Origin of the sequence: Sulfitobacter sediminis (genome assembly GCF_040811725.1) — a bacterium.
In the GTDB taxonomy this organism is placed as follows: Bacteria; Pseudomonadota; Alphaproteobacteria; order Rhodobacterales; family Rhodobacteraceae; genus Sulfitobacter; species Sulfitobacter sediminis.
In genome coordinates this window covers 332,245-378,803 of the sequence record NZ_JBFNXX010000002.1, presented here as the reverse complement: position 1 = coordinate 378,803, position 46,559 = coordinate 332,245, and the positions used below count along the sequence as shown (strand labels likewise).

Below are 46,559 nucleotides of genomic sequence, written 5' to 3'. Positions count from 1 at the left end.
AGAAGCACTTTTTCAGCATACCACAAACCCCGCTCCGCCGATTGCTTGATTTAGCGTGCCGCTTAACACTCGCTCCACTAGCGGGGTTCTCACGACCGCATCGGGCTCGATTGCGTCATCCGAGTCTTTTCATCAGATGACCGGAAAGCTGCTGTCAGCGGCCACTCAAGACGGGCTCCAGCCGCTGCAACGTCTGCTTTCGCGCTGTAGCGACCGCTTTTACCACACCGGCCACTCGTCTTGACTCCGTCCGATGTCTCAGACGCGGACAGAGCTAACAACCGCTTGTGCGCGTTACTTCTAGCAAATGAAAGGTCTTCCAAGCGACCAAACCGGACTTCCAACTAAAATTTGCTTGGTTGCAACTGCTTCTGCGCGAAACAATCATCTGTCCTTCACCTAATCCTCAAACAACAAATACTTCCAATAAACTGCTTTTTGCGCATTTTTGCGGATATTTTGCGTGAAGCTGAGCGCTCATTTTACGCTGAGTTTGCGGCACCGGGGCAATGTAAGGCATCAACAATGAAAGGAACCTAACGATGTCTACCTTCGAAGCAAACACCGTCAGCACTCTATCCACCCCCCGCCGTGTTTCCCTTTGGAAATGGTGTCTCGCCGAACTCGTGACGTGGAACGCCGCCTGGGTTGAAAAACAAAACATGATGCGCCTCGACTCAGCGGCTCTTGGCGATATGGGCATCGATTTGGAAGCGCGGAATAAGGTCGCAGTGTCAGAGATTGCAGCCCGTATTCGCGAGCAGCGCGGTTGATCTCAGCCCTGCATCCCGGCGAGACGCAGGCCTCGGATCAAGGTTTCCAAATGCTCCGTGTCTGAATAAGGGTACGTCTCGCGAACATAGTTTTCGCCAAAGTCGGGCTGAAGCCGCATGACTCGCTCAAGTGCATCTGCGGCTTCTTCCTTTGCACCAACATGTCCGAGTACTGACGCGACGCGCTGAAGTCCGCGTGAATAATCAGGCGCAAGATCGCGCAAATTACGTGCCGTTTCTGCTGCCAGTTCCATCTTGCCTTGGAAGAGCAAACAAGTTGACAACTCTCCAAGTACTGCGGCACGGGCAGGGTAGTTCGGATTGAGAGCGAAGAGCACTTCCTTCTGACGGATCGCTTCGTCGATCTCCCCTAACCATTCCAGTGCACAGCCCAATGCGTGCCGTGCCAGCGGCGCGGACGGGTTCAGTCGGACAGCTTCTTGAGCATGAAACCGGCCTGGCCCAAACGAATGGTTTCCAAAGATGAGCGTCAGCGCCCGATAACTGTGGCCCTCCCAATCCAGAGGATCAAGTGTGACAGCCTTTTGAGTGAATTCGAGCGCCTTTTCGAACCCATCGCTGCGGTCTTCGAGCCACCCTTGCAAAGCACTGCGAAACCAATACCTACCTAATCGCGCCCAAGCCCGAGCGTAGTCAGGCTGTCGCGTAACAGCATCCTCCAAAAGCACGAGCTGCGCTCGATTTGACTCCGGAGTGCCGTAGCCTTCGCCTCCAACCCGTTCGATTTCATCAACCTTCGCCATGAGTTGCCACGAGGCCACGTCTGAAGGGTTTTGCCGTGTGATCCGCGCGGCTTCGCTCTTCGCGATTTCGGGGAATATGCGTGCAACGACAGCGCGTCCCATATTTTCCTGCATTTCAAACACATCTGACATCTGGCCGTCGAAAGTCTCAGTCCAGACCAGGTAACCCGTGGCGGTTTCGCTCATGCTGGCGGTAACTCGTATTCGCTCCCCTGAACGACGAATGGCACCGGAAATCGCATATGCTGCATTCACGGTTTCCGCTATTTCGCGAAGATTGCCATCGCGTTCGGTATGCCAGCCAATCGCTTCAGGCCCGATCACAGGAAACTGGCGCCACATGGATAGCGACGTACGAAGGTCAATCACAAGTCCGGTAGCGAAGGCATTGTCTTCTTCGTTTTGTCCCGCAGATACAAATGCCATTACAAGGATCGACGGGTTGCGAAAGATTTCGTGCCCGCTCGTTTCCACCGACTTCGCATCTGATTCAGAGTCACAGGAACGCTCTAAACTCGCTCCTGCTTCCCGCCGCCAATCATCGAATGGTTCGGATTTCAGGTCCAAACCTTCAAGGAACTCGCCATCACCAGGGGCGCCGAAACCAGAGTTCAGCTTCGTGCGATTTACGCGAACGGTGCTCGAGTCCGCAGTTACGATCTCGGTGTCCTTACCAAGCACAGTGCGTAGGTTCGACAACTCTTGTCGCAAGGAAGCCCGAGCTTGTTCCTCTGCCCGATCGGGCCACAGAGTAGCAGCGAGGCGGTCGCGCGCAATTGCCGAGGTGGGAGCAAGAGCGAGCATAGCCAAGATCGCACGCGAGCGCCTAGAACGAAGTTCCAGCTCGCGGCCGTCAAGCAAAACACGAAATGGACCAAATAGCTGCAGACTCAGGGACATTACTTGATTTTGGCACGCGACGAAGATCAAGAAAAGTGTTGCTGGAACTAAAGCCTCCCGCCTTTAACCTGAGACATATCCGGCAGCCTTTAAGTAGTTCTGGCATTCCTGAGGCGAGTAGAGATCACAAACTTCGGCGATGGCATCGAACATGTCGGAGAATGTCCGGGCACCGATCCGCCGGAGATGTGCCTTGAGCTTTGAGAATGCCATTTCGATGGGGTTCAAGTCAGGGGAATACGGCGGCAGGAACAGGAACCAGCACCCGGCGTCCCGCAGTGCCTTGGCAGCAACGGCGTTCTTGTGGGTTGCGAGATTGTCGAGAATGACGACGGTGCCGGGTTCCAGTTCCGGGATCAGCACCTTCTCGACGTAAGCCGCGAAGGCGGAACCGTCCATCGCGCCCTTGATGACCCAGGGCGCGATCATGGCATCGGCGGTGAGGCCCGCGATGAAGGTTTGCGTCCCCCACGAGCCGAAAGGGGCGTGCATCACCAGACGGTCTCCGCGCGGGGCCCATCCCCTCAGTCGTGTCAGGTTCGTCTTTACGGAGGTTTCATCAATGAAGACAACGCGTTCGGGTCGCGCCGATACGGCTGGGATGCGATGCTTGAACCAGTCTTCGCGTTGCCGCCTTACCTTGGTTCGACGGCGTTCGGCAGCCACCAGCGACTTTTTTTATGCGTATAGCCGAGCTTGCGAAGAAACTTGCCGATCGCGTTCGGGTGCGCGCGCACACCGGTCGCTTCGTGCAAGGCAGACGCCAGTTCCGGCATCGTGATGTCGCCATCCTGCGCAATGACTTCAGCAAAGAAACTGCGATGTGGATCGAGCTTTCCCTTGCCCCTGGGGCGACCTTGAGGGGCCGCGCGGGCCTGTCCGGTGCGGCGGATCGCAAGTCCCCACCGCGCCCCGGTGGCAGGCGAAAGCTTCAAGCGCAACGCTGCCGCCCGCCCGCTTAACCCATCTTCAATCAATCGCTGAAACCGCGCCCGAAGCGCATCCGGCAAAGGTGCTGACATGATCCATCCTCCCAAACAGGATGAATCACAGATCACCGGTCAAGGGAATCCCTTGCGATTCAGGTTTCAGGCGGGACGCTCTAGAATTTCTGGATCCACGAGTATCAGGCTCAAGCACTGGTCCGCTTTGGGTTCCCACCAGTCTTAAGCAGCCGCTTGCCTGGAGGTCCGCTCACTATACACAACACGTGCGACGACACCCGATAGACCCTTCGCACCCTTTGCTCTCTTACCCACGGAGACACTCCCACGGCGAGAGCCCATCGAAGCTCGATTACAGTTTAGCTGTGCTAGCTGCTGGCGGGAGTTGTGCGAAGGTGAATACCGCGTCTGACGGGCCTTCTGCTGAGAGTTTGTCGACTTTCCTCCAAGCTTCGGTGATGTCTGGTCTATGACCAGGCGCAACCCACCAGAGAACGTAACCGCGAGGTGCGTCCTGGTCGAACCACTCCGCACGTCGGTTATAGAAGCCGCCGTGCGCACCCTGGTAGACGAACGCCCGCAAAGCCTCGGGTGTTTCCCAAATCGAGTAAGACGCAATGATGCGCTCGTCATCGAAGAGCGGCCAGCCGACCTCCTCTGCTGGTGGTCTTTCGTCGCCGAAACGCCAGACAAAGCCAGGATTAGTCTCGGCTCTTGAATTAACGCGCGGAACGGCCTCCGCAAAGGCTGTAATCCTGGGATCGCCAACGGGGGCGCGCAGCGTGCCCCAGCTGAAATGTGCGAGGTGGCGGGTCGGAGCAGTCATATGTGAAACTTTGCGCCAGAGACATCGGCTTATCAACTAATATTCCTCGGCCTGCTGAAGATAGCCGAGCAATATGAACGGACTGTTTGGCGTTATCGAACAAGCGGTCGAACGTATGTTGCGTTGATCTCAATTTGCAACTCGATCTAAATTCTCCAAAAGGCTTGCCGAGGTCATTCAAGCACTTTTCTCAGGTCTCCGCAAAACCGCTGTCAGCGCTCAATAATGCCAAGCCCGCGCCGCCACAACGTCCGCTTTTGCGCAACGACGACTCTTGCGACAAACCTGCTGGCCGCTGCAGACCGACGCCGAGTTGCGACGTAGACGACGAAATCCTCGACTTCGTCGGTCAGTCTCTATCTATTTGATTGAGTTTTCTTCTGCGCAGGAAAAACTCCGCAACAAGGAGGTATGGCATGAAGAATGCCACCACCTGGACCCTGTCGAAAAGTCCAGTGAACGCCTCATTTGATCCGGAACCACCGGTGATGGAGAACCAGACAACATAATGCATCCGAAAGATCCACGAGCCGACGGCCAAAACAATCAGCCGCGTCGCCCATGCAAAGTGTCGGTCATAGTCTTGTGACATCGCGAAGCGTACAGTGTTCACGGCGCACCAGACCAAGAGGCCGCCATAGGTCGCAAACCAGAACGACATCCACCAGCCACCAATCGTGCCTTCAAGAAGTATGTAAATCAGCCCGCCAAATCCTGTGATGATCGCAAGGCAGAACAGGACGAAACCGTGTTTCCGGTGTAGCTTGGGCCAACGGTTTCGAACGACAGGAAGCGCTTGAAGAGGCGCGCCCAGGGTGAGCAAAGCGCCTGCCATCATGTGGAAAGAGATGCCAATGTTGGCGAACTGGGCATCATTCTTGAAAACGCGCGATATGTCTTCCGGGCGATCAGCAAACAGGCCATTTACGCTAAGCTTCACGCTGTAAGCGACAAACCACGACACGTTCAGAGCAAGTATTATCAGACCGGCTGAGATAAGGGCGTTCCTCATGGTGCAAATATTAGGAGTCCATGCCCGGTTGCGCCATATGCCAAGCGCCTTGTGGGATTTGATCTCTCCAAACTTTTTGTTCGGCGAAGCGGAAATCGATCCAAACTTGGTACAAGATCGATTTTTGCCTACTTTTGGAATGACTGCCCCAACGCCGCAAGTCGGCTAATGGGATGAACCGGCTGCTTTCCCCGGTGGGTTACCCTGAGAGGGTTTACCCGAAGCAGAAGGAGAAGCAGTCATGAGCACACGTAAAGCCGGAGACCTTTCTGACCTGTCTGTGATTGGCGTCGACATCGGCAAGGACGTCTTTCATTTGGTTGGGTTCGATGCGGAGGGCAATCTTGTCCTGCGACGAAGGATCAAGCGTCTGGCGCTGAACGCCACCTTTGAAGCCTTGCCGAGATGCGTGATCGGGATGGAGGCGTGTCTCAGCGCGCATTTTGTCAGCCGAACGTTGCGAGGTTTGGGATTTGAACCGCGGATCATCCCGGCGATCTACGTGAGACCGTTCATCAAAGGGCAGAAGAATGACTACAATGACGCCGAAGCGATTGCCGAGGCCGCGCTGCGACCGAACCTGAAGACGGTGACGGAGAAGAGTCAGGATCAGCTGGACCTTCAAGCGCTACACCGGGTGCGGTCGAGATTGGTGTCCCGTCGCACGGCGACGATCAACCAGATCCGGGCCTTTCTGATCGAACAAGGCATTACGGTTCGAAAAGGATTAAGAGCCTTGAAGAGCTCGTTTTTGGCGATCCTCGAAGAACGGCGTGATGAGATGTCGCCCCGTATGCGCACCATCCTGAGCGGCCTCTATGGTGACTGGCTCTGGCTGGACGAACGGATAGAGACCGTCTCCAAGGAGATCGAAGGCATCAGCCGTACGGATGCAAGCTGTGCCAATGCCATGACGATCCCAGGCATCGGCCCACTGATCTCGACCGCGATGGTTGCGGCCATCGGCCAGGGCGAGGCCTTTGACCGAGGACGCGACTTCGCTGCCTGGATCGGCCTTATTCCCCGACAATACAGCACCGGCGGTCGAACGGTTCTGGGACGCATCTCAAAGCGGGGCAGCCGATATCTGCCCATGCTGTTTGTTCAGGCGGCAAATGTCGTTCTGATGCGGCCCCATCACTGGCCCGGCTTCAGCTTCGGCGACTGGCTGACCAGGGCATCGACACGTATGCATCGTAACAAGCTGGCCATTGCCTTGGCCAACAAGCTCGCCCGCATCGCCTGGAGCGTGCTGAGACATGGGGTGCCATTCGACGCCCAAAGAGACGAGATCATGGTCGGCGTCTGAGACCCAGCCCTGATCCGAAGGAGTTCGCCAACGAGAGAAAGCATGGAACGGAAACCACACGCCCCCAGAGTCTGAGAGCCCAGATGGCTGCCACGGCCTGTCCGCTAATGAGACCACGGTGCGAGCGTAACCCCAATAAGGCCACGGCCCGCGTGCCGATCCAAAGGCCGGATACATATCAGTGACTTCCGAGAACGTGCAAAACCTCACTTGCGAACAGCAGCCGGTTCATACATCGGGCTCCATGCCGCAGCTCGCTGCGCCGGCGCAATCGATCCGTCCACCGAGGCCGGGAGTACAGACGAAATTGCGACTTGAGCGAATGCCATGGTGACAGCGCCTGTAGACTCTTCGCTGACCCGCAAGTGATGCATTGAAAATTGACTTACATTGGAGTTACGCGGTCCCTCCGGTCCGCGTATCGGTTTTATTGATTTCGTTTGTGCCGAGAGTGTTATGTCCATGGGACAAACGGAGCTGCCGCGACCAGCAGACCTATCACCGAGATCACACGAAGCAGAGTTTTCGAACGCGCCTTGGGTTCGCGGTATTCGCGCAGGCGAGGTTCGAACTGGCGGTCGATGTCCTTGAGGTGAAACGCGATGTTTTGAGTGTTGGGGTCGTACATGGTTTTGCTCCTTCGTCTCCGGGTTGGCATGAACTTGATGTTCCAACCCTACGAAGCAGCTGTTCGGCATCCGTCTGCGAGAGCGTTCAAAGAACGTGAAATCGGCGGCAGAACCCGTGAAAAGTGAAGCTATTTCCGGAAATCTGCTCCTGGTGCGGCGAAATACGGCCCTACGCGCCGGGGTTTGGGGCGTTCAGGGCACGTGTCAACATGGCCTGTGCTTCGAACAGTTCCAGTTCGCCCGCGCGCGCGACGAGTCTGCGAAGTTCATCGGGATCGCCTCTCCCCTGCCCCGCAGCCGCCATGGCCCGGGCTTTGGCGGTAACGAATGTCGCAAGCCCGACTGGCTCCTTCGACAAGAACGCATCGAGCCGGTCGGCATAGGTTTCGACGCGGCCCCAGTCTTCCAGACGGATCGCCGCATCGATACCCACATAGTAGAACTCGAACGGATAGGTCGTCAGACCCGAAAACACCAGTTTCTCGGCCTGATCCAACACACGGGTCGCTTCGGAATGATCTTCGGTCCAGCGCGCCCTACTCGCCAGTGCCCATGGGAGCACCCAGACCAAACCCAGGTCCTCGGCGACCCTTTCCGATTGGCGGAGATAGTCCATCAAAGGACCAATTTCACCGAGCGGGCCCATGAACTGGGCGGCATAGCAGCCGCTGTTCATGAAAAACCGATTGGCCGAACTTGTCTCGATCAGATGCCGCGCCCGTTGCCAGTGTTCGCGGGCGGCTTCGTACTCCGCACGCGCGGATTGAATGTAAACCAGCATGTGTTCGCTGTTCATCTGCGCGCGCGCGAAATTGATCGATCGGGCTTCAGCGATTGTTTCGCTCATGATGCGATGGGCATCCGAGAGCTGCGCGTCATAGAATCGGAGCATTCCCATGATCGACTGGTTGTTCAGCCCGTAGCGGCGCAGGCCGTTGGAATAGCAAAGGTCGACGCATTCGCGAAAATGCCCTGCAGCGCTTTGGAAAAGGCCATCGACCCATTCGGCATCCGCCAAGGTACTCAGGACGCGTGCCCGCAACCGCTGATCTTCGAGACGGACAGACGCATCGCCTGCCATTTTTGCGTAGTGGATGGCGGCTTGCGAATTGCCTCGGCTAAACTCGACACCGGATTGCAGACAGGCCATCGTCGTTCGCCACGTGGCGTCCTGCTCCGCCAAAGGCAAACTTCTGGACTCGTTTAACAGACGTTCAGCTTCATCCTGATTGTCGAGGCGAAAATGGCATTCGGCGGCCCCAACGAGAGCGCGTAACAAAAGTTCCTCGTCTGAAGTGTCGACCGCCCCCAATGTCTCGATGGCGTCCGGAAACATCTCCCGGTCCCGTTGGATTTCCCCAAGCAAGACCAGAAGGCGCGGCCGCTCGCCCGCCACATCGCACGCATCCATAGCCAAGCAGGCAAGTTCATATGCCGTCTCGAGTCGCCCCGCACGTTGCTCCCGCGCCGCCGTATCGCGACAGATTTCCCACGCGCCTTCGGCGCCGGACCATAAGAAATGCCGGGCCGAAAGCACGGGATCGGTGTCGGAAAAGAACTCCGCCGCTCGGGTGTGCAACTCTTGCTTCGACTTGGCCGAGAGCGATGCGTAAATGCCGTCGCGCACCAGCGCGTGAACGAAGCTGAAGGTATCTTCGCGCCGCACGACGAGATGGGCCTCATCCAACTGGTTCGCCAGACTGATGTCGCGCCCATGCACGGCCTCGAGCGCATCGGCCGAAAAGACCTGCCCCAGAACGGATGCGGCGCGCGCCATGTCACGTGTCGCTTCGGGCAGCTTGTCAAGCCGCTCCTGCACGACGCTCTGAACGCTGAGTGGCAGGTTCGTCTCGGACTGCTCTTCCGCCCAGAACACCAATTGTTCGATGAAAAGAGGGTTGCCGTCCGCGCGTTGCAGACATTGCTCCAAAAGCGCCTCGTCGAGACTTCTGAGATTGCGGGCCAGGTCCAGCGCCGCCTTCCTGCGCAGGGCGCGCAGATCGATCGTGGTCGTCTTCGTCTTTCCTGCCCGCACCCGCCACGCATTGGTCATCGGATCGTTTTCCGGCCGCGTTGTGAAGGCGAGAACCATGGGTAGGTCGACGATGCTCGCCGCCAGATCGGCGAGAGATTGCATCAGGTTGGGATGGGCCCAGTGCACATCTTCGACGATCAGCAGGAAAGGACGCACCTGCACCTTGTCCCGCGCAAGCCGTTGCAACATGCGCGTCTGCTCCGAGAGGAGCGATCCCGCGTCGAGTTCGAGGATCAGTTTGCTGTCTTCGCTCGTCAGCGCTTCGGGCCGGATCAGATCGGTCCAGACGGCGTGTTCGATGCGGTTCAGCTGGCTTGGCTCAGGGGCGTCCAAGGCCCTTGCGATCATTGCGAGCGAATTGTCCTTGCGCCCTTGACCGAAATCGAGGACGCGGCAGGCAGAGACGTCAAACCCCAAATCCTCGGCATGCGCGGCAATCTCCACGCTCAGGCGGGTCTTCCCGATACCCGCCTCACCTCGCAAGACCATGACTTCGCCGCGGCTGTCATGCTCGACATCTTCGAGCAATTCCAGCACTTGTCGCAATTCCCGGTCCCGCCCGACGAATTGAGACCGCCGCGCAGATGTGTCGCCCGCACGCGTCGCAAGACACCATGCGCTTCCGGTGAGTTCTTCATAAGCCGCGATGTCACCGGTTGCCTGAAAGATACCTCGATCGACGGAAATCCGCCCGTCCGGCGTATTGTGGATCTGAGCCTGCGCCCGCCGGATCGGGTCGCCCAGAACATTCCCCCGCTCCGAGGTTTGGGCCAGGACGATCCCGGACACGATCGCAACCCGCACATTAACGTTCGGCATCTGTGCGAGGATTTCCTCTCGAGCCCTGCTGCCGAAGCCGATCCCGCGCTCGCCTTCCTTACTGTGCGCCTTCGGGTATCCGAAAACGGCAAGAAGACTTGTGCCATTGTTCGACAACTCCGTTCCCTGGAAATCTAGAACAAGCCGCGACAACGCTTCTGAAACATCTTGAATGGCATCGAATTGCGCCGTCAGGTCGCTTGGTCCAGCGCCGTCCTCGGAGATATCGACCGCAACGACTACGACGTTCCGTAGCTCGGGTTGCCGCGCGTTTGGCGTCTCGACCTGTTGCTCAGCCATCGGCCGGACCGGTGCGGTTTGAGCCTGCGTCTCGGTCTTCTGCACTGGTGGATCGATCGTTCTGAACGTCCGCACAAGCTCCAGCGTCTTCGCGCCCGGGGACACACCAAGCTCCGAAGCGAGAAGATGCTTGAAATCCTCGAAATGCTTGAGCGCCGTCGCAACTTCTCCGCAGCCGGTCAGCGCTTTCATGCGGGCCCGGTGCGCCGCCTCGTTGAAGTTGTCGAGCGCGATGAGCTTGCGGGAAACACGTTCGGCTTTCGCGAACTCCTCCGCATGCAGCAACGCTTCGCAAATCTCGTCCAACCGCTCCTGCAGAAGACGCGTGACCCGAGCGCGCTGTTCGCCGAGCCACTCCTCGAACGGCGGTTCCCGCAACGCAAAGCCCTGCATGAAGTCCCCCGCATCCATGAGCCGGTGCAAGTAGTCATCGCCAAGCGGATTGCCCGGGGTCTCGATCAGGTCGAGGTCGAGCATGATCCCATCGCGCCGGAATGACAGGACATCTCCCTGTTGATGAAGACTGTTCGCGAGCGGGCCGAGCGCCTTGCGCAACGCCGACAAAGCTTGGCGCAGGTTGGTCCTCGCCTGCTGTTCCTCGCTGCGACTCCACAACATCTCACCGATTGATTGCCGCGTCACACCCGTGGAACCGGCGGCGAGAATTATTGCCAAGGTTGCTAAGGTCTTCGCAGTCGGCAGGCCCAGAGCCTTCCCTTCTAGGGAGAACAGCCTAGGCTCGCCCATCAAACGAAAATCTGCGGTTTGCCTCACCAAATCCCTACCTTTAGCTCGCTGCCGTCCACGATAGCCGAATACCATCATCCAAGCGACAAATTATCGAGGGCTGGGGGAGAGCACACTTGGGTCCGCTCCGGGCTCATCTCAGTCATCTGAGCATTTTTCTCAGATGTCCGCAAAGCTTCGTTCAACGGTCACTCCCGATCAGTAGGCGGTACGGTTACCTATACTTTAGTTAGGGCAAGGAATATCACGTGGGGGATATATTGGGGTACGACCCACCAGCAGAAATGAATTTCCACATAGAAAACGCGTATTTACCAAAATTTAATGGCGGACGGACAGGGATTCGAACCCTGGAGACGGTCTCCCGCCTACACACTTTCCAGGCGTGCGCCTTCGACCACTCGGCCACCCGTCCTTGCGCGGGGGTTTAGCGTGCAGGTGGTGGCAGTTGCAAGAGGGAAATCAAGGATTTTCGGCACGCTGACCTAGCCATCGAGGTGTACATAGACGCGGCGGTTGACCCTGCCCTTCTTCTCGATCTTGCCGAGACGCAGGGCGCCGATCTCGCCCGTGCGGGCGACGTGGGTGCCGCCGCAAGGTTGCAAGTCGATCCAGTTGTCTTCTTCACCGATCCGGATCAGCCGGATGTCGCCCGCGCCCTTGGGCGGCTGAACCGCCATAGTCTTGACCAGCTGCGGATTGGCTTCAAGCTCGGCTCCGGTGATCCAGCCTTCGCTGACGCGGGCGTCGAGGGCGACGTAGCTGTTAAGCGCCTCCTCCAACTCATCGCGGTCTTCCGGCGCGTCGGGCATGTCGAAATCCAGCCTGCCGTGGGTCGCGGATATCTGACCGCCGGTCACACCGAAGGGGATCACCACCGACAAAAGGTGCAGCGCGGTATGCACGCGCATGTGCTTGTGACGCCGGTCCCAGTCGAGCTTTTGGGTGACATGCGCGCCTTTGGGCGGCAGTGCCGCCGCTTCGGCGGGGACCAGAACGATGGCATCGCCCTGTCCCTTGACCGTTGTTGCGATGGGCAGATGGTTGCCGTCCCAGCTGATCCAGCCCGAATCCCCCGGCTGGCCACCGCCTGTGGGGTAGAAGACGGTTCGGTCTAGGATGATCCCGCCCTCCGGTGTCAGATCCGCAACGACGGCAGGAGCCTCGCGCAGGTAGGCGTCTTGGCGGAACAGCATCTGCGTCATGTTTCAGACTCCTGCGGTTGCGGATTTTCCTTGGGTTGCTCGCGCAGAACCTCCGGGTTGCGCAGCCAGATGTCGCGCTGCGCGAAGGGTATCTCGATCCCCTCTTTCGCGAAGCGCTCGGCGATGGCGTGGTTGATGTCGTTCTTGACGATCATGATCCAGTTCACGTCCCGCAGGAAGCAACGGATCTCGAATTCCAGCGCATCCGCGCCGAAGTTCAGGAAGAACACGTTTGACTTGGGGTTGGCGAGGACCATCGGCTGCGCCTCGGCGATCTCGCGCAGGATGGCGTCGACCTTCTTGGTGTCGGTGCCATAGGCCACGCCTACCGGCACAATGAGGCGGCCGATGGTGTTGCCGCGGGTGTAGTTCGTCACCGTGCCGCTGACGAGATCGGCGTTGGGTACGATCACGTCGGTACGGTCGAAGGTCTCGATCCGGGTCGAGCGCACGGAGATATCGCGCACGTAGCCCATCTGGCCGCCGACCTCGATCCAGTCGCCCTCGGAAATGGGGCGTTCGATCAGCAGGATGATGCCGGAGACAAAGTTGCTGACGATGTTCTGCAGGCCAAAGCCGATACCGACCGACAGGGCACCGGCGACGATGGCGAGCGAGCTGAGGTCGATCCCCGCTCCGGTGATCGCCGCGAGCGCGGCAAGAAAGATACCGACGTAACCAAGGCCGGAGACGATGGCGTTCTGCCCGCCCACGTCGATCCGGGTCTTGGGCAGCACATTGGTGCGTAGGGCCGATTGCAGAAGCCGTGTCAGCACGTAGCCGATGGCGAAGATCACCGCAAAGGCCAGGAAATCCGCGGGTGAAATTCGGGTGTCCCCGATCGCGAAACCGCGCCCGAAGGCGGCCCAGAGCTCGGTCAGTTCGGTGACGCGTGCGCCCCAGATCAGCGCCAGCGCCGGGGCCACCAGGATCAGGAGGATCATGCCGAAGATCACCGGCATCAGCGCATCCCGCGCCTCGGCCCCCTGCCCGGTGATCGCGCCGTAGACATCCGCGCTGAAGCGCTGGAGCGTCATCACGAGACCCAGGATCACCAGTGTCATGATGAAGGGCGGCAGGATCGCCGTGGCCGCGTTCAGATAGCCGGCCGCCATCAGCACGGGCGCGGCCAGCGCCACCATAATGCCTGCCGTGCCCAATATGCGTACCACGCGGCTGAGCGTGGTGGCCCGTACCTCGGCCAGCGTGTTGTCCTCGGACGGCGGGTCGGTGAAGCGGCGCAGGATCAGACCGATCCGCAGGAGCGCGAGGCTGGAGACAAGGAAGAACGGGAACAGCAGGACCGGTCGGGATGCCTTTTCCGGATAGCCCGCTTCGAGCACCAGCGTCACCAGTTCGGCACTGATGATCATCACGGTGATGAGATAGGCGTAGAACCGCACCTCGCTGCGTTGTCCGGCGGGCAAGAGCAGTAGCGCCTCATCATCGTCGCGCGAGAAAACGCGCTCGGCGACCCAGCGGACACCCAGCATGATGCCGCCCACGAAGGCCAGGGTGAGGATGATCTCGTCCCCTTTCGGCCCGAAGAGATTGGTTGCGACCGCGGCAAGCGCCAGAGAGACCAGCCCGACGAAAGGCAGGATGATCCGCAGGAGCGAGACGAGGAAACGCCAGATGCCGACGCCGCGCCCGCCCAGCTTTTGCATGTGGCTGACGAGCCGTTGTGACCAGCGCCGCCCCCTCAGGATCAGCAGGAGACCGAAGGCGGTCAGCCCGATGACAAGCGGCAGCGACGACCGGAAGTCGTCGCCGGCTTCGTCCTCCGCGCCCTCGGGTTGCTCCGTCCAGATGAGTTCCGCGCCGCTGACCAGATCGCGCAGCGCTCCCGGCCAATGGACGGGATTCAGGGGGGAAGGAGAGATTTCCAGCAATTGATCGGCCTGGCGGTCCCGCAGGATCTGGTCGATCTCGCGGATCAGCGCGTCTGCGCGCACGAACTCGGCCTCTGCCTTCTGGACGGGGGCGAGCAGCGCGTTGAGTTGCTGGGTCAATTCGTCCCGCCGCGCCGAGACCTCAGGGTCCTCGGGCGGCGCGTTTTCGCCTTCCGGAGGCGCTCCAAGTGCTGCAATCTGTTCCCGCAGCGTGGAAATTCGTCCGCTGTTGGCCTCTCGCGCTGAATTGAAATCGGCGCGGTATCTGGCAATGGACTGTCGGAGAGCCTCAAAGACCTCGTCACTTCCCTGCCCGAGATCGACCGCCGCCTCGGCCCGCTTGGCCAGCGTTTCCCAGCGCTCAAGCTCTTCGGAAAGGGTTTCCTGCGCAAGCGCAGCGCCCGCGGCTAGCCAGAGCGCCGCCAGGCAGAGCGCGGCTATGCGCAGCAGCCGTGCCATCAAACGTCTTCGAAAACGCTGGGCAGCGCGGCGGGGGCCGCGTCGAGCCAGCCGGGAACGGGCAGTTCCTTTTCGCGCAGGAAGTCAGGGTTGAAGAGCTTGGACTGGTAGCGGGTGCCATAGTCACAAAGGATGGTGACGATGGTATGGCCCGGCCCCATCTCCCGTGCCAGGCGCATCGCGCCCGCCACGTTCACGCCCGAGGACGCCCCGAGGCAGAGCCCCTCGTGCTCCAGCAGATCGAAGACCACCGGCAGCGCCTCGGCGTCGGAGATGTTGTAGCTGAAATCCGGAGTGAAACCTTCGAGGTTCTTGGTGATCCGCACCTGACCGATGCCCTCGGCGATGGAGCCCCCCTCGGTCTTGAGCTCCCCTGTCGTGTAATAGCTGTAGAGTGCCGCGCCGTCCGGATCGGCAAGCGCGATCTTGACGCCCTTGGGCTGCAGCGCCATGGCGACGCCGGCCAGCGTCCCGCCGGAGCCCACCGCGCAGCAGAAGCCATCGACCTTGCCGCCGGTCTGTTCCCAAATCTCGGGGCCCGTGGTTTCGATATGCGCCTGCCTGTTGGCCACATTGTCAAACTGGTTGGCCCAGATCACGCCCTCGTTCGTGCTGCGCGCCAGCTCGTTTGCGAGCCGCTCGGAGTAGCGCACGAAGTTGTTCGGGTTGCGGTAGGGTGCCGCCGGCACCTGTACCAGTTCGGCGCCCGCCAGCCGCAGCATATCCTTCTTTTCCTGGCTCTGGGTCTCGGGGATGACGATGACTGTCTTGAAGCCCATTGAGGCGCCGACCAGCGCCAGACCGATGCCCGTGTTTCCCGCCGTTCCCTCGACGATCGTGCCGCCTGGTTTCAGGGTGCCCTTGGCGATCGCGTCGCGGATGATGAAGAGCGCTGCACGGTCCTTGACCGACTGGCCCGGGTTCATGAACTCGGCCTTGCCGTAGATGTCGCATCCCGTCGCCTCGGACGGGCCGCGCAGCTTGATCAGTGGCGTGTTTCCAATGGCCTCGGCCAGATCGGTTGCGACGTGCATAGGGCCCCCCGGGTCGGAACAAGTGTCTTTAGTCCGGTGTAGCGTCCGCCCATTCGGACCTCAAGCGATCCCTGTGCGTGGCAAGGTAATAGGCGGCAAGCGCGAGGGGCGCGTTGGCCACGTCGAACCGGCCGATCCGGTCCATCAGGTCGGCGAAGGACACGAGGTGGGACCGGATGTTCTCGTGCTCCGCCTCGAGCCCGCTGGTGCCGGTGATATCGTCCGAAAGATCGGCGCGGCCCAGGTAGAGGTAGTAGAATTCGCTCGATGTGCCGGGGGACGGGTAGATCTCGGCGATCTTCTCCAGTGCGCCGATCTCGATATCGGCTTCTTCCATCGCCTCGCGCCGCGCGGTCTGCTCGGGTGTCTCGCCGGGGTCGATCCGTCCCGCGATAGGTTCGAACTGCCAGAGCGTCCGGTCGCCGCGGCCAAGCGGGCCGAGCCGTATCTGCTCGACCAGTAGCACCCGGTCGCGCAGGGGATCGTAGGGCAACACAAGCGCGGCATCGGCGGCGACAAAGACCGCACGATCCAGCACCTCGGACATGCTGCCATCGTATTTCTCGTGGCTGATCCGGTAGTCATCCACGGCGAAGAACTGGGAATACGGCCTTTCGCGCGCGTGGACCTGCACGCGACCTTCGAAGGTATCGGCCCCGTGAAGGGAGGATTTCGCCCGCACCCGCGAGGACGCCCGCGCACGGATCACCGGGAACATGGCAGCGACCTCATCGCGGCTCCTGCTGCCCTTGTAGCCCATGACCTCCCGGGCGGCGATCACGCTCATCTCGCCCCAGTCGCGGACCCAATCGGCAAGGGACCAGGGGCCGTCCGCTGTCCAGAGGCCGGGTTGCGGGAAATAGACCTCCGCCGCCTCGCCGTTGTCGAGAATGGCCTTTCGCAAATCGTAGGCGAAGCTGCCCTCGTAAAAGTCCAGCCGGGCGATGTCATCGGATGACAGGCCCCGGACGAGGACGCCCCGCGCGCTTTGCCCAGCGCTGTCGGAGATCATCGGAAAGGGGCCTTCGGCCACGGCGCTGACGGCACAGTCCGGCAGATCGGCGTCGGAGAAATCCAGGTCGGCGGCGTCCCGCCCCAGCACGACCTCAAGCAGCGGCATGTGCCGCAAGGTGCCATAGAAGAACAGGTTTTTCATGCGCTCAGCGCCACCGTGTGCTGGCGTACTCGGTCAAGAGACCACTGATGACCGCCCCGACGAGGAAAGCGATTCCCATTGGCACAGTGGCGATGATCCAGGCGAATTCGGCACCGATCTTGAAGGTATCCACGATCGCCTCGAAAGGTCCGTCGTAGCGGTTGCGCATGGCAAGACGGATCATCTCGTTGACGGCCTGCAGCCCGACACCCCAGAGCAACAGGACGAAGACGCCCGTCAGCCCGTTGTTGATGGCAGCCGTGGTACCGCGCCCGGCGCGGCGCCCCATGACAATCCAGCCCACGAAGAGCCCCAGTATGATGTTGATCGGGATGAAATTGCCGAAATCCGTGCTTTCCGGCATCAGCGGTATCACGATGAGCGACATCGCATAGGCCACTACGGCGAGGCACATGGCGCCCATCAAACGCGCGGCTGTAGGCATTTGCGTTGGCTCCCTCGGAACGCCCGGTCAGGCAGGTCGCCTGATGGTAATCTGCGTTACGTCGCAATTTCCACTGTCAAATGTCGCCGCGCAGGAAGTGAGGTAAAAATTCCACATCCGGCGGAAGCGGTCGTCGAAGCCGAGGGCGCGGATCTGGTCCCATTTGTCGTTGAAGGTGTCGTGCCAGCGGCGCAGCGTGATGTCATAACTCTTGCCGAATTCGATGGATTTCTCCACGACCAGTCCGGCCCGCTCGATCTGTTCACGCAACACTTTAGGAGAGGGCAGCATCCCACCGGGAAATATGTATTTCTGGATGAAATCAACGCCACGCTTGTAGACATCCCAACGGGCGTGATCAACGGTGATGATCTGCAGTGTCGCGCTGCGTCCGGGCTTCAGCCGCTCGCGCACGGTGTCGAAATAGACCGGCCAGTATTTCTCGCCCACGGCCTCGAACATCTCGATGCTGGCGATGCCGTCGTAATGGCCACGCTCATCGCGGTAGTCCTGCAGCTTGAACTCAACCATGTCAGAAAGTCCAGCCTTTTCAATACGCTCCCTGGCGTATTTGAACTGCTCTTCCGAGATGGTGAGGCCTGTCACCTTCAAACCGCGCTCCTTGGCGGCATATTCGGCGAATCCCCCCCAGCCGCAGCCGATCTCGAGCACGTGGTCGCCGGGCTTGACCCCCATCTGGTCCACCATGCTCTTGTACTTGGCGGTCTGCGCGGCTTCGAGAGACTGCTGGGCGTTCTTCTCAAAGAGCGCAGAGGAGTAGGTCATTGTATCGTCGAGCCATAGCCCGTAGAAATCGTTGCCGAGGTCGTAGTGATAGCTGATGTTCTTGCGCGCCTGCTTCTTGGAATTCCGCTGCAGCCAGAAACGCAGCTGTTCAAACCGGCGGACAAGGCCCATGCCCGGAAAGCCGTCATAGATGGTTTCATTGCGATCATGGACGAGGTCCATGAAGGCCTGCAGGTCGGGCGTGGACCAGTCGCCGTCGAGATAGGCGTCGCAAAAACCGAGGTCCCCCTCGCGGATGAGACGGGCAAAGAGGTCGTTGCTGTGAATATGCAGCTCGGCCACGTGGCCGGGGTTCGCGCCTTCGGCACGGAAGTGACGGCCATCCGGCAGGATGAAGTCGATGCGCCCGTTCTGCATCTGCCTGGCTGTGTCAAAGACACGCGCGAAGTAACGGGGCAGTTTCGTCTGCCCCTCGGTGCTGGTCAGGATCATGGCCACTCCCCGTGGTGTTTCGGGACAGTTTAGCCTGTCCGCTTGGTAAGACAATTCCTAAAAGTCCCGGTTTTCATAGGCTTCCAAGGCGCGGCTGCGGCCCTTGTCGGCCGAGACGATGGGTTTCGGATAGGGATCGTCCGGCGACATGCCCCAGTGGCGGGGAATGGCGTCGAAATATTTCAGCGCATCCTTGTGTGGTTTTCTGTGCCCCTCGGCGATCCAGCGGGCGGCGTAATCGCGGTTCTTGTCGAACTTGTCGAGCTGGGTTTCGGGGTTGAAGACGCGGAAATAGGGCGTCGCGTCGGGGCCCGATCCCGCCGACCACTGCCAGCCCATCGCGTTGCTGGCCGGGTCCCAGTCAATGAGACAATCCTCGAACCATTCCTTGCCGATCCGCCAATGGGTCAGCAGATGCTTAGTAAGGTAGCTCGCCACGATCATCCGGCCACGGTTGTGCATGCGGCCCGTCACGTACATCTCGCGCATGGCGGCATCGACAAAGCGGATACCGGTGCGGCCCTTCTTCCAGTCCCAGACCTCGGATTTGCGCGCGTCCTCGTTCCACGGAAAGGCATCCCATTCCTCGCGCCAGTTGCCGCTGACAATGCGGGGGGTGTGGTGCATCAGGTGATAGGCGAATTCGCGCCAGACCAGTTCCTTGAGGAAGGTTTCTGCGCCCGCCTTGCCCTCTTCCCGCGCGCGCTGGCCCGCGTGCCAGCATTGAAAGGGTGTGATCTCGCCCAGGCTGAGATTTTCAGACAGGTTCGATGTACCCTCCATGCCGGGAATATCCCGATTTTCCTTATAGCCCGCGACCCCGTGGGCCATGAAACTGCCCAGCCGCGACTGCGCGGCACTTTCGCCAAGCTGGACGAAGGGCCGCACAACCTCGGCCCCGCGGTTCATCGCTTTGCCCATCTCCCAGCCGTCCAGGTCGTCGCTGTCGGGCCAGCTGTCCGGTGCTGCGATCTTCGACGGTGTCTTGAGCGGCGCATCCACCTCGTTGCCCTTCACCGCGTTCCAGAAGGGGGTGTAGACCTTGTAGAACCCGCCGGTCTTGGTCTCGACCGTCCAGGGTTCGAACATCAAATGCCCGCCGAACGATTTCGCCTCGATCCCCTCGTCCTGCAGGGCGGATTTGATCCGCTTGTCCCGTTCCACCGTGTCGGGGTCGTAAAGGCGCGTCCAGTAGACCGATTGCGCACCCGTCTCCCCGATCAGCTTGCGCAGCACGTCGAGCGCGTCCTCGCCCCGGCGCAGGATCAGCCTGCTGCCCTTCTCGGCAAGACTGTCGGCCAGCGCGCCCACGCCCAGCCCAAGCCGCCATTTCGGGGCGGCACCGAGCCCGTCCGACAGCTTGTCATGTACAAAGACCGGGATCACCGGGCGGCCGGCCTCGCAGGCGGCGGAAAACGCGGGATGGTCCGACAGCCGCAGGTCGCGGCGGAACCACATCAGGATGGGGGATTTGTCGCTCATGTCTCTTCTTCCGGTCGGTCTTATCCCTGAGCTAGGGCAGACGACAGGCAATCAAGACGAAAGGCGCTACAAAACGGCGTCGAGCGCCCCTAGAAGCTGATCTATCTCGGCCTTGGTGGTGTAATGGGTGAAGCTGAGGCGCAGGACGCCCTTGTCCATGTCCACGCCCATGGCCTGCAGCGCACGGCCTGCATAGAAGTCACCACCACCGGCCATGATGCCGTGCTTGGCAAGCTCAGCCGCCGCCGCCTCGCCTTCGCGGTTCAGGGCAAGGGCCACCGTGGGCGCCCTGCCCTCGGCCTGCGACGGGCCGATGAGGCGGACGGAATTGCGGTCTTTCACCGCGTCCAGAAACGGCTGGAGAAGCGCGGTTTCATGGGCGCGAAAGAGATCGTGAACGGCGGCTGCCCGCTCTGCCGGGGCGGCATCCCCGCCGATGTGATGCGCGTAGGCCGCGTCGATGTAATCGGCCATTCCCGCCGAGGCGGCAACCTGCGCGTGGTCGGGCCCCGCAGGCGTGAACCGCTTGTAGAGCGTGCCTGCGTTGAAGACATGCGCCTGGTTCGGCAGCAGCTCGCCCAGGGCGCGGCGGATGACCATGAGGCCCTGATGGGGTCCGAATGTCTTGTAGGCGGAGAACAGGTAGATATCCGGGCCAAGCCGTCCCACGTTTGGAAAACCGTGCGGTGCGTAGGACACGCCATCGACGCAAACGAAGGCCCCCGCATCATGGGCGAGTGCGGTGATCTCGACCACCGGGTTCACCTGCCCCACAACGTTTGAGCAATGGGGAAAGCAGACCAGCCGGACGTTCTCGTCGAGCAGGTTTTCCAGGTCCTCGGGGTTCAGATGCCCGGTATCCGGGTCGATCTGCCATTCCCGGATCTCGATGCCGCGCTCCGCCAGCCGCCGCCAGGGTCCGGTGTTGGCTTCGTGGTCCTGGTTGGTAACGACAATCGCCTCGCCCGGTTGCATCATCTGGCCGAAGGCTTGTGCCAGGACATAGGTGTTCTGGGTGGTCGAGGGACCAAAGCTCAACTCGTCGGTTTCCACCCCGAGAATGGCCGCCATGCGGCTGCGCGCCTCGTCCATTTCCTCTCCGCCAAGGCGGCTCGCCTCGTAGGGGGCGTAGGGCTGAACCTTGCGTTGGGTGTAGAAGCGGTGAAGCCGGTCGATAACCGGTTTGCAGGTATAGGAACCGCCGGCGTTCTCAAAGAAGGCCTGACCTTGCAGCGACGGTTCGGAGAAAGCGGGGAATTGGGCGCGAACCCAGTCGGTATCGAGTGTCATGACGCGCAAATTGAACGATTTTGCGCCGCCGTCAAATGGAAAAGCCCCCGCGCGACTGCCGCGCGGGGGCTCTTGGATTGGCCGAAAACGTGGCCTATTCGGCGGGCTCTCCGGCAAGCTCGGCCTTGGTCGCGGGCACACCGGCCTTCTGCCGCTTGCTGTCGCGCCAGATCGCCTTGAGCACCGAGATACCCATGAGCGCCATGACAAGGCTGAAAGGCAGCGCACCGATCACCATGGCAGTCTGAATGGCACTCAGTCCCCCGGCAACGATCAGCCCCCCAACGACGAGGGCAAGCGCCGCACCCCAGAACAGGATATGGGGCCGCGCCTTGGGGCCTTCGTCCCCGGCTGCGTTGATCGTGTTGATGATCAGCACGGCGGAGTCCGCGGATGTGACCAGGTACGTCAGCAGCAGGATCACAACGATCACCGACATGATCCAGGCGAGGTTGTCCGACAGGATCACCGCCAGCATCGCGAAAAGCTGGTCGGACTGGCCTGCCCCGGTGATCGCCCCATCGGCCACGCCGCTAAGCTCCAGGTCGATGGCCGTACCACCCACGATCGCGAACCAGACAAAGCACATGAAGGCAGGAATCACGATGGCCCCCAGCACGTATTCACGCACCGTGCGGCCCTTGGAGATGCGCGCCAGGAAAACGCCCACGAAGGGGGCGAATGCAATCCACCAGGCCCAGTAGAAGATCGTCCAGGCCCCCTGCCAGCCGCTGAGGCGGCTATCGGTGGCTGCGGCATAGGCGGCGGCGATGTCCTCACCCGGAAGCGACGCGGCGGTCGCCGGCAGACCCTCGGTGAAGGACTGCAGCGTGCCCCATGGGCTGGTGGCGGAATCGTACACCGCCTGAAGATCTTCTGCGGGGAGCGACTGGATGGAAGCTGGCACCGCAGCGGTAAAGCTTTCCATCGGGGTCGCCGTCCAGACCGTCATGATGTTGCCGGGGATCGACAGCAGGTAGTCCCAGATGCCAAGGAACAGCGCCTGAAGACCGAAGAAGGTCGAACCGAAGATCAGGAAGAAGGCCAGCAGGAAGAAGCTCAGCCCCATGTTGATGTTCGACAGCCACTTGATGCCCTTGCCCACACCCGACAGCGCCGACAGGGTCGAGGCCCCCATGATCACGAGAAGCGCGAAGACGATGCCCATCGTGGAGGGTTTCGTTCCGCCATCGGCGGTCGCCGAATAAAGCCAGTCGCCAAAGCCGATCCGGCTGAGGCCGGAGATGAACTGCTCCACCCCGAAGCCCAGCGTCTGCGCGACACCCAGCACGGTGGCGACAACGGCCACCACGTCAATCGCGTGTCCCAGAACACCGGAGAGGTTACGCCCGAAGAGCGGGGCCAGCGCCGACCGGATGGTCAGTGGCAGATCGCGGCGATAGGCGAAATAGGCAAGGCTCAGACCCACGATGGCGTAGGACGCCCACGCCGCCAGCCCCCAGTGCGTGAAGGACCAGACGTAGGCCGCGCGCACGTTCTCGGCACTGCTGCCCACCAGTTCACCCGAAATGGTCTGCGGGTTCGCCCCCCAGTGATACATCGGCTCGGCCGTGGCGAAGGTCAGCATCCCGATACCGATCCCGGCCCCGAACATCATCGAGAACCATGAGAAATTGGAGAATTCCGGCACGTCGTCCTCGTGCCCCAGCTTCAGCCTGCCAGAGGCAGGCAGAACCGCGAGGAAGAGGCAGACGGCCACGAAGAAGGCCATCACGTAGACGTACCAGTAATTGAAGGTGGCGAGGATGATCCCGTTGATCCCCGACAGCACCGTTCCGGCCTGATTCGGGAAAGCGACGGCCCAGATGATGAGACCACCGACCAGGATCTTCGCCGTTATCGCAACGTCCTTGGTGAACCCTTTGTAAAATCCGCTGTCCGCCGTCTTGATCGGCAAATGCATCAGAGGAGGTTTGATTGACATGAGTGTTGTCCCTGTTTGCGCCGGCTTCTTGTTGGCCGACGCAGGGAGCTTAACACGTTTGGGGTCGGTCGAGTACCGCAAGCACCAAGTTGTAGTCAGTTCGCGACTTTTCGCGCCGTTATTGAGCCTCTGACAGTTGGTGCAACTGCACTCATTTTACTGGGTGTCGCGATGGGAAGCCGTTCAAAGCGCGGCGCGAATCGCCTCCGCGTGACGCTTTATCGCCTCCATGTCGCCCTGCTGGCCCGGTGGGCGCATGCCCAGACCCTCGTGGCGCGGGTGGATGTGGAAATGCAGGTGAAAGACTTCCTGCCCCCCTGCCCCTTCGTTGAACTGGAACAGCGTGATCCCATCGGCATCGAAGGCCTTCATCGCCGCATTCGCCACCTTGTTCACGGTCTTCATGCAGGCGGCCAGCTGTTCAGGCGTGGCATCGAGCATGTTGCGGCAAGGCGTCTTGGGAATGACAAGGCAATGGCCGTCCGTACGCGGGAAGATGTCCATGAAGCAGAGCGTGTCGTCGTCCTCGTAGACGGTCACATTGGGAATTTCGCCGCGCAGTATCTTGGCAAAGATGTTCTGGTCATCGTAGGCAGGCATATCGGTGTCCTTCGTTCCGGTTTGCGCCTTTCTAAGCGCTGCTCTGGCCCGGGTCGAGGGTCAGCTTCGGCGCATCCTGCGTTCCGCAAGGCGCAGCAGGAATTTTGAATAGAGCACGTGCAGCGGCATCAGCAACCGGACAAGCACAGGCAGCTTGCCCGTCTCGCGTCCTACGACAGCGGAACCGAACAATAGACGTGTCGTCCCGCCCTCCTTTGGCGCTACGGCAAGGTAGGACCGCGTACCGCCCGTGTTGTCGCACAGAAGGATTTGCCCGGGCGCGCGTGCCTCGACCGTCCAGGCGGCAAAGCGCTCGGCCTCCCCTCGCCCAAGGGCGGTAGCCTCCGCGTCACGGATGCGGCGGCGCAGAGCGACAGTCAGCACCGCGCGCTCCAGCCGGAAAAGCCAGGTGGTGTAGAAGGCCGTGATAAAGTCCTCGAGGTCCGCCTCCAGTGGATGCATGACCTCGAAGCAATCGGTGTAGGTGCCTGCGCGATCCACGTAGACGTGCAAGAGCGCGTCTCGGGGGACCGCACAGGCGCGCGCGATCATGCGTTCACGTCGACGACGACGCGGCCCTTGACCTGACCCTTGAGGATATCCGTGCCCAGCTTGGGCAGATCGCCCAGCGTCGCGGGCTGTACCATGGCCTCCAGCTTGTTCATCGGCAGATCCTTGGCGATCCGCTCCCAGGCGCGCAGGCGGTTGTCGTAGGGCTGCATGACGCTGTCGATGCCCAACAGGTTCACACCGCGCAAAAGGAACGGAATGACGGTCGCAGGCAAAGCCGCACCACCGGCAAGGCCAACGGCGGCGACGCTCGCCCCGTATTCCATCTGGCCCAGCACGCGGGCCAGCATGGCGCCGCCCACCGCGTCCACGCAGCCCCCCCAGGTCTCGCCCTCGAGCGGCTTCTTGACCGTTTCGTTGATCTCTTCGCGCGCGACGATCTGCGTGGCACCAAGGTCCTTGAGGTAGTCCGCCGTCTCGGGCCGCCCCGTTACCGCGGCGACCTGATAACCCAGATTGGCCAGGATCGCCGTCGCGACCGAGCCCACGCCGCCCGCGGCCCCCGTCACCAGCACCGGTCCCTTCTTGATCCCGTGATCCTCCAACGCCATGACCGCCAACATCGCGGTGAAACCGGCGGTGCCCACCGCCATCGCCTGTCGCGTGTCCAGCCCTTCGGGCAGCGGTACCAGCCAGTCGGCCCGAACCCGCGCCTTTTGGGAATAGCCGCCCCAATGGGCCTCGCCCACGCGCCAGCCGGTCAGCACCACCTTGTCACCGGGCTTGTAGCGGTCATCGTCCGAGGTCTCGACCGTCCCGGCAAAATCGATACCCGGCACATGCGGATAATTGCGCACCAGCCCGCCGCCTGGCCCGATGCAAAGCCCGTCCTTGTAGTTGACCGTGGAGTAGTCGACCGCCACCGTCACCTCCGCATTCGGCAGATCGTCTTCCGACAATTGCTCGACCGCTGCCGAGGTCTTGCCCTCGTCGTCCTTGCGTACCACCAGTGCATTAAACATCGCTCACTCCTCTCCGGGGCCATTCGCCCCTCTTTCTGGCCAAATAAAGTCCCGGGGGTCCGGGGGCAGCGCCTCCGAAATTTCCCCGCTTTTCAAACGGGCGCTACGCCCAAAAGGTCTCCGACACCTGCGCCGCGCGCACCTCGCCGGGAAGGACCACGTCCAGATCGGTGCCCTCGTCCCAATGCGTCATGCGCACCATACCGATGGCGACATTGGTCTTGAAGTCAGGGGACCATGCCGCGCTCGTCACCTGCCCGACCTGTACGTCGCCTGCCATAAGCGGCCAGGCGCGGTCGCAGACCGGCACGCGGTCGCCGAAAATCTCGATGGCGCGTATCTGGCGCACCGGGCCTTCCTGTGCAACCCGCAGCAGGGCGTCGCGTCCCACACAGCCGATGGCGGTCTGGGTGTTGCAGAACTTGCCCAGCCCGCATTCATGCGGTGTGTTGTTGTCGGTCATGTCGTTGCCGTAGCTCAGCAGGCCCCCTTCAACGCGTTCGATCCCGTTGGGACAGCCCGCGCGGACATCCAGATCCTTTCCCGCCTCCATGAGCGCATTCCAGAGCGGCATGCCCAGATCGCTGCCTTCGAGGTAAATCTCGAAACCGCCCTGGCGGGAGTAGCCCGAGCGCGCCACGGCGAGCGAGCGGCCCTGGAAATCGAGCATCTTGTAACGGAAAAAGCGGATGTCGCGCACCGCATCGCCAAAGACGCGGGCCATGAGATCGTCCGATTTCGGCCCCTGAACCGCCAAGGGCGAGACGTCCGGCTCATCGACCAGCACGTCAAGGCGAAAGCCGTAGGCCAGCCCCTTGACCCAGAAAAGAAGATCGCTGTCGGCGATGGAGATCCACCAGCGATCCTCGGCCAGTTTCACGGCGACAGGATCGTTCAGCATGCCCCCGGTCTCATCGACGATGGGCACGTAATAGCACTGCCCCGGCAGCATCGACCTCAGATCGCGTGGGGTCAGCATCTGCATCAGCTTGCCTGCATCCGGCCCGCGCAATTCCACCTGCCGCTCACAGGCCACGTCCCAGACCTGCACGGCGGACTTCAGGTGGTGATAATCCTCTTCCACGCTGTGAAAGACCGTGGGCAAGAGCATCCGGTTGTAGACGGTGTAAGCAGAAACGCCTCCCGCCTCGACGCCTTCGGAAAAGGGCGTGCGGCGCAGGCGGCGGGAGGGGGAAATCAGGGCCATTCGGCGACCTCTTCAGGCATGAAAGGAAGATCGGTATCGTCGGGACGCGCGCCGGCCGCCGTCAGCATGGCGTGGACCTGCCCGCGATGATGGGTCTGGTGGTTGAACAGATGCATCACGCAGAGCGCTTTCGACTTGGACAACTCGCGTTTGAGCACGGCCGAATACCACGTCAGATCGCCAGCGAGGTCATCGTCCGACAGCGACCATGCCCAGGCGGCGATGCGCGCATCGAGTTTGGGACGCAGGGTGAGAAGCTCCTCCCAGCTGTAGGCGGATGCCGTCTCGGGGCCGAATGCGCCCGCCCGCGCGCCCTGGCCGCCGTCAAAGCGTGACATCCACATCAGATCGCCCCAGGCAAGATGGCACAGCGTGCCCTCGATCGAGCCGAAGAACGCGCCCCGGTCCTGTTGGCGCGCCTCCTCTGAGAGGTTCCTGGCTGCGGTGTAAAGCGACAGGTTCTGCCAGGCGTTGTACCGCGCCATGACCTGCGCGTAAGCGGGGTCGATCACGGACGCGGACCTTGCCAGTCGATCGGGCAAATCTCGGCCGACTTGCCGCCGAAGTCCCAGACACGGCCATAGTCGCGCACCCGGCTCTTGGTGCCCTGTGCCGCGATGATGTCGGGGCCCATCCAGTACTTGGAATTGGAGATCATCACCGGATGATCGGGCGACTTCCCCGCGATCATCTCGATCTCGCCCTGTATCTTGCGCCCGATCTGGATCGAGCGCTTGTTGCCGTCGCGGATGATTTCCACCGGCGCACGTTCCGCCCCGATGATCTCGCTCACCAACATGGTAAAGAGTCCGGTTGTACCACCTGCGGCACCGGAGAAGATCTGCAGGATACCGTTATAGGCCTTGCCGCTCGCGCGTTCGTCGACATAGGCGGCCACCTTCCAGTTCCCCTCGCCCATGCGCCCCGGGATATCGACCAGAAGCCCGATGTTGAGCCCGCCGAGGTCCTCGCCCTCGAAGTGACCCTCGTCGATGGCGATGGCCATCCAGGCGTGACAATGCCCTTCGGTCGGGGGATGCGCCCCGAGGCTGACCACGCAGGGGCAGAAGACGGTGCAGGAGCAGTTCAGGAACAGCTCGCCCTTGATCGCCCAGGTGGTCGGGTTCTGCTGACGGCGTCCCGGGTTGGGCATACGTTGATCGATGCGTTGCGAAATCGGCAGGCGGTCCGCGTCGGGTCTTTTCTTTGCTGGCATCTCATCCTCCTGCGATGGTCAATTTATCAGGGGCCAGCCCGCGACGAGCGCACTGCCCGCGATCAGGGCAAAACCCATTGGTTTTGTGACATAATGTCCGATTTGCGGCAGCTTTTCCACCACCATAAACAAGGTGGCGAGCCCCATCCAGGCAAGGTTCATCACACCACCCGCAAAGCCGAGCGCCATGAAGCCCCAGCAACAACCGACGCAGAACGCCCCGAGGCCCAGCCCCATCCGGAGGCCACCTGCAAAGCCGGTGCGCCAATGCCCTAGGAAATAGGTCATCGGAGAATGGCAGACGCCGTGGCACAGCTCTTTGGTGCGGGTGAACTGGAAGAGACCGACGGCAAGCAAAAGTCCGGCGGCGAACCAGCGCGATTTCGCGATGCCCAGCATGTCGATGACCCCACCGAAAAGCAGCGCCAGTTCCACACCGGCGATCAGCGCGGCAAAGAGGAGCCAGACGACGAAATACCCCAGCAATACGCCCAGCCACCCGGCCCGCGTACCATTGGCGCTGACCATCAGATCCTCGTAGCTGCGCAGCGTCGGCACCAGCGTGGGCAGCATCATGGCCGCCATCATCGCGCCCCACATCACGAAGAGTGGTCCGAACTCGGCCATGGGCATTCTCATGTCCATGCGCGGGTCCATCCAGCGCATGGACTCTGCCATGCCGCCGGGGCGCCCGATCAGATCAAGCCCCATGCCCGTGGCCATGAAATACATCCACGCCCAAGCCGCGAGCACCAGGCCGAAAAAGGCCAGCCACAGCGACGTGCGCAGCACAGCGTTCATGAAAGCCCTCCCCGACTCGCATTGTTACGTTTTTAATGTCAGACAATAAAAAACCTCGCAAACAATAAATGTATGACAAATGAAAATCGACCCTGAGAAACCCGCTGATCTTCCGGTGCAGATCGCCAGTGCGATCCGCGATGCCATCGTGGCGGGCGAGTTGATCGTGGATCAGCGCCTGCCCTCCGAGGCGGAGCTGGCCGAGCAGTTCAACGTCTCCCGCCCCACGGTGCGCGAGGCGCTGAAAAGGCTGGCGGCACAGTCGCTCATCCGCACCCAGCGGGGGGCCACCGGCGGGGCCTTCGTGAACCGCATCAGCTTCGAGGAAGCCTATTCGCAGCAGATCACCACCTCGACCCTGCTTCTGAGCATGAACGCGGTGAGCTTCGAGACCGCTTGCGAGGCGCGCTACGCGCTTGAACGGGCCTGCGCCCCGCTGTCCGCGCAAAGACGGACATCGGACCATCTTGCGACGATGCGCGCGGAGATCCACCGCCAGTCGCAGCCGGGCCTGACCGACGAGGCCTTCTGCGCCTCGGACGTGGCGTTTCACCGCGCCCTTGTCGACGGAGCCGGTAATCCGGTGATGTCCTACCAACTTGCCGGCGCGGTCGAGGCGATGCAGCCGCTGATGAACATGATCACCTTCACCGCACGCGACCGCGCGCGGATCGTCGCCATGCACACCGACATCGCCGATGCCATGGAGACACAGGACGCAGACGGTGTCGCCAGGGGGCTGAGCGCGCTGGAGCGCGAGACCCAGCAGCTGGCCCTGAACGCTATCGCGGCGCGCAAGGCGGCAAAAGGCAAGGCATCGGCCTGAGGTTCGGCAACCTTCTTCAGGGTTGTGCGTTGGTCCGCGTCGCCAGCAAGCGGGATAGACCATGACAATCATCGACTACATCAACTGGGGCCTTGCCCTCCTCACCATCGGCTTCGGCGTGCTGGGGTGGCTCCTGCCCGCCTATACGATGCGCAAGGTCGACCTCGAAGACGGCGGATCGACCATGGGCACCTCCGAGGTGCGCGCGGCCTCTGGCGCGCTTTTCGTCATGGCGGGTGTCGGTGCGCTGATCCTGGCCACGCCCGCCGCCTACGCGATGATCGGCTTCATCTGGGGTGGCGGCGCGCTGGGGCGTGCGACCTCGCTGCTCGTGGACGGACAGACGCGCACGAAGTGGATCTTCTTTTTCAGCGAGGTTGCCGTGGCCGCCATCGCGCTTGGGATCAATCTTTGAGCCTCAGAAGGTGGTGCCGAGGAACAGGAATGACTTCTTGACGTCGAAGAAGGGAAACTCCGACTTCGTCTTGGGCTGAAACTCGAGGAAGAACGTGTTGTCGGATGGCAGGTATTTCTTCGAGAACTTGTCGAACTTGAGCTTCAGCTTGGCCTTGGTCTGCTTGGCCAGCTTCGCGTCCTCGCTGGCCTTCTTCGCGGCTTTCGCGTTTCCCGCCTTCTTCTCTTTCTCGGCCTTCTTCGCGGCCTGCTCGATCTGCTGCTGAATGCGCTGCTGGGTTGTCAGCATGTCCTTGTTCAGTTCCGCCACGGCCTTGCGCATCATCTCCCGCAGGCTCGTATCGACTTCCGGCGTCTTGCAGGTGCGCATGCAGAGGCTGAGATCACCGATAAGCGAAAATTTCTGCTTGTTGCGCTTGCCGAAGGTCTCCAGTTCGAGTTCGAATTTCTTGACCACTTCCTCTTCCGGCTTGTCGCCCATCTCGGGACCCTCCAGTCATTTGATGAAAAGTGACTTCGTGAAAATTCAACTCAAGATAGCATAGTTCCGCCGATCGAGGAACGGCTGCTGACCTGCCCAACGCTCAGGTGCCGCCGTCGGCGGAAAGTCGCCATCCGTCCCGACAGGCAAGAATGCCCATGAGTCGAAAGCTCTCGTCACGCTGCAGGTGATCCACTTGAAATGCGCGCGACGGCTCGCTATTTCTGGAGTGTCCTTCGGGACTATGGACATAAACGCGCTCGTAATAAGCGGATCGGACCCGGGGGCGGTACCCGGCGGCTCCACCAAAATCCTTCGTTTGGGGATCATGGGGCCGAAACAGGATCGACGAACGTCTAAAGGTGTTAGCTTTGTCTCGGCTGTCTGCCACCGTTACCGGCGAAAACTGTACAATTGCAAACGACAATCGTGCACCGGTCGCTCTGGCTGCGTAAGCAGTCCGAAACACCGAAACCTTAAGTCCTAGGGCCTTGCAGTTCTAGGCGGGGTTCGCAGGTACCTGGCAACAGAAACCTGCATCTTCCTTTCACATTCGACCCATTTTCTTGCTGGCGCGGCCATCAGACTAGGGCTGGCCCGCGCGCCTTCGACATCCAGCCGAAGCAAGTGTCCGCGTATTTCCCGCGGCAACACAATTTCCCTCTACCGCTGCGAGAAAAGTCCATATGTCGCCGCATTTTATCCCAATTTATCGGGAATAAGGGTCCTCGCAAGATCGAACGAGGCCACAGAGTGACACGGCACAAGAAGACGAGGACGCCCCGAAACCTGACCACCCAGGTTTCCTTCGCGCCGCACACCCAGCTGCGGCGGCTCTTGGGGCGTGGTCTGCTTGTCGGTATGCTGGCGGCGGTGATGATCGCGATCTCCTACAAGATCGAGGACCTTTCCTATCAGAACTACGTGCGCGATCTGAAGCTGGACGCGACCGTCAACGTAATCGAAGTGCGCGAGCGGATCGAGAAGGACGTCTTTGCGCGCATCCTCGACATGAACGCGCTTGCGACGGTGATTGCCGAGAACCCCGACATCAGCAGGACGGACTTCAACGTCAAGTCCGCCGAGTTCATGTTGAAATATCCCGAGATCAAGGCGGTGGCGGCCGCCCCCGGCCAGGTCGTCGAGATGGTCTTTCCGCTGCGCGGGAACGAAGAGCTTCTGGGCACCGACCTGCGCGCTGACGAGACCCATAGTGCGCGTCTGGCAACATCGCTCAGAACCGGGGAAGGCATGATCACAGGTCCGGTGGACCTGCCCGGCGGCGGACGCGGTCTGAAGATGTTCAAGCCGATCTTCTCAGAGATCGACGCGGGACGACAGCAGCTTTGGGGCGTGCTTGCCATCACGCTGGACTACGACGCTTTCCTTGCAAAGGTGGGTATCCCCGAATTCGAAGGGCGCTACGACCTGCTGATCCGCGAGGTCAGCCCCGTGGACCCTGCGCGCGACGAGGTTCTGTTCGGGGATCCGCAGATTCTCGACCGGCAACCCATCGAGTTGGCCTTCAACTTTCCCTTTGGCCATTGGGAATTCGCGGCAACGCCCAATGGTGGCTGGCCGCTGCACCGGCCCGACTACCTGATCGGCTGGGCCCAGCGGGGATTCCTGATTGCGCTGAGCCTGATCACCCTGTGGTACGTGATGAGCCTTCTTGACCGGCGCAGGCTGGCCGAAAAGCTGCTCTCAACCGGGATCGAGGCCTTGGACCATGGCTTTGTCATGTTTGACAAGGACCGCAGGCTGGTCGCTTTCAACAACAAGTACAAGCAGCTCGCGGGCGGCTCGGGCATGGTGCGCATCGGCGCACGCTACGAGGATATCGTGAAGGCCAACCTCGAAGCTGGCCTGATCCCCGATGCCGTGGGACGCGAGAAGGAATGGTACGATGAATGGTCCAAGCGGCTGCACATCAAGTCGGCCGACAAGGAACAGGTTCTGGCAGACGGTCGGCTAATCCGCGCCTACGACCGCCCGATGGAAGACGGCAGCGTCGTCGGCCTGCGCATCGACATCACCGACCTGAAGAAGGCACAGATCGCTGCCGAGGCCGCAAACAAGGCCAAGACCGATTTCATGGGCGTCCTCAGCCACGAATTGCGCACACCGCTCACGGTGATCCTTGGCCATGCGCAACTGGCCAAGAACATCGCCAACATGCCGGTCTACAAGAAGCTGATCGAGGAGATTGACGAGAGCCCGGAGACGCGGGACAAGATCATGCCCAAACTGGAGGCGGTGAACGGGCAAATCACGAAGATGATGGAGGCGCTGGAGCGGTCCGGCAATCATCTCTTCACGCTGATCAGCGAGATTCTCGACTTCGCCAAGATCGACTCGGGCACCCTGTCGATGGACATGGCAGACGTACGGACCGCCGGTATCGTCGACCCGGTCGTCGACCAGATGCGCCCGATGGTCGAACAGAAAGGCCTCGCCCTGACCGTAGAACGGGAGGACGGCGATCTGCATGCCGACACCAAGCGCATCCAGCAGGTAATGATCAATCTTATCAGCAATGCCTCGAAGTTCACCGATACCGGCACGATCTCGGTGCGCGTGACGCAGGATGACGAGAATATCTTCTTCTCGGTTAAGGACACCGGCATCGGTATTCCCGAAGAGCATCTGGCCAAGGTTTTCGAGGCCTTCCACCAGGTCGATTCGACTTCGGGCCGAAAGTACGGCGGCACCGGGCTGGGCCTCGCGATTTCGCGCGATATCGCGCGTGCCCACGGTGGCGATCTGAACGTGGAAAGCGTGCCGGGCGAAGGCAGCACCTTCACCATGACCCTGCCCCGCCCCAAGGCCACGCCGCTCAGCGAGGAAGAAGCGGACGTCGTTGAGGCCATGGTCGCCTGACCCTTCCTGCACCGCTTGACAGACAGCGCCCGCGATGGTGTCCTTGCCCCAAGGGGATATCCGCGAGCGCCCCGTGAGGCCAAGGCCAAAGGTTCGCATGTTTCCAGCAAAGGATGCATGCCATGGCTGCCCCGAACGAAATCACCTGTTCCCAACTCAACCGCCTGATCGGTACGCCGGAGTGCCTGGTCATCGTGGATGTCTCCATCGATCCCGACTTCGAGGCCGATCCCTTTCTCATCCCCGGCGCGTTTCGCCACCCCCATACCGATCTTTCCGGCCTCGGCGCGCGCCTTGAGGGCCGTCCCTGCGTGATCGTCTGTCAGAAAGGGATCAAGCTGAGCCAGGGAACGGCGGCCTTGTTGCGCGCGGACGGCATCGCCGCCGAGTACCTGGAGGGGGGCAATTATGGCTGGCGTTCCGATGCCTCGCGCCCCCGAATTCCTGCCGCCGCAATACCCGGTGCGATAGAGGGTCGCACACTCTGGGTCACCCGACATAGGCCCAAGATCGACCGCATCGCCTGCCCCTGGCTGATCAGACGCTTCGTGGATGCGCGGGCCGCTTTCCTTTTCGTCTCGCCGGGTGAGGTGATCGGCGTTGCCGAGCGCTTTGGCGCGCAGCCCTTCGATGTGGAGGACGTGTTCTGGTCGCACCGGGGCGAGGCCTGCACCTTCGACACGATGCTGGACGAGTTCGGCCTGAGAACCGAGGCACTGGACCGGCTGGCGACAGTGGTGCGGGCGGCAGATACCAACCGCAACGCGGACGTGGCCGAGGCCGCAGGCCTGCTGGCGATATCCGTCGGGCTGTCACGGCAGTATCGCGATGATTTGGAGCAGCTCGAAGCTGGCATGATCCTTTACGACGCACTCTTTCGCTGGGCCCGCGACGGACAGGGTGAAGGCCATGACTGGCCCGGAGGCCGGGCATGACGGCCCCGGGATGGGGTGACCTCTTCCGGGTCTTCGGGCGCATCGGGCTCTTGTCCTTCGGCGGCCCGGCCGCACAGATCGCACTGATGCACCGGGAACTGGTCGAAACACGCCCCTGGCTGAGCGAGGCAAGCTATCTGCGCGCATTGTCGCTTTGCATGCTCTTGCCGGGGCCGGAAGCCATGCAACTGGCGACCTACGCCGGCTGGCGGTTGCGCGGCGTGGCGGGCGGCCTTCTGGCGGGCCTGCTCTTCGTGTTGCCGGGGGCGCTGGTCATTGCGGTGCTGGCGCTGGGTTACGCCTTCTACGGGCAGGTGCCGCTGGTGCAATCGGCATTCCTCGGGATCAAGGCGGCGGTGATCGTCGTCGTCCTGCAGGCCCTGCGCAAGGTCGCGCGCAAGGCGCTGCACGGTGTTCAGGGCTGGCTGCTGGCGGGGCTGTCGTTCGTGGCGCTCTTCGTGCTTGGCCTGCCCTTCCCGCTGATCATCCTACTGGCGGGTCTCTGGGGGATGATCGCCTTTCGGGGCACCTTGGCTCCGGACGACCCGGCGGTAGATGTCAGGGCGAACAGCCTTCTCACATTGGCAGTCTGGTCCGCGCTCTGGGCCGCGCCGCTGCTGCTTTTATGGGGGTTAGGCGCGGACTTTCTGCTGCAGCTTGGCCTCTTCTTTTCCAAGTTGGCCGTCGTCACCTTCGGCGGGGCCTATGCGGTTCTGGCCTATATGACGCAGACGGTGGTGCAGGACTACGGCTGGATCACCACGGACCAGATGATCGACGCGCTGGGGTTGGCGGAAACGACGCCGGGGCCGCTGATCCTCGTGACGGAGTTCGTGGCCCTGCTCGCCGGGTTTGCCCAGGCGGGGATTGCCGGGGCGCTGGCCGCCGGGATCGTGGCGCTTTGGGTGACTTTCACGCCGTGTTTTCTGTGGATCTTCCTTGCCGGGCCTTACCTTGAGCGGATTTCGGCACAACCGCGCCTCGCAGGTGCACTCTGGGCCATTACCGCCGCTGTTGTGGGCGTGATCGCCAATCTGTCGCTGTGGTTCGCGCTGCACGTGCTGTTCACGGAGGTCACACCGGAGGCGCTTCTTGCGATGCCCCTTCCGGATTTCGGCAGCTTCGATCCCATTGCCGCGGTGCTGACGGCCCTTGCCGCAGGGCTCATGCTGATGCTGAGGCGCGGATTTGTTGCCACCATGGTGTTCTGCGCCCTTGCCGCGCTTGCACTTTCGGCTGTTTGAGCGCGCCCCCCCTTTCGCTTTGGTCCAAAAGGGGTATGGTGGACATATGCAAGCGACGCAGCGGGGGAGCCCATGAGCCGCGAAATTGACTACGGCAATTTGATGCATGACGCGATGCGGGGCCTGATCCGCAAGGTGCTCCTCGATGTGGCCGAGCGTGGATTGCCGGGCAACCACCATTTCTTTATCACTTTCGACACCTCGCACCCCGACGCGGAACTGGCCGACTGGCTGTCTGACCGCTATCCCGGCGAGATGACCGTGGTGATGCAGCATTGGTACGACAACCTCGAAGTGGGCGACGAAGGCTTCTCGGTCACGCTGAACTTCGGTGACGCACCGGAGCCTCTATACATCCCCTACGACGCCATCCGCACATTCGTGGACCCTTCGGTGGAGTTTGGCCTGCGTTTCGAGCAGCAGGAAAGCGATGACTGGGACGTAGAGGACGACAGCGCTGAAGCAGAGACACCCAAAGAGGCACCGCGCAAGCTCGAGCTGGCCGAGAAAAAGGCCAAGGATGCCGAGATCGTCTCACTCGACTCTTTCCGCAAATAAGCACGCCGTTAGCGCCACCGGCTGATTGCACCGCGCGGGCGGCCTCGCTACACCCCTTGCCGACGCAGACCACAGCAGGAGCCTGACCATGGCCGAGACCCGTACCGAAACCGACAGCTTTGGCCCCCTCGAAGTCCCCGCGGACAAGTACTGGGGAGCACAGACCCAACGCTCGATCATGAACTTCCCAATCGGCTGGGAAAAGCAGCCAGTGGCCATCGTCCGCGCTTTGGGCGTGATCAAGAAGGCCTGCGCCACGGTGAACCTCGGCTTCGGCGATCTCGATGCGGAACTGGCCCCGGCCATCCAGCAGGCCGCGCAGGAAGTGATCGACGGCAAATTCGACGACAACTTCCCCCTCGTGGTCTGGCAAACCGGTTCCGGCACGCAGTCGAACATGAACGCGAACGAAGTGATCTCGAACCGCGCCATCGAAATCCTCGGCGGCACTATGGGGTCGAAAAAGCCGGTCCACCCCAACGACCACTGCAACATGGGCCAGTCTTCCAACGACACTTTTCCCACGGCGATGCATGTCGCCATCGGCATGGTGGCGCGTGACACGCTGCTGCCGGGCCTGACCAAGTTGCGCGACGCGCTGGCGGCGAAGTCCGAGGAATTCAAGGACATCATCAAGATCGGCCGCACCCATACGCAGGATGCGACACCGCTGACGCTGGGCCAGGAATTCGGCGGATATGCCCACCAGATGACCAAGGCCATCGAGCGGGTCGAGGCCTGCCTGCCCGACATCTACGAGCTGGCGCAGGGCGGCACCGCCGTGGGCACCGGGCTCAACACCCGCAAGGGCTTTGCCGAGAAGGTCGCAGCGGAAATCGCCGAGATCACCGGCCTGCCCTTCGTCACCGCGCCAAACAAGTTCGAGGCACTCGCCGCCCATGACGCCATGGTGATGTTCTCTGGCGCGCTGAAAACCTGCGCCGCCTCAATGTTCAAGATCGCCAACGACATGCGCCTCCTGGGCTCCGGCCCTCGTTCCGGCCTGGGGGAGTTGATCCTGCCGGAGAACGAACCCGGCTCCTCGATCATGCCGGGCAAGGTGAACCCGACGCAGGCCGAGGCTCTGACCATGGTTTGCGCGCATGTGATGGGCAATGACGCCGCCGTGGGTTTCGCCGGATCGCAGGGCCATTTCGAACTCAACGTCTATAACCCGATGATGAGCTACAACGTGATCCAGTCCATGCAGTTGTTGGGCGATGCGGCGTCGAGCTTCACCGACAACATGGTTGTCGGCACCAAGGCCAACGAAGAGCGGATCGACAAGCTGATGAATGAAAGCCTGATGCTGGTCACGGCGCTGGCCCCCACCATCGGCTATGATAACGCCACCAAGGTCGCCAAGACGGCGCACAAGAACGGCACGACGCTGAAGGAAGAGGCAATCGCGCTCGGTTTCGTCGACGAAGAGACCTTCGACCGCGTCGTGCGCCCCGAGCAGATGATCGGGCCCAAGTGAGCACGCCCATCAACCTTAACAAGGTCCGCAAGGACCGCGCGCGCGCCGAGAAAAAGGCGCGCGCGGACCGCAACGCGGTGGCTTTCGGCCGGACCAAGGCCGAGAAGGACGCAGTCCGCAGGCGGGAGGAGAAGGCCGCGCGTGACCTTGACGGGCACAAGCGCGAGACATGAGCCGCAGGCCGGTCAAACATTCGGTCACGTTGAAGGGGCACCGTACCTCGGTGTCGCTGGAAGACGAGTTCTGGCAGGAGTTCCGCGCGCTCGCTGCCGAGAAAGATATTGCAATCAACGCGCTAGTGGCCGAAATTGATGCGGATCGCGGGATGGACATCGGGCTGGCGTCGGCGATCCGGCTTTACGTGCTGCGGGCGTTAAAGGATCGTTTACCTTAGATGTGTCAGGCTCAGGCCATGACGATGCCCGCAGCCCTTTCCCCCGAACACTGGATCACCCATGGTTTCAGCGCCAAGGCTGCGCGTGAAGGCGGCGTGGTGCGGCGCAAGATCAGGGATATCGAACGCTACGTCGGGCTTGAAGTTTTTCTCGCGGAGTTGGACAGGCGAGGCTTCACCGCGGTGGAGAACGCGGGACAGTTGGTTATCTTCTGCAATCAGGAACCGGTGCGGGTGGTATCGCGAACGATCTCGCTGCAAAGACCTTTGCGATCTTTCTGAAGATTTCAATCATCAAGCTGATAATGCGTACCTGGCCCGTTTCCTTCGAAGAAACGGCCCGAATTCTTTGAAGAATTCGGACAACAAGTCCTGAAGTCTGAAACAAACCGATTTCTTCGAAGAAATCGGGCCGGACCCTTTGAAGGGTCCGCCGCTTCAGGCGACGGAAGCCGCGTAAATCTTGTCGATGTTCGCCTTCAGCGCCGCCTCGAATTCCGCATCCGACATCTTCACGTTCAGCCCTTCGGTCAGAGCCCGCGAAAAGCTCGCGATCATCTTCGCGTTCTGCGCCAACCGTGCACTGGCCTCATCCGTGGAGTAGCCCCCTGACAGCGCCACGACGCGCAGGACATTCGGATGATCCGCAAGCGCGTCGTAAAGCCCCGGCTGCTCGGGGATCGTCAGCTTGAGCATGATCAGCTCATCCGCCCCCAACCCGTCGATATGCTGCTTGAGCGACGCAGCCAGCATCGCTTCTGCCTCGGCCTTCGTCTTGGAGTGGATGTTCACCTCCGGCTCGACGATGGGCACGAGGCCTGCCGCGCAGACGGTCTTGGCGACCTCGACTTGCTGGGCGACAACCGCTTCGATGCCTGCCTCATTCGCCTCGTGAATGACCGACCGCTCTTTGGTCCCGAAAATGCCTTTCGCCACCGCGCGCTTGAGCAGGTCCTCCAGCCCCGGCATCGGTTTCATCACCTGAACGCCGTCAGCCTCGTCCTCCAACCCCTTGTCGATCTTGAGAAAAGGAACGACACCATTGTCTTCCCACAGTACATCGGCCACGGGCTTGCCATCGATCTCGCCATCCATCGTCCGCTCAAACAGGATCGCCCCGATCACCTTCTCGGACGAAAAGCAATCTGCCTTGATGATCCGGCTGCGCATCGCGTGCATGGCGGCGAACATTTCCTCGTCGCCGTTGTAATCCGAGGGGTCGACGCCGTAGAGGCTGAGGGCCTTCGGGGTGGAGCCGCCCGACTGGTCCAGCGCCGCGATAAAGCCCTTGCCGGTTTCCATCTGCGCGCGTTGTGCTGCGTTCATCGTTCCATCCCCGTTTCGTTGATTCCGTTGGCCATGTGATATGCCAAATGCCGAAAGGATGGTAGAACCTACCGCCGTTCAATCCGCAGCCAGATGCCCCGGTCCGAGCGCACCGTGAGATGCGCCACCGGCACCGGGGTCCGCGCCGGATCAGCGATGACGCGGAAATCCCGCAGAAGACGCGAGAGCAGAAGTGGCCCCTCGACCATGGCAAATCCCGCACCGGTGCAGACGCGGGGCCCGGCCGAGAACGGCATATAGGCCTCGCGCTGGCATTTCTGGCCGTTCTCGCTCTGCCAGCGGGCCGGATCAAAGGCATCTGGGTTCTCCCAAAGCCTTTCGTGGCGGTGCAGGTGCCATGGGCTCAGGACGATCTGGGACCCCGCCCCGATATCGCGGTCGCGAAAATGCTCGGCCTGGCAGGTCTCCCGGACCATCATCGGCACCGGAGGGTAAAGCCTGAGCGCCTCCCGAAAGACATCCCGGCTGAGTTTGAGCTTTGCGACGGCGGCGAAATCAGGGCCGTCCAGGACCCGCGCTTCTTCCGCCAGGCGCTCCTGCCAATCGGGATGTGTCGCCACAAGGTAGAGCGCCCAGGCCAGCGCCGAGGCGCTGGTCTCGTGCCCGGCAAGAAAGAAGATGGCGACCTGATCGACCATTTCGTCCGTATCGAAACGTTCCCCCGTCTCGGGGTCGCGGGTGGTCATGATCTTGGTCGCCAGATCATCCGGCGCTTTGCTTGCCTCGATCTGCTGCATCCGTGTGCGCGTTAGCTCGGTGATCAATCGCCTGATCCGACCTGCGCTGTTCCGCGTCCTGCGCGAAAAGAATCGCGGCATCCAGCGTGGCAGCGGCAGGAAGGCCGCCAGGTTCAGCAAGGGTTGTGAACGCTGGTAGGTCCGGAATTCGTCGAACACCGCGCGGGCAACCGCGTGATCGATGGGGATCGAGAACAAGGTGCGAAAGATCACATCCGCCGCCGCGTGGCTGGTCTCCGCCTCGATCTCGATTGTCTCATCCACCCTTTCCGACAGCCGCGCCGCAGCCGCCTCCGCCGCGTCCCACATGGCCGGAAATGTCTCGCGCAGGCGCCCTCCTTCGAAAGCCGGGTCAATGATGCGGCGCTGCCGCTTCCAGACCTCGCCGTTTGTCAGGAATACCGAGTTCCCCAGAAGCGGCCGCAACCCCTCACCAATGCGGTCGGACTTGGGGAAATCGGCGGGCCGCTCTTTCAAGACCGTAGCAATCAGTTCCGGCTGATTGACAAGGTAACTGCGAAAGAACGGCGTGCGGAACTCCGCCATCCATGCGCGGTAGAGCCGTTCGGGCTGGGCGGAAAGGATATCCTGCCGAAAAAGCCGCCCGTAGCGCCAGAGCGAGACGCGGTCGGGCCTGCTGGGGGGCTTTGGTGGCAGGTTCATGGGGCGACTGAGGTGTATTTGCTCACCGCCCGGTCGATAAGTGATCGCGACGGCGGGCGGCCTGCGTAGCGCGCGCCCAGCGTCATGGGGCCAGCAGTGATCTGGAAGTAATCATAGTCCTTGGGGCGGTCGAAGGCACAGAGATACTGGAAATGCAGCCGGAAGAAGCGCCAGCGCAACTCTTTCCAGCGTTCGGGGCTGAGGCTTTGCGTAAAGGCGGCGGAGAAGACGAGCGGCCAGCGCTTGTCCTCTGGCGCCACGCCCGAGACCGATACCGGATCGCAGAGTGCGAAGGCGCAGCCGTCTCCCGGCGCCGTCACATCCACCCAGGTTAGCTCCTCCCGGGCCGAGAGATAACGCAGATCGGCCCGCAGGCGGTGTGCCTCGGGCAGGAAGGAGACCATGGGCACGACCTGGCCAAGAGACAGGAAGGACAGCGCAGGGCCCTGCCCGGTCACCCTGCCCTGCCGAATCAGGTCCGCGAGGATCGAGACGGCCAGATGCACCCCGGAGGAGTGACCGACGACCAGCACCTCGTCCGCATCCGTCTCGAGCGCGTTGCCGATGGTATCGGCGAAAGACGCAAGACGCGCCTCCAGCTCGGGCGGGTTCGCCCCACGGGATGAAGCGGAATAGGCGTAATCATGCATCAGGTAGTAGGCAAAGAATTTGCCATCGCGGCGCTTGAACCAGCGCAGGAGCATGATTGCGGCAGCCACGCCCGCCGCCAATGCAACGATGATCGTCGGCCAGAAGAGCGGCGTGAACCACGCACCGGGCCAGATGACCCTTTCGATCATACCCACGCCCATACCGATTGCCGTAGCGACGACCCAGAAGAACAGGACGGCCAGCGCCAGCTGCCCCAGCAGCATCCCGATAGGATAAAGCGCCGCGATCACCGGCCCCTTACGCAGCTTCATCAGCCCCCAGAGCGCCCCGGTTGAGATGTAGACCCAGGCGGTTCGCAGCAGCTGGAGATACGTCGCGGGGATCGAATTGCTCATGCTGTGACGCACGATGTCGGACCAGACCAGCACCTCGATATCCGCCTCAACGGGCCGTCCATCGACGAGCGCGCGCACGTGCCAGGCATAATTTTCGCCCCCTGCATCCATCGCCAGAATGCCGATCTCGTAACCTGAAATCGTTGCCTGCGCCGCACTTTCCCTACGATAAAGCTCGCGATACCGACGCGGATGGATCGGATCATAGCCGGGAATGTAGAACACCCGGCGTCTCCTGACCTCTTTCTGCGGCTCGCTGCTCATGGTGCCCTCTTTTGGAGCACCATAGCGTTGATAATTTGTTAGGGTAAAGCGTTAGCCCAACGCCCCCAGCGCGGGGAAGGTCTCGAGCAGCCAGAAGGCGAAGCTGGAGAAGGCACCCGTCAGCATGGCAAGCCCAACGAGTATCAGCAGACCGCCCATGGTCCGCTCGATCAGCTTCATGTGGCGCTTGATGCGGTTCATCATGCCCATGGCACGGGTGATGAACATCGCGGCCAGCAGGAAGGGGATGCCGAGGCCTGCCGCGTAGATGCCAAGGAGCAGCGTACCTTTGGACACCGATGCCTCGGACGCCGCAAGCGACAGGATCGCGCCCAATTGCGGGCCGATGCAGGGGGTCCAGCCAAAGGCGAAGGCAAGGCCGAGGACATAGGCCCCAAAGCTCGTCCCGCCCTTGTCACCGGCGTCGATCCGCGCCTCCCGGTCGAGGAAGGGGATTCGGAAAAGGCCAACGAAATGCAGGCCGAAGATGATGATCACCACACCCGAGATCTGGGCGAAAAGCGTCTGATTTCGCAGGAAGAATGCGCCGAAGGCGGAGGCGGTGAAGCCGAGGATCAGGAAAACGGTGCTGAGACCGAGCACGAAGAACAGCGCGGCCACGACCGCCTTGCGCCGTGCCTCCTGCACGTTGGACATGTCGTTGAGGGAAACGCCGCTCATGTAGGCCAGGTAGGGCGGCACGATGGGCAGCACGCAGGGGCTGAGAAAACTGATAAAACCGGCCAGCAGCGCGACCAGCATGGCGGGCAAGAGTCCCGCATCTATCAGTTCGATCCCAAACATGGCTCACACTTAGTCGCCTTTTCGGGTGCCGTCACCCGCCAGATTGTCACAAGGTCGTTGAAGCCGTGAAACAACTGTCCTATCTGGCGGCCATGAAGACCTACGATCTCGATGCGACGGGGCTGCTCTGCCCCCTGCCGGTGCTGAAACTGCGCAAGCGCCTTATGGCGCTCGCACCCGGCGACGTCATGCGGCTGCGCGCGGACGATCCGGCGGCTATTGTGGATGTGCCGCATTTCTGCGCCGAGGCAGGCCATGCGCTGGTCGAGACCACCGACGAAGGCGCCGTGCAGGTTTATCACGTGCGCAAGGGCGGCTAGCGCATAAAAAAGCGGGCCTCGATGGGCCCGCTTTCTCTTCTATGTTTTCCGGCTCAGCGACCCAGAGACCACCAGCCCTTGCGTTTGGGCTTCTTGGGCTCTTCAGGCTCTGCTTTCGCCTCTGCCGGTGCGGCTTCAGCGGCCACCGGTTCAGGCGCGGGGGCCTCTTCCGCCACCGGGGCTGCCTCTTCCTTGGGCTTGGCGTCTTCCTTGGGTTTCGCCTTAGCCCGAGTCCGGGTCGTCTTCTTGGGCTTTTCCTCGGCCTTAGGCTCTTCGACGGTGTCCGCTTTCGCGGCTTCGACCTCTTCTGCCTTCGACTCGGTCTCGGCCTCGATTTCTTCCGCCTTCTTCGACCGCGATGACCGGGACCGGGTGGATTTCGCCTTGGCCTTCGGCTTCTCCTCGGCTTCCGCCTCCGCAGCCTCGGACGTCTTAGCGTCGGCATCCGTCGCGGCCTCGGCCTCTACTTCGGCCTTTGCCTTGGATTTCGAGCTGCTGGACCGGGAGCGGCTGCGCGTGGTCTTTTTCTTGGGCTTTTCTTCGGCAGTATCACCGGTCTCGACCCCAGTCTGCTCCTCGGAAGCGTCAAGTGCCGCGTCGTCTTTGCCGGAAGGTTTCTTGTCCTTGGACTTCGCCATATCCTCCGCGTCTTCCGCCTCGGTTTCCCCGTCGGAGGTGTCGGCCTGCTGATCCTCGGCCTGCTGATCGCCGTTGCCCGAACGACCGCGTCCACCACGGCTGCGACGGCGGCGGCGGCGGCGCTTGGGCTTGCCGTCGCCGTCCTCGTTGTCGTTGCGCTGATCGGCAGCCTCATCCTCTGCCTCGGCGGCCGCCTCGTCTTCGTCCACCTGATCCATCAGAGACGTGTCGACGGAGACGACTTCATCCGGGGTCGCCAGGATATTGCGGGTCGCCGTCTTGAATTTCTCCATCGTGAAATCTGGGCTGACCAGATGCGGATCGCCCTCGATCCGGACGGACATGCCATAGCGTGCCTCGATCTGGGCGACATGGTCGCGTTTCTGGTTCATCAGGAAGTTGGCGATGCTGACCGGCGCGGTGATCAGCACCTCGCGCGACCGGCGGCGGGTGCCTTCCTCTTCAATCTGCCGGATGATCGACAGCGCAAGGCTGTCGTCCGAGCGGACAAGGCCGGTGCCATGGCAGGCCGGGCACGGCTGGGTCGTTGCCTCGATCATGCCGGGGCGCAGGCGCTGGCGCGACATCTCCATCAGGCCAAAGCCCGAGATGCGGCCCACCTGGATACGCGCCCGGTCGGTCTTGAGCTTGTCCTTCATCCGTTTCTCGACGGAGGCGTTGTTCTTGCGCTCGTCCATGTCGATAAAGTCGATGACGATCAGCCCAGCAAGGTCACGCAGGCGCAACTGGCGCGCCACCTCGTCGGCGGCTTCGAGGTTGGTCTTGAGTGCGGTCTGTTCGATCGAGCCTTCCTTGGTCGCGCGGCCGGAGTTCACGTCGATGGCCACCAGCGCCTCGGTCACCCCGATCACGATGTAGCCCCCCGACGGCAGTTGCACCGTGGGGTTGAACATGCCGGCAAGATAGCCTTCCACCTGGTAGCGCGCGAACAGCGGCAACTTTTCCTCGTAGCGCTTCACGTTCTTGGCGTGGGACGGCATGATCATCTTCATGAAGTCCTTGGCGATGCGATAGCCGCGCTCGCCCTCGACCAGAATCTCGTCGATGTCGCGGTTATAGAGATCGCGGATCGACCGTTTGATCAGGTCGCCTTCCTCGTAGATCTTCGCGGGCGCGATGGATTTCAGCGTCAGCTCGCGAATCTGCTCCCACAGCCGTTGCAGGTATTCGTAGTCCCGCTTGATCTCCGCCTTGGTCCGCTTGGCCCCGGCGGTGCGCACGATGAGCCCCGCGCCCTGCGGCACCTTGATCTCGTTCGCGATATCCTTCAGCTTCTTGCGGTCGGCGGCATTGGTGATCTTGCGGGAGATCCCGCCGCCGCGCGCGGTGTTGGGCATCAGCACGCAGTAGCGACCGGCGAGTGACAGGTAGGTCGTCAGCGCCGCACCCTTGTTGCCGCGCTCTTCCTTGACGACCTGCACCAGCAGGATCTGGCGGACCTTGATGACTTCCTGGATCTTGTAGCGGCGCGGGCGCGGTTTGCGCGCGGGGCGAATGTCTTCGCTGTCATCCTCGTCGGCGACGGATTCGATTTCTTCGTCCTTCGAGGTCGCATCATTGGCGGTGCCGGCCTCGTCCTCTTCCTCGGCTCCGTCCTCCTCGACCTCTCCCGCCTCGGGCGTATCGACGGGGGATTCGGGCACGCGCTCCATCGGGGAGGAGGCCTCGTTCTCGTCGATCTCGACCTCGTCCTCATCGTCGTGAAGATCGACTGTCTCCATCCCTTCGATCTCGGTCGAGACCTTGGCGTCTTCCGATGCGGCCTCTTCGGCCTTGGACTTGGAGCGGCTGCGCGAGCGCGAGCGGTTCCGCTTCTTCGGTTTTTCCTCGTCCTCGTCCTTGGCCGCCTGTGCCTCGGCATAGGCGCGCTCTTCCTCAAGCAGCGCCTGACGGTCCGCGACGGGGATCTGATAGTAGTCGGGATGGATTTCCGAGAAAGCGAGGAAACCATGACGGTTGCCCCCGTAATCAACGAAAGCCGCCTGAAGCGACGGCTCGACGCGCGTCACCTTGGCGAGATAGATGTTTCCGGCTAGCTGGCGTTTGTTTTCGGATTCAAAGTCGAATTCCTCAACCTTGTTTCCATCCACCACCACGACGCGGGTCTCTTCCGCGTGGGTGGCATCGATAAGCATTTTCTTAGGCATGTTTTCGCTTTGCACAACGCAAGAACCAGCCTGCCCCCGGGGGGCGCAAGCGGTTTTGCGAGGTGACTTGTCAGGGCGATCAAAGACGGCGCAAGGGCGGGGCCTGATAAGGCCTTTCCGTTCCTGCTCATGGCGTCTGCGCGCGTCATCGCGGTTCTTCTCCGATGCGAGCAAGGCAAAGCCTCACCACATCCGTTTGTTAACTGGGTCTTTTCGGGGTTCGCCCCGTCCAACCATCAGCAATTCAGCGACCGTTTCCGGCCCAATCGGTCTGCATGTGGGATGCCGTTGCGACACCCGACAGCAGCGAAACTTTGTGGCAGCACACGCATGGCGCGAAGGCGCCGCGTGAACCGTTCCTCCTAAATAAGGGTTTTGGCGCCCAAAACACAATGGGCAATCTCGCCCTGACGGTCCGGAACTGCATTTCGGCGGCATCGCTTGACAAGGATGGCCGCATCTGGCTCACCTCTTCGACGAACGTGAGAACGGGGTGGGACGGCAGATTGCCGGCTCAGGAGTGAAGAAGGGAATTTCGATGCAAGTCTTTCTGCGCACTGCGGCGATCATGTCAGTCATCGGGCTGGCGGCCTGTGACGAACTGGCGGTTGCGAATGACCCCGTTGCCCTTGCCGAGGTGCGTGGACAGAAAAGCTGTGTCGCGGCGGTTGCCCGAGAGACCGGCAAGACCAGCGGGGCGCTGAACACCACGATCCCGATCGTCGAACTGAACCGCTACATCGTGGACGTACCGGGTGGCGGCTCCTGGACCTGCGTCACCGACGCGAACGGTCGCGCGATAGAGATCGTGGAGCGCCAGAACGGCTGATCCGCTCC

Annotated in this window: 42 protein-coding genes, 1 tRNA gene and 1 other RNA gene; 15 read left to right on the top strand and 29 right to left on the bottom strand. The window is 61.6% G+C overall.

Annotated elements, in window-relative coordinates; all coding sequences use genetic code 11:
- Nucleotides 1-542: 542 nt before the first annotated feature.
- Nucleotides 543-773 carry a hypothetical protein gene (locus tag AB2B41_RS04440; RefSeq protein ID WP_367876535.1) on the top strand — a complete coding sequence of 77 codons (231 nt, stop codon included), beginning with the start codon at nucleotides 543-545 and terminating at the stop codon, nucleotides 771-773.
- A gap of 2 nt (nucleotides 774-775) precedes the next feature.
- On the opposite strand, the gene AB2B41_RS04435 is transcribed toward AB2B41_RS04440, so the two are convergent.
- From AB2B41_RS04435 to AB2B41_RS04420, 4 genes are all read right to left on the bottom strand, one after another.
- The gene (locus tag AB2B41_RS04435) at nucleotides 776-2,218 is read right to left on the bottom strand and encodes a tetratricopeptide repeat protein (RefSeq protein WP_367876534.1); all 1,443 of its coding nucleotides are present in this window, start codon (nucleotides 2,216-2,218) and stop codon (nucleotides 776-778) included.
- A 282-nt stretch (nucleotides 2,219-2,500) separates the two neighbouring features.
- Nucleotides 2,501-3,459, bottom strand: a protein-coding gene (locus AB2B41_RS04430; protein WP_367876533.1) for an IS630 family transposase whose coding sequence is annotated in 2 segments (ribosomal slippage) — nucleotides 2,501-3,115 and nucleotides 3,118-3,459 — 957 coding nt in all. Because the reading frame shifts where the segments join, the coding sequence is not laid out codon by codon here.
- A 274-nt stretch (nucleotides 3,460-3,733) separates the two neighbouring features.
- Nucleotides 3,734-4,207: a DUF3291 domain-containing protein gene (locus tag AB2B41_RS04425; RefSeq protein ID WP_367876532.1), complete on the bottom strand. Its 474-nt coding sequence runs from the start codon at nucleotides 4,205-4,207 to the stop codon at nucleotides 3,734-3,736.
- Nucleotides 4,208-4,556: 349 nt separating this feature from the next.
- Nucleotides 4,557-5,219: a DUF2306 domain-containing protein gene (locus AB2B41_RS04420; protein ID WP_367876531.1), complete on the bottom strand. Its 663-nt coding sequence runs from the start codon at nucleotides 5,217-5,219 to the stop codon at nucleotides 4,557-4,559.
- A 241-nt stretch (nucleotides 5,220-5,460) separates the two neighbouring features.
- Between AB2B41_RS04420 and AB2B41_RS04415 the strand changes: the two genes are divergently transcribed.
- On the top strand, nucleotides 5,461-6,528 hold the full coding sequence (locus AB2B41_RS04415; RefSeq protein ID WP_367876530.1) for an IS110 family RNA-guided transposase: 1,068 nt from the start codon (nucleotides 5,461-5,463) through the stop codon (nucleotides 6,526-6,528).
- Nucleotides 6,529-6,982: 454 nt separating this feature from the next.
- Here the strand turns inward: AB2B41_RS04415 and AB2B41_RS04410 are convergent, their stop codons facing one another.
- The 19 genes from AB2B41_RS04410 to AB2B41_RS04320 all read right to left on the bottom strand — a co-directional run bounded on the left by AB2B41_RS04410 (nucleotide 6,983) and on the right by AB2B41_RS04320 (nucleotide 28,561).
- A complete protein-coding gene (locus AB2B41_RS04410; protein ID WP_367876529.1) occupies nucleotides 6,983-7,156 on the bottom strand; it encodes a hypothetical protein in 174 nt (57 codons plus the stop codon).
- A 170-nt stretch (nucleotides 7,157-7,326) separates the two neighbouring features.
- Nucleotides 7,327-11,133 (bottom strand): ATP-binding protein, encoded by a 3,807-nt coding sequence (locus AB2B41_RS04405; protein WP_367876528.1) that lies wholly within the window; start codon nucleotides 11,131-11,133, stop codon nucleotides 7,327-7,329.
- 250 nt (nucleotides 11,134-11,383) lie between these two features.
- A tRNA-Ser gene (locus tag AB2B41_RS04400) sits at nucleotides 11,384-11,473 on the bottom strand.
- Nucleotides 11,474-11,543: 70 nt separating this feature from the next.
- Nucleotides 11,544-12,263 carry an alanyl-tRNA editing protein gene (locus AB2B41_RS04395; protein ID WP_367876527.1) on the bottom strand — a complete coding sequence of 240 codons (720 nt, stop codon included), beginning with the start codon at nucleotides 12,261-12,263 and terminating at the stop codon, nucleotides 11,544-11,546.
- Nucleotides 12,260-14,614, bottom strand: a complete 2,355-nt coding sequence (locus AB2B41_RS04390) for a DUF3772 domain-containing protein (protein ID WP_367876526.1) — start codon at nucleotides 14,612-14,614, stop codon at nucleotides 12,260-12,262. Before AB2B41_RS04390 ends, AB2B41_RS04395 begins: the two co-directional genes overlap by 4 nt.
- Nucleotides 14,614-15,648 (bottom strand): cysteine synthase A, encoded by a 1,035-nt coding sequence (locus AB2B41_RS04385; protein ID WP_367876525.1) that lies wholly within the window; start codon nucleotides 15,646-15,648, stop codon nucleotides 14,614-14,616. The genes AB2B41_RS04390 and AB2B41_RS04385 overlap by 1 nt, the downstream gene beginning before the upstream one ends.
- Nucleotides 15,649-15,676: 28 nt before the next feature.
- Nucleotides 15,677-16,804 (bottom strand): NUDIX domain-containing protein, encoded by a 1,128-nt coding sequence (locus AB2B41_RS04380; RefSeq protein WP_367876524.1) that lies wholly within the window; start codon nucleotides 16,802-16,804, stop codon nucleotides 15,677-15,679.
- Nucleotides 16,805-16,808: 4 nt separating this feature from the next.
- Complete coding sequence (locus tag AB2B41_RS04375) at nucleotides 16,809-17,249, bottom strand: TrgA family protein (RefSeq protein WP_367876523.1); 441 nt, start codon at nucleotides 17,247-17,249, stop codon at nucleotides 16,809-16,811.
- 27 nt (nucleotides 17,250-17,276) lie between these two features.
- Nucleotides 17,277-18,488 (bottom strand): class I SAM-dependent methyltransferase, encoded by a 1,212-nt coding sequence (locus AB2B41_RS04370; RefSeq protein ID WP_367876522.1) that lies wholly within the window; start codon nucleotides 18,486-18,488, stop codon nucleotides 17,277-17,279.
- 57 nt (nucleotides 18,489-18,545) lie between these two features.
- Nucleotides 18,546-19,970: a cryptochrome/photolyase family protein gene (locus AB2B41_RS04365; RefSeq protein ID WP_367876521.1), complete on the bottom strand. Its 1,425-nt coding sequence runs from the start codon at nucleotides 19,968-19,970 to the stop codon at nucleotides 18,546-18,548.
- A 66-nt stretch (nucleotides 19,971-20,036) separates the two neighbouring features.
- Entirely contained in the window at nucleotides 20,037-21,260 is a 1,224-nt protein-coding gene (locus AB2B41_RS04360) for an aminotransferase class V-fold PLP-dependent enzyme (RefSeq protein ID WP_367876520.1), read from the bottom strand.
- 94 nt (nucleotides 21,261-21,354) lie between these two features.
- Nucleotides 21,355-23,205, bottom strand: coding sequence for a BCCT family transporter (locus AB2B41_RS04355; protein ID WP_367876519.1), 1,851 nt, complete (start codon nucleotides 23,203-23,205; stop codon nucleotides 21,355-21,357).
- 183 nt (nucleotides 23,206-23,388) lie between these two features.
- Complete coding sequence (locus tag AB2B41_RS04350; RefSeq protein WP_367876518.1) at nucleotides 23,389-23,805, bottom strand: HIT family protein; 417 nt, start codon at nucleotides 23,803-23,805, stop codon at nucleotides 23,389-23,391.
- A gap of 60 nt (nucleotides 23,806-23,865) precedes the next feature.
- Nucleotides 23,866-24,357 (bottom strand): hypothetical protein, encoded by a 492-nt coding sequence (locus AB2B41_RS04345; RefSeq protein WP_367876517.1) that lies wholly within the window; start codon nucleotides 24,355-24,357, stop codon nucleotides 23,866-23,868.
- Complete coding sequence (gene acuI / locus AB2B41_RS04340; protein WP_367876516.1) at nucleotides 24,354-25,337, bottom strand: acryloyl-CoA reductase; 984 nt, start codon at nucleotides 25,335-25,337, stop codon at nucleotides 24,354-24,356. Before acuI ends, AB2B41_RS04345 begins: the two co-directional genes overlap by 4 nt.
- Nucleotides 25,338-25,440: 103 nt before the next feature.
- Complete coding sequence (locus AB2B41_RS04335; RefSeq protein ID WP_367876515.1) at nucleotides 25,441-26,544, bottom strand: dimethylsulfoniopropionate demethylase; 1,104 nt, start codon at nucleotides 26,542-26,544, stop codon at nucleotides 25,441-25,443.
- Nucleotides 26,535-27,056: a DinB family protein gene (locus AB2B41_RS04330; protein WP_367876514.1), complete on the bottom strand. Its 522-nt coding sequence runs from the start codon at nucleotides 27,054-27,056 to the stop codon at nucleotides 26,535-26,537. The genes AB2B41_RS04335 and AB2B41_RS04330 overlap by 10 nt, the downstream gene beginning before the upstream one ends.
- Nucleotides 27,053-27,760, bottom strand: coding sequence for a DUF1326 domain-containing protein (locus tag AB2B41_RS04325; RefSeq protein WP_367876513.1), 708 nt, complete (start codon nucleotides 27,758-27,760; stop codon nucleotides 27,053-27,055). Before AB2B41_RS04325 ends, AB2B41_RS04330 begins: the two co-directional genes overlap by 4 nt.
- A gap of 18 nt (nucleotides 27,761-27,778) precedes the next feature.
- Nucleotides 27,779-28,561, bottom strand: a complete 783-nt coding sequence (locus tag AB2B41_RS04320; RefSeq protein ID WP_367876512.1) for a DUF2182 domain-containing protein — start codon at nucleotides 28,559-28,561, stop codon at nucleotides 27,779-27,781.
- A gap of 79 nt (nucleotides 28,562-28,640) precedes the next feature.
- On the opposite strand from AB2B41_RS04320, the gene AB2B41_RS04315 reads away from it, so the two are divergent.
- Together AB2B41_RS04315 and AB2B41_RS04310 are read left to right on the top strand one after the other, a co-directional pair.
- Nucleotides 28,641-29,387, top strand: a complete 747-nt coding sequence (locus AB2B41_RS04315) for a FadR/GntR family transcriptional regulator (RefSeq protein ID WP_367876511.1) — start codon at nucleotides 28,641-28,643, stop codon at nucleotides 29,385-29,387.
- A gap of 61 nt (nucleotides 29,388-29,448) precedes the next feature.
- Nucleotides 29,449-29,802, top strand: coding sequence for a DUF4345 family protein (locus tag AB2B41_RS04310; protein ID WP_367876510.1), 354 nt, complete (start codon nucleotides 29,449-29,451; stop codon nucleotides 29,800-29,802).
- Between the two features lie 3 nt (nucleotides 29,803-29,805).
- On the opposite strand, the gene AB2B41_RS04305 is transcribed toward AB2B41_RS04310, so the two are convergent.
- On the bottom strand, nucleotides 29,806-30,282 hold the full coding sequence (locus tag AB2B41_RS04305) for a hypothetical protein (protein ID WP_367876509.1): 477 nt from the start codon (nucleotides 30,280-30,282) through the stop codon (nucleotides 29,806-29,808).
- A gap of 192 nt (nucleotides 30,283-30,474) precedes the next feature.
- Between AB2B41_RS04305 and ssrA the strand changes: the two genes are divergently transcribed.
- The 9 genes from ssrA to AB2B41_RS04260 all read left to right on the top strand — a co-directional run bounded on the left by ssrA (nucleotide 30,475) and on the right by AB2B41_RS04260 (nucleotide 38,055).
- Nucleotides 30,475-30,823, top strand: a transfer-messenger RNA (tmRNA) gene (gene ssrA / locus AB2B41_RS04300).
- 212 nt (nucleotides 30,824-31,035) lie between these two features.
- Nucleotides 31,036-33,162, top strand: a complete 2,127-nt coding sequence (locus AB2B41_RS04295) for an ATP-binding protein (protein ID WP_367876508.1) — start codon at nucleotides 31,036-31,038, stop codon at nucleotides 33,160-33,162.
- Between the two features lie 122 nt (nucleotides 33,163-33,284).
- A complete protein-coding gene (locus tag AB2B41_RS04290; protein ID WP_367876507.1) occupies nucleotides 33,285-34,097 on the top strand; it encodes a chromate resistance protein ChrB domain-containing protein in 813 nt (270 codons plus the stop codon).
- Nucleotides 34,094-35,341 (top strand): chromate efflux transporter, encoded by a 1,248-nt coding sequence (gene chrA, locus AB2B41_RS04285; protein WP_367876506.1) that lies wholly within the window; start codon nucleotides 34,094-34,096, stop codon nucleotides 35,339-35,341. Before AB2B41_RS04290 ends, chrA begins: the two co-directional genes overlap by 4 nt.
- A 72-nt stretch (nucleotides 35,342-35,413) precedes the next feature.
- Nucleotides 35,414-35,899, top strand: a complete 486-nt coding sequence (locus AB2B41_RS04280; protein ID WP_367876505.1) for an SspB family protein — start codon at nucleotides 35,414-35,416, stop codon at nucleotides 35,897-35,899.
- A gap of 88 nt (nucleotides 35,900-35,987) precedes the next feature.
- Nucleotides 35,988-37,379, top strand: coding sequence for a class II fumarate hydratase (gene fumC / locus AB2B41_RS04275; protein ID WP_367876504.1), 1,392 nt, complete (start codon nucleotides 35,988-35,990; stop codon nucleotides 37,377-37,379).
- Complete coding sequence (locus tag AB2B41_RS04270; protein ID WP_367876503.1) at nucleotides 37,376-37,552, top strand: DUF4169 family protein; 177 nt, start codon at nucleotides 37,376-37,378, stop codon at nucleotides 37,550-37,552. Before fumC ends, AB2B41_RS04270 begins: the two co-directional genes overlap by 4 nt.
- The gene (locus AB2B41_RS04265; protein WP_367876502.1) at nucleotides 37,549-37,773 is read left to right on the top strand and encodes a ribbon-helix-helix domain-containing protein; all 225 of its coding nucleotides are present in this window, start codon (nucleotides 37,549-37,551) and stop codon (nucleotides 37,771-37,773) included. Before AB2B41_RS04270 ends, AB2B41_RS04265 begins: the two co-directional genes overlap by 4 nt.
- Nucleotides 37,774-37,791: 18 nt before the next feature.
- Entirely contained in the window at nucleotides 37,792-38,055 is a 264-nt protein-coding gene (locus tag AB2B41_RS04260; protein ID WP_367876501.1) for an N-(5'-phosphoribosyl)anthranilate isomerase, read from the top strand.
- Nucleotides 38,056-38,211: 156 nt separating this feature from the next.
- Here the strand turns inward: AB2B41_RS04260 and AB2B41_RS04255 are convergent, their stop codons facing one another.
- The 4 genes from AB2B41_RS04255 to AB2B41_RS04240 form a co-directional block, all read right to left on the bottom strand.
- Nucleotides 38,212-39,099: a fructose bisphosphate aldolase gene (locus AB2B41_RS04255; protein WP_367876500.1), complete on the bottom strand. Its 888-nt coding sequence runs from the start codon at nucleotides 39,097-39,099 to the stop codon at nucleotides 38,212-38,214.
- A gap of 68 nt (nucleotides 39,100-39,167) precedes the next feature.
- Nucleotides 39,168-40,520 (bottom strand): cytochrome P450, encoded by a 1,353-nt coding sequence (locus tag AB2B41_RS04250; protein WP_367876499.1) that lies wholly within the window; start codon nucleotides 40,518-40,520, stop codon nucleotides 39,168-39,170.
- Complete coding sequence (locus tag AB2B41_RS04245) at nucleotides 40,517-41,791, bottom strand: hypothetical protein (RefSeq protein WP_367876498.1); 1,275 nt, start codon at nucleotides 41,789-41,791, stop codon at nucleotides 40,517-40,519. Before AB2B41_RS04245 ends, AB2B41_RS04250 begins: the two co-directional genes overlap by 4 nt.
- A gap of 51 nt (nucleotides 41,792-41,842) precedes the next feature.
- Nucleotides 41,843-42,595 (bottom strand): cytochrome c biogenesis CcdA family protein, encoded by a 753-nt coding sequence (locus tag AB2B41_RS04240; RefSeq protein ID WP_367876497.1) that lies wholly within the window; start codon nucleotides 42,593-42,595, stop codon nucleotides 41,843-41,845.
- 92 nt (nucleotides 42,596-42,687) lie between these two features.
- On the opposite strand from AB2B41_RS04240, the gene AB2B41_RS04235 reads away from it, so the two are divergent.
- Nucleotides 42,688-42,915 (top strand): sulfurtransferase TusA family protein, encoded by a 228-nt coding sequence (locus AB2B41_RS04235; RefSeq protein WP_367876496.1) that lies wholly within the window; start codon nucleotides 42,688-42,690, stop codon nucleotides 42,913-42,915.
- Between the two features lie 53 nt (nucleotides 42,916-42,968).
- Here AB2B41_RS04235 and AB2B41_RS04230 read toward each other — a convergent pair whose 3' ends face one another.
- Nucleotides 42,969-45,722, bottom strand: a complete 2,754-nt coding sequence (locus AB2B41_RS04230; protein WP_367876495.1) for an Rne/Rng family ribonuclease — start codon at nucleotides 45,720-45,722, stop codon at nucleotides 42,969-42,971.
- A gap of 538 nt (nucleotides 45,723-46,260) precedes the next feature.
- Between AB2B41_RS04230 and AB2B41_RS04225 the strand changes: the two genes are divergently transcribed.
- A complete protein-coding gene (locus AB2B41_RS04225) occupies nucleotides 46,261-46,551 on the top strand; it encodes a hypothetical protein (RefSeq protein WP_367876494.1) in 291 nt (96 codons plus the stop codon).
- The last annotated feature ends 8 nt before the right edge of the window (nucleotides 46,552-46,559 follow it).

Bases quoted from the DNA above. Each gene is read 5' to 3' on its own strand.
- AB2B41_RS04440 (WP_367876535.1), top strand. From the start codon at position 543: ATGTCTACCTTCGAAGCAAACACCGTCAGCACTCTATCCACCCCCCGC.
- AB2B41_RS04425 (WP_367876532.1), bottom strand. From the start codon at position 4,207: ATGACTGCTCCGACCCGCCACCTCGCACATTTCAGCTGGGGCACGCTG.
- AB2B41_RS04420 (WP_367876531.1), bottom strand. From the start codon at position 5,219: ATGAGGAACGCCCTTATCTCAGCCGGTCTGATAATACTTGCTCTGAAC.
- AB2B41_RS04415 (WP_367876530.1), top strand. From the start codon at position 5,461: ATGAGCACACGTAAAGCCGGAGACCTTTCTGACCTGTCTGTGATTGGC.
- AB2B41_RS04410 (WP_367876529.1), bottom strand. From the start codon at position 7,156: ATGTACGACCCCAACACTCAAAACATCGCGTTTCACCTCAAGGACATC.
- AB2B41_RS04405 (WP_367876528.1), bottom strand. From the start codon at position 11,133: ATGGTATTCGGCTATCGTGGACGGCAGCGAGCTAAAGGTAGGGATTTG.
- AB2B41_RS04395 (WP_367876527.1), bottom strand. From the start codon at position 12,263: ATGACGCAGATGCTGTTCCGCCAAGACGCCTACCTGCGCGAGGCTCCT.
- AB2B41_RS04390 (WP_367876526.1), bottom strand. From the start codon at position 14,614: ATGGCACGGCTGCTGCGCATAGCCGCGCTCTGCCTGGCGGCGCTCTGG.
- AB2B41_RS04385 (WP_367876525.1), bottom strand. From the start codon at position 15,648: ATGCACGTCGCAACCGATCTGGCCGAGGCCATTGGAAACACGCCACTG.
- AB2B41_RS04380 (WP_367876524.1), bottom strand. From the start codon at position 16,804: ATGAAAAACCTGTTCTTCTATGGCACCTTGCGGCACATGCCGCTGCTT.
- AB2B41_RS04375 (WP_367876523.1), bottom strand. From the start codon at position 17,249: ATGCCTACAGCCGCGCGTTTGATGGGCGCCATGTGCCTCGCCGTAGTG.
- AB2B41_RS04370 (WP_367876522.1), bottom strand. From the start codon at position 18,488: ATGATCCTGACCAGCACCGAGGGGCAGACGAAACTGCCCCGTTACTTC.
- AB2B41_RS04365 (WP_367876521.1), bottom strand. From the start codon at position 19,970: ATGAGCGACAAATCCCCCATCCTGATGTGGTTCCGCCGCGACCTGCGG.
- AB2B41_RS04360 (WP_367876520.1), bottom strand. From the start codon at position 21,260: ATGACACTCGATACCGACTGGGTTCGCGCCCAATTCCCCGCTTTCTCC.
- AB2B41_RS04355 (WP_367876519.1), bottom strand. From the start codon at position 23,205: ATGTCAATCAAACCTCCTCTGATGCATTTGCCGATCAAGACGGCGGAC.
- AB2B41_RS04350 (WP_367876518.1), bottom strand. From the start codon at position 23,805: ATGCCTGCCTACGATGACCAGAACATCTTTGCCAAGATACTGCGCGGC.
- AB2B41_RS04345 (WP_367876517.1), bottom strand. From the start codon at position 24,357: ATGATCGCGCGCGCCTGTGCGGTCCCCCGAGACGCGCTCTTGCACGTC.
- acuI (WP_367876516.1), bottom strand. From the start codon at position 25,337: ATGTTTAATGCACTGGTGGTACGCAAGGACGACGAGGGCAAGACCTCG.
- AB2B41_RS04335 (WP_367876515.1), bottom strand. From the start codon at position 26,544: ATGGCCCTGATTTCCCCCTCCCGCCGCCTGCGCCGCACGCCCTTTTCC.
- AB2B41_RS04325 (WP_367876513.1), bottom strand. From the start codon at position 27,760: ATGCCAGCAAAGAAAAGACCCGACGCGGACCGCCTGCCGATTTCGCAA.
- AB2B41_RS04320 (WP_367876512.1), bottom strand. From the start codon at position 28,561: ATGAACGCTGTGCTGCGCACGTCGCTGTGGCTGGCCTTTTTCGGCCTG.
- AB2B41_RS04315 (WP_367876511.1), top strand. From the start codon at position 28,641: ATGAAAATCGACCCTGAGAAACCCGCTGATCTTCCGGTGCAGATCGCC.
- AB2B41_RS04310 (WP_367876510.1), top strand. From the start codon at position 29,449: ATGACAATCATCGACTACATCAACTGGGGCCTTGCCCTCCTCACCATC.
- AB2B41_RS04305 (WP_367876509.1), bottom strand. From the start codon at position 30,282: ATGGGCGACAAGCCGGAAGAGGAAGTGGTCAAGAAATTCGAACTCGAA.
- AB2B41_RS04290 (WP_367876507.1), top strand. From the start codon at position 33,285: ATGGCTGCCCCGAACGAAATCACCTGTTCCCAACTCAACCGCCTGATC.
- chrA (WP_367876506.1), top strand. From the start codon at position 34,094: ATGACGGCCCCGGGATGGGGTGACCTCTTCCGGGTCTTCGGGCGCATC.
- AB2B41_RS04280 (WP_367876505.1), top strand. From the start codon at position 35,414: ATGAGCCGCGAAATTGACTACGGCAATTTGATGCATGACGCGATGCGG.
- fumC (WP_367876504.1), top strand. From the start codon at position 35,988: ATGGCCGAGACCCGTACCGAAACCGACAGCTTTGGCCCCCTCGAAGTC.
- AB2B41_RS04265 (WP_367876502.1), top strand. From the start codon at position 37,549: ATGAGCCGCAGGCCGGTCAAACATTCGGTCACGTTGAAGGGGCACCGT.
- AB2B41_RS04260 (WP_367876501.1), top strand. From the start codon at position 37,792: ATGACGATGCCCGCAGCCCTTTCCCCCGAACACTGGATCACCCATGGT.
- AB2B41_RS04255 (WP_367876500.1), bottom strand. From the start codon at position 39,099: ATGAACGCAGCACAACGCGCGCAGATGGAAACCGGCAAGGGCTTTATC.
- AB2B41_RS04250 (WP_367876499.1), bottom strand. From the start codon at position 40,520: ATGAACCTGCCACCAAAGCCCCCCAGCAGGCCCGACCGCGTCTCGCTC.
- AB2B41_RS04245 (WP_367876498.1), bottom strand. From the start codon at position 41,791: ATGAGCAGCGAGCCGCAGAAAGAGGTCAGGAGACGCCGGGTGTTCTAC.
- AB2B41_RS04240 (WP_367876497.1), bottom strand. From the start codon at position 42,595: ATGTTTGGGATCGAACTGATAGATGCGGGACTCTTGCCCGCCATGCTG.
- AB2B41_RS04235 (WP_367876496.1), top strand. From the start codon at position 42,688: ATGAAGACCTACGATCTCGATGCGACGGGGCTGCTCTGCCCCCTGCCG.
- AB2B41_RS04230 (WP_367876495.1), bottom strand. From the start codon at position 45,722: ATGCCTAAGAAAATGCTTATCGATGCCACCCACGCGGAAGAGACCCGC.
- AB2B41_RS04225 (WP_367876494.1), top strand. From the start codon at position 46,261: ATGCAAGTCTTTCTGCGCACTGCGGCGATCATGTCAGTCATCGGGCTG.